We start from the raw sequence: 52,566 nt of genomic DNA, 5'->3' as shown, positions 1-52,566 counted from the left end.
GGTACCGCACCGGCGACGAGGGGCGCTTCTGGCCCGACGGCACCATCGAGTTCCTGGGGAGGCGCCAGTCCCAGCAGCAGGTGAAGGTGCGCGGCCACCGCGTGGAGCTGGGGGAGATCGAGGCGGCGTGCGTCGCGAGCGGGCTAGTGCGAAGAGCAGCAGCCATCTTGGCGGATAAGCGGGGACTCAAGGCACTCTTCTGCTTTGTGGTACTTACCGATGGCAGCACGCCAGATCAGGTGGAAGGCGCTTTGGCCGAACGCCTTCCTTCATATGCCCAACCGCGCGTACAGGCTATAGCGGATCTACCGGTGACGGATAACGGGAAGACGAATAAATCGGAGCTGATCACACTTGCGTTTCAGGCGATGGACGACCGCCGGTCCTCCGACCCGCCCCAAGGGGAAACGGAGCTCTGCCTAGCAGGCCTCTGGCGGGATACCCTTGGATGCGCCCAGGTGGGGCGCCATGCCAATTTCTTTGAATTGGGAGGCGATAGCTTGCGTGCTATGCGGCTTATAAGTGCGGTCGAAAGCACTACAGGGGTGAAATTACCGTTGCGCGCATTAATGGAGGGACCCACCGTCGCAGAAATGGCTGCGTGGATCGAACAAAGCGGGATTTCCGATTTTGAGGAAGGCGTTCTGTAGTGGACAGTATAGAGAAGTTGGTATACACCTTGGAAAAGCGCGGTGTTGCCTTGGAAGTCGTCGACGATGCGTTGAAGTTCCGCGCCCCCAAGGGCCTGCTTTCGGGTGACGATATTGCTACCATGAAGGCCCGCAAGACCGAGCTCGTCGAATACCTGCGCGCTAAGAACGCATCCCTTGATTGCGATAAAGAGCATCGATACGATCCGTTCCCGCTTACCGATATGCAGCAAGCCTATGTGATGGGGGCTACCGATGCCTATCGCTTTGGCGGTACGTGCTGCCATGGGTATATGGAAATTGCGGTACCCCATGTTGATCTGGACCGGATCGAACGTGCGTGGGGCAAGGTCATCCACAAGCACGATTCCCTGCATTCGGTGGTGGATGCCGCTGGTTTTCAGTATGTGCTCAAAACATATGAGGTGGAAGGATTCAATGGTCGGTCGTTCTCGACAGAGCGTGCATACCAAGCAGCGATTGGGCGCAGTCGCAGGCAATTGGATCATAAGCCATATGGTTGCGGTACGGCTAAGCACGCAGATCTTCATGTTAATGCGTGTGAGGAAACGGGGGAGGCGACGCTGCACCTTTCAATCGATCTGATGATCTGTGATTTTTTGAGTATCACCATCGTATTGAGGGACCTTGCGGCGTTCTATGATGACGAACGTCGCATAGTCGATGAACCCCGTTTGCTTTTCAGAGATAGCGTTATTCGTGCACAGCGTGCCGTTTCTCCTCAGCAAAAGGAACAGGATGCCGCTTTTTGGCAGGACCGTGTCGAAAACCTTCCCGGGCATCCGGAGCTTCCCCTGCTCAAGGATGCTGATACGCGTCATGGGGTGCGATTCGATCGGAGTCATATGGTGCTCAGCCGTACGGCATGGGCATCGCTTCGCAACCACGCTTCTTCACAGGGGGTTACCCCCTCGGTTGCCCTGCTCACCCTGTATGGAGCAACGCTCGCAGAATGGAGCAGCCAGCGCCGGTTCTCGATCAACATGACCACGCTGAATAGGCCTACCGATGATGAGCGTGCTCTTGCGGTTGTCGGCGATTATACGTCGATGGTCCTGGCGGAGATGGATTGCGAGGTTTCGCGAAGCTTCGTTGATGTGTGCCATCGTACGCAAGAGCGCTTATGGATCGATCTCAGCCATCTGCAGACCGGCGGTGTTGCGATGCTGCGGGAGTTTTCGCGCCGCCGACGCATGCAGCAGGCGTCAGATCTTATGCCGATCGTGTTTACGAGCAGTGTGGGAATGGGTGTTGAAACCGATTTCGGCACGGCTCGCGGGTTATTTGAAGAATCCAGGATACGGGGAGGTATCTCCCAAACGCCTCAAGTGTGGATCGATTGCCAGGCAATGGAGTGGAACGGGGAACTGGTTATCAACTGGGATGTGCGTCGCGGCGTCTTCCCGGAGGGTATGATCGAAGAGGCGTTTCGCCTGTTCGAATCATGTACACGGCAAGCTGCCGAACAGGAGGCGTTCTGGTCGCGCCCGCTCGGCGACCGGTTCTCGTTTGAGCTTCCCCCCAAACGGAGTGCCTGCAATTCCGTGCAACGTAGCGGCGCGCCGCTCACGTTGCCTGCGGCATTTTGCGAGCAGGCTGCGATACGTCCGGAAGCTCCCGCGGTGACCACGCAGGGCAAGTCGTATACCTATCGTCAGCTTTTCCGCGATGCTTCGTATCTCGCACATCAGCTACCGGAAACGGGATCGGTCGCGATTATGATTCCGAAAGGGTACGAACAGGTTGTTGCCGCGGTGGGAGCTGCATTGGCGGGGGTATGCTATATCCCCATCGACCCCGATCAACCAATAGCACGGCGCGATACGATTATCGCCGACGCTCAAGTTTCGGTTATCCTTGCATCCGCGGCCCACCCTCTTGAGGATGTGCCCGCAGGGGTTACGGTGCTACCTGTCGAAGGGGATATCGATCGGCTCGTTCCCCTCCCATCGAGTGTGGATCCCGATCAACTGGCATACATTATTTACACATCGGGTTCGACGGGTACCCCCAAGGGTGTGGCCATGAGCCATCGTGCGGCCATGAATACCATTTCCGATATCAATGCGCGAATTGGCGCCAATGAATCAGATGTGGTTATCGGCCTTGCAAACCTGACATTCGACCTTTCCGTCTACGACATTTTCGGAACGCTTTCATTTGGGGGAACGCTCGCCCTGCCGGATCCCCAAGAAGGGGCAAATCCCCTGCATTGGGCGCGGATCATCGAGCGTGAGAACGTGACGATCTGGAATTCCGTTCCGCAACAGCTTCAAATGCTTTCCAACTGCTTAGATGATGCTTCGGCTCCTGATGCGTCGTCATTGCGCGTCGCCCTGCTTTCCGGCGACTGGATCCCGGTGGGGCTTCCGGATGAGATCCGGTTCAAGATCGCCGGGCTCCAATTGCTGAGTCTTGGCGGAGCAACTGAGGCGGGCATCTGGTCGGTCTATCATGCGATCGATGTTGTTGCGCCGGATGCCCCGAGCATTCCCTATGGGCGACCTCTTTCGAATCAGCAGATGGATGTTGTTGACACAGCATTGCGCTCGCGTCCTACGTGGGTGCCCGGCGAGATCATCATCATGGGCCGGAGCCTCGCCCAAGGATATGCGGGCAATCCTGAACTTACGGCGGAGAAATTCTGCATGCGTAATGGCGTGCGTTGCTACCTTACGGGCGATATCGGCAGGTACCTGGGCAATGGGGAAATCGAGTTCTTGGGTCGCATGGACCAGCAGGTAAAGCTACTGGGATATCGTGTTGAATTAGGCGAAGTCGAAGCGGCACTGGTCTCAAGCGAGCTTGTGGGCGAGGGCGCTGCCGTAGTGGTGGGGGAAGATAAGCGCTTATGCGCGGCGGTTGTTCCCGCCGTGCGTCCCTCATCTTCCCGCGAGGACCTTACGGCGCTGCTCGCTGGCGTAGAAGAGGACGGGTTGGCGTCGTCCTCCCTCCCGTGGGAAAAGCTTGATGCATACCGGAAAAAGGTCGATGAAACGGCCCTGTGCGCCATTGCCGCGCTTCTTTCCCACGCGGTGCAGCAACGCACCTTCACGAGCGATGATGCCATCGCTGCGCTCCAAGTACGCGATACCTATCGTAATCTGGTCAAACGCTGGCTTGCTGCGCTTGTTGCACGGGGATGGGCCATACGCAGCGAAGACCGGTTCACGCTCGGAGAAAAAGAGTGGGGGTGGGATACCGACGACCGTTGGGAGCAGTTGCGGAACGTGGGGGTGGAAGCGGGGTATCGCGAAGAGCTCGTCGAGTACCTTCGCTTAAGTTGCCAATCGCTGCCCTCTTTACTGAAAGGGGAAAAGCAGGCGCTCTCGTTGCTCTTTCCGCAAGGTGACACGCATATTGCCCAGGCGGCCTACGGAAAGAACCCTCCTGCGGAGTTTCTGAATACGCTGCTGGCGAAGCTCGCCCTTCGCCTGAGTGATCGCAATCAGGCCATGCGCGTGCTGGAAATCGGCGCCGGTTCGGGGGGAAGCAGCGATGCTCTCATCGCTGCGCTTGACGGCCATTGCAAGCGCTATTGGTATACCGATGTCAGTCCCTTCTTCTTCCAAGAAGCTCGCGAGCGATACGGGCAACGGGAGTGGATCCAATACGCTCGCCTCGACATCAACGAGGACTTCCTTGAGCAGGGCTTTGATCAGAATTCATTCGATCTCGTTTTTGCGGCCAATGTCCTCCACAACGCTTCCCATATCGAAGAAGCTCTTTCCCGTATTAAAGGCCTCATCGCACCAGGCGGCGCGCTTGTCTTTATCGAGGCGACGGTTGAACGGCCTTCGATGATGGCGAGCATCGATTTTCAAAAATCTCTGAATGCCGGTTTTACCGATGATCGCGCTCGGTTCGGTTCCCCGTTCCTCTCCGCTGCCCAGTGGAATGAAAAATGCCGCGCAGCGGGGTATGATGAGGTTGCCTGCCTACCATCTCAACAGCTTCGGGATGCACTGTGCCAAGGTCTATTCGTCGCCCAAGCTAAAGGGGCACGCGCCCGCTTTACCGGCGAGGAAATAAAAGAGCAGGTGAGCGGTATCCTTCCCTCCTATATGGTCCCCGATATCATCCGCGTTCTCGATGAGCTTCCCACCACGAAGAATGGCAAGGTCGATCGCAAGCGGTTGACGGCGGAATGTGAGCGGATGTGCGCTTCCGCAGCGACTTCGATTGCCGAATCGATGGAAGAGGGGAGCTTAGAGGCTCGGATCGCCCATGCCTTCGAAGAGGTACTCGAGTGCAGAGGGGTTGGTCCCGACGATGACTTCTTCAACCTCGGAGGCGATTCGCTTCAGGTCACCCGGCTCATCGGCGTATTGCGCAAGTCCATTCCCGAAGCAAATAGATGCGAATGGGAGCGATTGCTAAGGGGCGTTATGCGCAATCCGACCGTTTCGGGGATCGCCCAGACGATTACGGGCGGGAGGAAGCAGGGGCAAGCCTCCGGCAAGCAGGGGTGCTATGTCGCTCTGAATAAGGCCTCAGACGAAGGCAAACTGGTATTCTTCCACGAAGGCACGGGGACCCTTAACGCGTATAGCCACCTGCTTAACCTCATCGGCGAGCGTACTCCCGCTTGGGGCTTCCAATGCGACGATCGCGCTGCATACGAAGCTATGGATGCCCATACGCTTATCCAAGATCTTGGCGCGCGATATGGGGAGATCCTCGAGCAGAGGGAAGATCCTGCCAAACTGACGTTGGTAGGGTTCTGCATGGGTGGCATGATTGCGATGGAATCCGCCCGCTATCTGCTTGAACGGGGGCTCTCCGTAAAGCGGCTTATCATCATCAGCGGCTATGGATATCCCTTCATCGTGGATGATGATATCCTTATCGAATTCTTATTTGCCCAGCAAAAGCATGCGGATGTCCAGGCGCTAGGCTATGATTCTGAGAGCCTGTTCGATCTTGTCACCGCTTCGCTTAAGCGGGATCCGACCCATCTTGCCGTCGGTTCTGCTGATCAGGAAGCGCCCGCATGGTTGCAGACGCTCAAATGCACACCGCAAGAGCAACGGTTGCGCAATATCGTTTCCTACGCAACGGATGACGAAGCGGGGATCGCAAGCCTCGTTGCTCAATATCCGTTCTTCAGTAAATGCACCACGGCGGTTTCCCTTCATCGTCCCGAGCCGTATTTCGGCGATGTGACCTACCTGGAAGTTGCCGATCAGGAGAATGGGTTCACCGTGCTTGGGAATAGCGCGCGCGATTTCTGGGAGGATCTTGTATTGGGCGATCTGTCGATTCACCGGATCTCGGGGCGGCATTTCACCTGCCTTTCCAACCAGTATGTGGAAGACGTGGCTGCGAAAGCGGGGTTGCTGTGATTGGCATTATGGGTGCAAATGGAGCAGTAGGCAGCGCCGCTGCGCGCTTGCTTCAGGATCAGCAGGTAAAGCTCGGTTCGCTCACGCAAGGCGCGAGGGTCGATGCATCCTCGAAAGATTCGCTTTGCAGCTTTATGGAAGGTTGCGATGTGGTTCTGAACTGCATCGGTCCCTCGTGTGAGTTCAGCCAAGGTATCGCAAACGCAGCTGTAGATGCGAACGTGCCTCTTGTCGATGTTGCGGGTGAGGCTCCACTTGCGTATGCTATCGATAATCTGAAACCCGAAATCCCCCTTATTATCGGAGCGGGGATGCTTCCCGGGCTGAGCGGTCTGGCCCTGCGCTATCTCGTGGATATCTCACCTGCGGCGAAATGGGGGGTCACGGCGTTTTCCGGCGGCTTGCAATCGGTTTCTCCTGCTGCCAGCCGCGATCTGATAGCAAGCGTTGCCGAACAAGAGGGATATGGGCTTGGGGGCTGCGCGCTGCGGAACGGCGAGATCGCTCAAGCGCCTCGGAGCGAGTCCGTGCCCCCGCAAGTATACCCGGCGGGTTCCACCGCCTATCCGTTTCTCACCGAAGAGGCGCGCGCGCTTGCTGGCGAGCTTCACATACAGAACCTTACCTGGAGCAACGTACTGGTGGGCGATGCGATGAAGCAGGTGATGACACATCTTCAGGGTGCTGATAAGGATGAGGCGGCTGTTAAATTGCAACTTGCCTCGAAAGCGAGCCTTGTTGCGGCACAGGAGTTCTATGCCATCGTGCTTGCGTCTTCCGATGACGCGTTGGTGATCACCGCCATTGACGGGTACGGCCTCACCGCCCAAGTAGCTGTTCTTGCCCTGCGTGCGATCTTGGACGGAATCGTAGATGCGGGTGCCCATTTCGCCTGCGACGTCCTCAACCCTGCCCGGGTCCTTCGGGCGGTGGATGATGCGGGATTCGCTGCGGTTTCACAGGTGCGGCCCGATGCATTGTATGAAGCCGAAGAGGGTGCCCTATGAGAATCGTTGTAGCGGGGGCGACATTTGGCCGTGTGTACGCCGAAGGTGTCCGCGCATCGCGCCACGACCTGGTGGGAATCGTCGGCAGAGGGGGTGCTGACTCCCAAAAGCTCTCACACGAACTGGGGGTGCCCTGTTTTCCTCCCGAAGAAGTGCCTACCGATATCGATCTCGCTTGCGTTGTCATACGATCGGGGATAACGGGAGGGGCGGGTAGCGAACTTGCACGCGCATGCATTTCAAAAGGGATACACGTTGTGCAGGAGCAGCCAGTTCACCTTCGCGAAATGATCGAGCTGATGGCGGCTGCTAAAAAGGCCCAGGTCCACTATTCCGTCAATGCGTTCTACCCCTATCTGCGATCGGTGGCGGCGTTGATATCCGCCACGAAACAGCTGAGGGGCCATGAGCCGATCTTGCTTATCGAGGCGACGACAAGCCTTCATGTTGCGTATCCGTTCGTGAATGTGCTTGGCCGCTTGGCGGGTGGCCTCAAGCCGTTTTCGCTGGCGTATGAAGGTCGCTTAGGGGGGTTCGAGAGGCTGTCAGGTACGGTTTCGGGCGTGCCGGTGAGCGTTAATCTGTATAACGAAATGAGCTATACCGATCCGGATAATTACGCTCCCGCATTCATGCAGTTTCGCGTATATGTTCCCAGCGGCGTGCTCGCGTTAAACGACGTATTCGGTCCCCTGCTCTGGACGCCGCGCCTCCATGTCGATCGCCGGGATTTCGAGAAGAACGTCGAGGGCGGCGTGGAGGTGCTCGAACCGCCCGCTGCTTCTCATGGGGAAATGCTTGCCCAAGAATGGGCGGATGGGGTGAAAACGATGCTCGATCTGTTTGAGGCGCATGCTCATGAGCCCGCGCGTCTGCAATATCAGATTGCTGCCTGTACGGCTTGGCAGAATATGACGGCTCAACTTCCCCCGGCGGGAACGGACGTTCCGTCGGATGTCGAGCCAATGGGCAAGGGGTTCTATACGGGGCCCGCCTTCCGGGTTGGAACTATAAGAACGATGATGCAAGGAGCATTTTGATGGCTGCAGCAGCATACGATGATGACCTGTTTTTGTACGAGGTATCGGCGGTGGAGCATTGGAAAACCCGCGGGCCGATCCTGCAGAAAATCCTTTCCGAATACTGCCCTTCTACTGCCGCGGTGGTGGATATCGGATCGGGAACGGGATTGACGATAGCAGCAGCCCATGAAGCGCTGCCGTATGCCACCATCAGCGCCGTGGAGCCTTCAGATGGAATGCGCGCCGCGCTTGCGGCCCGCATCACGCAAGGTGCGCTCGATGGCTGCGTAACGATCTTCGAATCGATTGGCGAGCTGCCAGATGCCGCATCTTCGGTCGACGCCATACTCGCCTTTGGCGTTTTAGGGCATATGGAAGCGGACGAGCGGACGGTTTTTTGGCAAACGGTTCGCCGGCTTCTGTCCCCGGATGGTGTGGTGGTTGTTGAACTTATGGGCGTGGAGCATCCCACCTATGTTCCCAGGCGACTTGCCGGTCAACGCCGCATCGGAACACGCAGATACGAATCGTGGATATCCGGCGAGCCGGCGGCCGGCGACGAAATGACCTGGAGGACCATTTACCGTATCATCGACGATCGCCATACGATTGACCAGCATGAGGTTGTCAGGACGTGGCATACGTTCGGACTCGATCAGCTTTCCAGGGAAGCGGGAGAGGGCTTTTCCTGCACAAAGAGGGGCGAGGCTATCTACGTGGTGGAGTGGGTGTAGTACATGCGATATTCAGACGATATGTTCCCGTTAACGGATGAAATTCCCACGTTGCCCAAGCGTCTATACTGCTTTCACCATGCCGGGGGCAGTGTGCTCGCGTTTCGAACGTGGCTGCGACGCTTTTCGGGGGTTGATACCATCCCGGTTGAACTTCCAGGCCACTATTGTTCGATCGGCCAAGCATGTTCGGTTGATTTCGATAGCACAGCACATGCTATCGCCCGAGGCATCGCGACTCTGGGAACGTCTGGCGCATCGTTATTCGGCCATAGCCTGGGATGCGCGCTTGCCTTCCAGGTGGCTGTTATCCTGCGATCCGAATACGATTCGCCTCTCGAACAGCTTATCGTGGCGGGCCGACATGCGCCGTGCGACCAGGATCCGATAGGCTATAGGACGTCGCAGGGTATGGGGGCACTTAAAGAGGAAATGGTCCGGATTGGGGCCACGCCCCGTGAAGTGATTGACGATCCCGCATTTTCGCAGGTCTTCTTGCCGATTATCTATAGCGATTACCGCTTGCATGAAAGCTATCGGTACCGTGGGGAACGTCTTGATATCCCCATCGTTGCGCTGGCGGGCATGCATGATATGGACGCTAATCCTCAGGCGATGCTACGCTGGAGCCTTGTCACATCGGCGGATTTTAGTCAGTTTTCCTTTCCGGGCAGCCATTTCTTCCTGTACGGGGAAAGCGCTCCGAAGGTTGAGCGCTGTATCGCCGATCAGCTTTCGCAGCGTGCGGTGGCATGCTGATGCAGCCATGATCTACGTGTTCACCGACATTGCACGGTTCGATGATGCATCATGCGAAGCCCTGCTTCCCCTGCTGCCTCCTTCGCGCAGAGGCAGGGCGCTTCGCTATCATCACGCGATCGACCGGCGACTGTGCGTCGCATCCTGGGTGCTCTTCGCCTATGCCTTATACGACGAATTGGGATGGTCGAACGCGCCCATCCCCTCCTACGGCCCTTGGGGGAAGCCCGCCATCGCGGGCATATGCTTTAATATCTCGCACTGCCGAAGGGGGATAGTATGCGCTCTTTCCGATTCCGAAATCGGATGCGATATGCAGCAGATCGATGCCGACGCTTTTGCCGATCTGGAACTGGCAAAAATGGTGCTGACCGGCCACGAGCTTGAAGCGGTGCGCACCTGCGCTCAACCGCTGCACGCCATGGCAAAGCTGTGGGCTGCGAAGGAAAGCTTGGGAAAGCGCGATGGGCGCGGCCTGCCTGCAGCCCTTGACACCGATGTATCCGGCTTGCTTTCTTGCGACATCCTGCATTTCGGCACATTTGACGTGAGGTGCCAATGGGTCGCGGACGCCTGTGTAGCCGTCTGCGGCAACGGCGCCGTGATGCGCGAAGCTCCTCTGATCGTCCCCTATGCTGATCTGGTTGGATACGCATCAAAATAGCCAAGGGGAAGGCGGGGCTGGACGCGGGCGATGATGCCGAGCAGATGGCGGCGCAAGCCGCAACGGCTTTCCCATGCGATTCCAAGCCGATATCTTGCCGGTAAAGTTGCAGCGTCCTGCTAATGCGGAGACGACGGCGGCAGGTGCCGGCTATCTTGTGGGACTTTCAACGGGATTCTGGGACGGTATGGGTGGGATTCGCAGCAAACGGATTATCGATGATCCGTCCATGCCTCGCATGGAGGCGTCAGACCGAGAAAAGCTTCTTAGGGTGGGCCGATTGCGTGCGTCGTGGGCGTAGCCATTGAGGCAAGCGCTTGCCAATGGTTTATCGAGCGTTTCGCATGTCCGTGTATCGGACTGCGGTGCGCATGGCGCATGGTGTCTGCCCGAACGCCTGCTTGTAGGCGGTGGAAAAGCTGGTAGGCGATCGGTATCCGACTTCACGAGCCGCAACGCTCACGGTGCTGCCTGACGCGAGCAGATCGCGTGCGCGGTTGAGGCGCTGGAAGCGTACGTATTCGCCGATGCCCTTCCCCGTTAACGCTTTGAAGAGTTCTTTGAGCTTCGTTGCTCCCAAGGTGCTGTGCGCGATGATATCAACCGCTCCTATATCTTCGCAGTAGTGGGTATCCGCAAAGGCGATAGCATCCAGCACGGCACGACGATCGTGGGCGCTTTGCGGCAGCTCGGCTTCGCCGAATCGTACGAGCTCGCTCATGATCGTGCAAACAATCCCCAATAGCTGCAGGTCTAATTCGCGGGCGCAGGCTGTCGTGCTCGTTATGGAGTGCAATGCGCGCGAGATGCAAGCCGGCCATACCGATTGCCGCGTTATATCAGCGAGCATCTTGGCTACATTCGAGACCTTCCTATCCGAAAGGGGGGAAAGGCATTCTGCGAAGAAGGCGCGGGAGTAGCGTACTTCGACATACGCGATTCGAAGTCCTGCGGGAAGGGGTGCTACCACCATGCCCATCGGCGGTTGCACGAACGCCAGCACCTCTCCGTTGGCGGGCAAGGTGGAGCTGCCGGAATGCAAGACAACAGATCCGTTTGCATCGATCGAGGAAACGGTAGATTGAAGCACCGTTAGGTCGCATGCGCTCACCAGGCATTTGTCTTCGTACGCCCAAGCGTAGAACCAACCGCTCGACGAAACGTCATCAGCGGTGAACATCACGCCTGTTCCGCGCTGGTTTTCCGCAGGTGCAAGGCCGAGATGCCCGAGGTTTTCGCCGAGAAGGTCTTCAACGGCATCGGGATTTCCGCCGAAAGGGAGTATCGGGGATCGGTTGTGCATCGGTGATCCTCTCAAAATGGTCGCTTGCATTTCGAATTCAGCCGTACAAGGGAACCTTAAGTTAGCAATGCCTAATTTACTATATAGTTATGAAGATTTATCCGTATCTGCAAAGGAGTGCTTTTATGAGCAAGCAGGATGTTTCCCAAACCGCTGTATCGGGATCGTCTCCCAACCGCACGCGCACGCTTATCTACAGCGCTGCATTCGCGGCCATCTATATCGTGGCGATGGTTGCCATCGTTATGGCGACTTCGGCGATTAGCCCGGTTGTCTACCTTGGAGCACCCCTTATCGTCGGGGCAGTGCTTGGCGTCGTCTATATGCTTGCGGTGCTTCGGTCGAAGAGCATCATGCCCGTTGTTATCATGGGAGCGGGTTTCCTTTTGACTACGGGCATGTCGAACCCGTATACGTTTGCTTGCGAGGCCATCGTCACCGTAGTTGCCTGCGTTATCCTTGCCGTGGGCAAGTTCAAGTCAAAGGCTGTCCTCGGTTGCTCCTACGCTGTTTTCAACCTGAACATGGCTATGCCGTTCCTCTTGCTTCTCATCGCCCATGATTCGTTCATCGCGATGATGAGCCAAGCCTACGGCGCCGCTGCCGCAGATGCCATGTCGGCCGTCACCCCCGATTGGATCTGGTGGCTCATCTTGGCGCTTGCCATCGTTGGCGGAATTTTGGGCGCCCTCATCGGCATTAGACTTACCAAGAAGCATTTCGACAAAGCCGGTATCGCCTAAGAGTTGCTAGAACGCCATGGACCTATTCACCTACGGAGACGATTCCAAGAACATAATCAAACTTGATTCCCGAACCAAGCTGCTCGTCTTCGTGATGAGCAGCGTCCTCAGCCTGAGCAATTATCAGCTGGTGCCGCAATTGCTGTTCGGGGCGTTTCTCTGCGCGCTTCTCGTCCTTTCGGGGAAGCGCGCAGAGGGCCTTAAGCTGTTCGCGCTGCAATTCCTATTGCTGTTCACGCGCGAGTGCATCCTCACATCGGGCATCGAGCCCGGTGTTGTGGGCAATGTCCTGAACGGCCTTGTCCTCATCGGGATCTTTTTCTTTCCCATCATGGCTTCGTTCCTGCTCATCGTCCAAACCACCCATATCAGCGATTTCCTTGCAGCATTCCAGCGTATGCACCTTCCGGTATCGGTTGTCATTCCCATTGCGGTGTTCTTCCGTTTCGTTCCGACGGTGCAGGAAGAATGGGCGGGTATCAGCAAGGCCATGGCGTTTCGCGGCATTCGGACCGATCCGTTCGCTATCGTGACGCACCCGATGTGCACCATCGAGTACATTTTGATCCCTATGCTGTTCAGTTCGATGTCCGTTATGGAAGAGCTCGCCAGCGCCGCGATTGCGCGCGGGCTCGATTCGGAAGAAAAGCGCTCGGCGTATGAAACGGTGCGCCTGCGTTGGGTTGACTACCTCACTATCGCGGCGCTCGCCATCTTCGCGATCATCATCTTTGCAACAAAGGGAGCGCTATGATCAAGCTCGAGAACGCCAGCTTCCACTATGCCGGAGAGCATGGTACGGGCGAAGGCGTTGACGATTTGAACCTCACTATCGAAAATGGCGAATGCGTGGTGTTGTGCGGTCGATCGGGATGCGGCAAGACCACGGTCACGCGTTTGATGAACGGACTGGCGCCGGGATTTTACGAGGGCGTCATGGAAGGCAGGGTCATCGTTGATGGCATGTGCGTGAGCGAAGGTCCCCTACATGAAGTATCGCACCTGGTAGGAAGCGTATTCCAGAATCCGAAGAGTCAATTTTTCAACGTTGATACGACCGGCGAGTTGGCATTCGGCTGTGAAAATTTAGGGCTTCCCCAACAGGATATCGCTGCACGCTTGGAGACTACCGCGGCCGATCTGAAACTGGGCGCTCTGCTGGGGCGTAATATCTTCGAGCTTTCCGGCGGAGAAAAGCAGCAGATTGCCTGCGGAAGCGTGTATGCTACCGATCCTCCTCACTACGTGATGGACGAGCCGAGCTCGAATTTGGATAAAAAGGCCATACTGCGCCTGCATGACGCGCTCGCGCGCATCAAGGCCCAAGGTAAGACCATCGTTTTGTCGGAGCATCGGCTCTATTACATGGCCGATCTTGCTGACCGGTTCATCTATATGGATGATGGCCGCATCGTGGGTGAATATACCCACGATGAATTCCTCGCGTTAGACGATGCGGAGCTAGATGCGCTCGGCCTCCGCGCCACGTCCCTCGATGGGCTGCAGCCTCCTGCCAATAAGCGCGCAGGATCGCAGATGGGCGCGACGGCAACGGGGCAGGCGGCCCATGTCGCCATAGAAGCGCTGGACCTGTCATGCAACCGCGGCGACACGCAGATCCTCGATATCGAAGAGCTGCGTATTCCAAGCGGGAGCGTTGTCGCCGTGATCGGCGACAACGGTTCAGGGAAATCAACGCTGGTCGAAACGTTGTGCGGCGTGAATTCCATGCAGGGGACCGTTGCGTTCGACGGAACGTTCTTAACCGATAAGAGGCGCGCAGAGCAAAGCTTTCTGGTGATGCAGGATGTGAATCGGCAGCTCTTCTCCGATAGCGTTATCGAAGAGGTCACGATGAACACCTCCACGACGCGCGAGGAAGCGATGGGAGTGCTGCGCAGCCTTGGCCTCGAAGACACCGCAGACCGCCATCCCGCCTCGCTCTCGGGCGGCCAAAAGCAACGGGTGGCAATCGCTTCGGCGCTGTGCGCCGGGCGGAAGGTCCTTGCTTACGATGAGCCCACCAGCGGTCTGGACCGCACGGGTATGCAGTCGTTCGCGCGCGTGTTGCGGCAAGCGCATCAGCATGCTGACGTATCGCTGATCGTCACGCACGATTTCGAGCTCGTATTGGAATCATGCACACACGTGCTCCATATCGAAAACGGACGCGTTGCCAGCCTTTATCCCTTGGATGATCAAGGCGTCGAGAGGGCGCGCTACTACTTCCAGAGTCCCAGCACCGCCTCGACCAGCAAGCGGCGCAAGAACATAGGGGCTATCGGGCGTATTCTGGAATACGCGGGGCCGTATAAGAAGTACACCTATGCTGCAGTGGTCGTCCTTATCCTGGCGGCGCTTGCTCAAGTGGTGCCCTACGCGCTTATCGCGGGGTTATTGCAGGGGCTCGTCGAGGCCAAGACAATGGCCATGGATGCTGTATGGTGGACGGTAGCCGGTGTTGCCGTTGCGGGTATAGCTTATGCCATCCTCTATCTATTCGGTTTGACGCTGAGCCATAAGGCGGCGTATCACACGCTCGAAAACCTGCGCATATCGTTGCAGGAGAAGCTTGAAGCGCAGCCCATCGGCAGCGTGCGCGCCATCGGGTCGGGTGCGGTTAAGAAATACTTTTCCGACGATATCGAATCCATAGAGCTGCTCCTTGCCCATGCGATACCCGAAGGCATCGCAAATATTTCGGTGCCGGCAGTGACGCTGATAGTGCTTATCGCTATCGATTGGCGCTTGGCGTTATTCACCGCCATATCGGTGGCATTCGGCTATTTCACCATGAAGCAGATGTACACGACGGGCATGGATCGCATGGGGAGCTACTTTGCCGCCTCAAAGCGCTTGAACAACATGATCATCGAATTCGTGAACGGCATGGAGGTTGTAAAGGTATTCAACCGCGAGGGTGATTTGGGATCGCGCTATCAAAAGACGGTCACCAGCTACCGTGATTTCGTTCTCGCATGGTATAAATCCACGTGGCCCTGGATGTCGCTATACGGAAGCCTGCTTGCCAATATCACGCTCTATACCCTGCCGTTCGGCATGCTGTTTGTGATGTCGGGGACGATGTCCCTGACGAAGCTCATCATCGTTTTGTGCATGAGTTTTGCCATTAGCCCCATGCTCGTTCGTCTGATGGCGTTCGGCGGCACTCTTCCTCAAGTGAACTTCAAAATCCAAGCGCTCGAGAAAGCGATGGATCGCGCCCCATTGCATGTGGGCGCCGCGCCCTTTGCGGGGGACGATCATACGGTGAGATTTGATAGCGTGCGGTTCACCTATGGCGGTGCGCAAGTGCTGCGCGGGGTCTCATTTACGGCGCCCGAAGGGAAGATGACGGCGTTGGTGGGCGCAAGCGGAAGCGGTAAGTCAACCATCGCCCGCCTGCTCGTCCATTATTACGATGTGGTCGAAGGCGCCATTACGCTGGGAGGGCAGGATATAGCCAGCATGGATCTGGCGACGTTGGGCAATCAGATCTCATACGTTTCCCAAGAGGTGTTCCTTTTCAACAAGAGCATTTTGGAAAACATTCGCGATGGCAAGCCGGGGGCGAGCGATGAAGAGGTGCTTGCCGCAGCGCGTGCCGCGCAATGCGATGAGTTCGTGCAAAAATTGCCCCGAGGCTATGAAACGCTTGCCGGCAGTTCGGGAGGGCAGCTTTCGGGCGGGCAGCGGCAGCGCATCGCGCTTGCGCGTGCGATATTGCGAAACGCTCCCGTAGTCGTGCTGGATGAGGCGACTGCATTCGTTGATCCCGAAAATGAAGAGAAGATAAATGCCGCCGTGCACCACATGGTGAAGGGTAAGACGGTTATCGTCATCGCGCATCGGTTGCGCACCGTTCAGAACGCCGACACCATTTTGGTGCTAGACCATGGCGTCGTATCCGCGCAGGGGACCCATGACCAGCTTTTGCAGCTGAGCCCCCTATACCATCACCTTTGGGAAACGTCGGAAAGCGCGGCCGATTGGACGGTGTCCTCTTCTTCGGATGCTGCGGAGGAGGAGGTGCGCGCATGCTAGCCTTCGTCCATCGGATCCTGAAGGTTGCCGGGCCGTATGCCCCCCGCATTCGCCTTTCGTTCCTGTTCTCGTTCCTGAAGCAGTTATGTGCGAACATGCCCATCATGCTTGCTATCTTCGCGATCATGATGCTGCTGGAGGGAACGGCTACGGTATCCATCGCCATCGTGTTCGCCGCCATCGGATTTGCCACGATGATGTTGCAAACGCTGTTCCAGTATATTGTGGACAAGTTGCAGTCCGCTTCGGGCTATGAGCTCTTTGCCGATATGCGCCTTACGCTCGGCGATCATCTACGCCGCCTTCCCATGGGTTATTTTACGGCGGGCAACATCGGCAAGATCAGCTCCATCCTTTCGGTGGACATGGTGTTCATCGAGGAAAACAGCATGACGATTCTGGCCGATGCGGTCAGCGACGTATTCTCGCAGGCGATCCTCATCGTATTCATGTTGATCTTAAGCCCGCCGCTTGGATTGGCCATCATCGCAATCGAGGCCGTTGCCGTCTGCATCGGCACCATCATGACCAAGCGTATAACTTACAATAGCGACGTGCGTCAGCAGTCGCTTGAGGATATGACGCAGGCTGTGATCGAGTACACAGCAGGTTTCGGCATTATAAAAAGCTTCAATCTTGCAGGAGAGGGAGCAAAGGAACTGCGCCGCTCATTTGCCCAGATGACCGACCAGAACCTGGAGTTCGAAGGGCGTTACACACCCTATCACCGTGCTATTTTGATTGTATTCGCCCTGGGAACGGCCATCGTATTGTTGCTATCCGCGCACATGTGCATTGAAGGTACGTTGCCCATCCCCTATTTTACCGGCATCGCCCTGTTCCTGTTTCTGATTTTCCAACCGTCGAAACACGTGTATCAGCTGGGAGCCCGGCTATCGATCATGAATTCGGCGCTTGACCGCATCGATGCTCTCATGAACGAATCCGAGCTTCCCGATGACGGTGAGAGTCCCCTGCCCGCCGCTGAGTCCACCATCCCCGAGATTGCATTCGAAGGGGTTGAGTTCGGCTATGGCGAGGCACGGGTGCTGGATGATGTGACGTTTTCTATGCCGCGCGGCAGCATGACGGCGCTTGTAGGTCCTTCAGGCAGTGGCAAAAGCACCATTGCCAACGTGCTCACGCGATTCTGGGATATTCAAGCCGGACGCATTCTGGTGCGTGGGGTCGACGTGCGCGAGATGCCGCTTTCCACGCTCATGGAGAATGTGACGATGGTGTTCCAATGCGTCTACCTGTTTAACGATACCGTGTTTAACAATATCGCCCTCGGGCATGAAGATGCGACCTACGAGCAGGTGGTTGAAGTTGCCAAAAAGGCACGATGCTACGACTTCATCATGGATCTGCCCTACGGGTTCGACACGATTATCGGAGAAGGCGGGGCGAGCCTTTCCGGCGGTGAAGCGCAACGCATCTCGATCGCGCGCAGCCTGTTGAAGGATGCGCCCATCGTTATCTTGGATGAGGCTACCGCGAGCGTGGACGCCGATAACGAAAGCGCCATTCAAAGTGCGATCAGCACGCTTTGCCGGGGTAAAACCACCCTGGTTATCGCGCACCGCTTGAAGACGATCGTTGATGCGGACCAGATTCTCATGATCGATGCGGGTCAGATTGTCGAGCAGGGTACCCATGCTGACTTACTTGCCGCTGGGGGCCGCTATGCTGCTATGGTCGCGGCACAGCAGCATGCTGGCGGCTTGCTCGAGGGGGAAGCATCGTGAAAACACGCGTGAAAATCATAGGGATCCTGGCATGCATCATAAGCATCTTCCTCATTTTCGGCGGTGCTTATGTGCCGGGCCTAGGCGATGTGGTGGCGACCGTACTGGTAGTTGCAGGGTTTGTGCTCCTACTGGGCGGTCTTGCCTTTATCCAGATCCTAGGAAGCAGAGACGAAGCATAGCGTGACGGGCAACCGCACCCCACCGCGTGACGGGCAACCGTATTGGTTGTCACGTGGGGGCATGTGACAACCAATACGGTTGCCCGTCACCAGTCGCGTCACCAATACGGTTGGCTGCCATGGGCAACGCCACGCGTACCCCTTCTGTGCCGCCTCTTTCCCGCGCTATAATCTGCGCATATCGTTTCTCGAGGCGAAGGAGCCGTCCATGCAGGATTGCGAGGCAGCGAAAGCGCAGGTCGAAGTCGAGGAACTGCACTTCGACTCCGGATGGCGCGGCAAGCGCATCCGCACGTGGGTATGGGTTCCCCCTGCCGGCGTTCCCGTGCGGGGCGTGCTCCAAATCGCCCATGGCATGGTAGAGCACGCGTTCCGGTACGATGACTTCGCACGGTTCTTGGCCGCACACGGTTTCGCGGTGGCGGCGAACGACCATATCGGGCATGGTGCGAGTGCGGGAAATTCCGAAGCCATCGGCAAGCTGCCCGTGGACGGTGGTACGATCATGATCGATGATGCCAACGCGTTGCACCTGATCATGCGGGAGCGCCATCCTTCCGTCCCGTATTTCGTGTTCGGGCACAGCATGGGCAGCTTCATCATGCGCGCCTATATCGCCGCATACGGCGAAGAGTTGTCGGGGGCCGTCATCTGCGGCACGGGTCATCAGCCCGCCATCCTCACATCCCCTGCCGCATGGCTGGCGCGGTGCGTTGCCGCGACGCGGGGGTGGGATTATCGCAGTGGATTCCTGCATTCGATGGGTATAGGCGGCTACAGCGCATCGGTCGGACATCCTCGTACGCAATTCGATTGGCTCAGCACCGATCCTGCGATGGTGGATGCCTACATCGCCGACCCCGCATGCGGGGCCATGTTCAGCGCTGGTGGTTACGCTTCCCTGTTCGGATTGGTCCATACGGCATCGTCGCAGGCGTGCGCGGACGCGGTTCCCGCTGGCTTCCCCGTGCTTCTCGTCGCCGGCGGCGAAGATCCCGTCGGCGCAAAGGGAAAGGGGGTGCGCGCAGCGGCTGTCGCGTTGGGCAAGCGCGCACGGGTGACATGCAAGCTCTATGACGGCATGCGTCATGAAATCCTCAACGAACCCGATCATATGCATGTCTACGCCGACATCCTCGCTTGGCTCGACAGCATATGCGCTGCCGCGGAAAGAGGGGCGAGGTGAAATACATTATCGCACTCGATCAGGGCACCACCAGCTCGCGTGCTCTGCTGCTGGATCGCGACAGCATCGTCCGCGGCGTGTACCAGCTTCCGTTCGAGCAGCATTTCCCTCAACCCGGCTGGGTGGAGCACGATCCGCTCGATATCTTGGAATCCCAGCTGGCATCGCTTGTCGGTGTGATGGAGAATTTCAACGTGCAGGTCGACGAGATCGACAGCATCGGCATCACGAACCAACGGGAGACGACTATCCTCTGGGACCGTCGCACGGGCGAACCTATCGCCAACGCGATCGTTTGGCAGTGCCGGCGCACGGCGCCCATCATCGAAGAGCTGTGCTCCGATCCGGAGGTGCGCGAGCGGATCTGCGCGACCACGGGCTTGATCCCGGATGCGTATTTCAGCGCCAGCAAGATCAAATGGCTGCTCGACAGCGTGCCGGGTGCGCGTGCCGCGGCCTCTGCGGGCGATGTGCTGTTCGGCACGGTGGACAGCTGGCTGGTGTGGAACCTGACGGGCGGTGCCGTGCATGCGACCGATTACACGAATGCGAGCCGCACGATGCTCTTCGATATCCACGAGGGTGCCTGGTGTCCGTGGCTGTGCGATCTGTTCGACGTTCCCTTGGCGTGCCTGCCCGAGGTACGGCCGAGCTCGGGCGACTTCGGTGAGACGGCGGCGCAGGTGCCGTCCGCCGCCCATCCCGCCAACCGGCGATGCGCTTCCATCCCCGCTATTCCCGCCGGCATGCCCATCCGCGGTGTTGCGGGCGACCAGCAGAGCGCGCTGTTCGGCCAATGCTGCACATCCCCCGGTCAGGCGAAGAACACGTACGGAACCGGGTGCTTCCTGCTCATGCACACGGGTGCCGAGGCCATCCGCTCGCACAACAATCTGGTGACCACGATCGCCGCCAGCGAGCCCGCATGCGACCACATCGAATACGCGCTCGAAGGGAGCGTGTTCATGGCAGGCGCCCTTATCCAATGGCTGCGCGACGAGCTGGGGCTCATAGGAAGCGCCGGCGAGACGGAGCAGATGGCGACCAGCGTTCCCGATACGGCGGGGGTGTACATCGTTCCCGCTTTCACTGGGCTGGGCGCGCCGTATTGGGATTCGGATGCCCGCGGCGCTGTCTACGGGCTCACGCGCGGGACCCATCGCGCCCATATCGTGCGTGCGGCGCTGGAATCGCTTGCATACCAGGTATGCGACCTCGCACGCTGCATGGAGGCCGACGCGGGGACCCCCCTCCAACTGCTCGCCGTCGACGGCGGGGCGAGCCGCAACGATTTCCTCATGCAGTTCCAAGCGGACATCCTCGATGCCAAGCTGCAGCGTCCCGCGAATTCCGAGACCACCGCTGCGGGGGCATGCTACCTGGCGGGTCTGGCGACGGGGTTCTGGGCGGATATGGACGAGATCCGCAGCAAACGCGTGATCGAGAACGCGTTCATGCCCTGCATGGCAGCCTCGGAGAGGGCGGCCCGCCTAGCGGGCTGGGCGGATTGCATTCGCCGCACCCGCACGAGGTAGGCGGCCTTTCCCCCAGGTGCCGCGCTTGCAGCGGCTCTCGTCGGCGGGAGGAAGCGCGGCTAGCACCGTGATGGAACCAAAAGCCGAATCGCCTTTGCCATCAGGCCGGACGACGACCTTGCGGGTCTGTTGTCCGGCCTTTCCGCCTATGCCACCTGGTGTCTCCTGAAGGCGCGTGCGGCGCAGGGGAGGCATACGACCAGCAGAAGCGCGTAGATTACGGTAAGCGCGCTCGCTAGATCCAGGACGATGGGGCCTGCGGCATAGCTCAGCATGCCCGTGAACATGTCGTTGAGGCCGCTCATCGGGGTGAGGTCCGCGAGTTTCGCGAGGGGAGTCACGAGATTTGCCACCACGCCGAGGAAGATGATTGCGATAGGCGCGACCGCAACGGGCATCGTCGAGCGCAGACGCGACGAAAGCAGGAGCGTGAAGGCCGTGCACCCCATGCAGATCACCCAGCCGGTGAGGATGGCGATGAGGCATACCTGGGCGACGGTGAGCGGATACGGACTCATGAAATCGAACACCTGGAAAGGCAGCCCGCCGCCGTCGGGGCCAAGCAGCCCCAGGTACAGGACCCATACGCACGCGACACAGAGCCACCAGAACATGTTGACGAAGATGAGCGCCGCCACCGCCTTGGCGGCGGGCAGGGCCCTCTTCCCGCGCTTGGTCGGCAGCACGATGGCCGCTGTTCGGTTCTGGTACTCGCCGGCGAACACCCCCGAAACCGCGATGCAGCAGGCGATGACCGCGAGCGCGAGGAAGCTCGTCCAGCTGAAGATGTTGTTCCACCCTTCGGCATATCCGAATGTGATGGGCCATTCGATGGCAGAAATCTTGGCCTGCCAATAGTCACGTTCAGCATCGGTGTAGGGGAAGTAGCCCAAGTAGCCGTCTGCCAGCTCTCCGGCGTTGAATGCCCTGGCAGCCTCCTCGAGGCTTTGGGCTCTGTTTCCATGGTCGTCGGTCATGACCTTGTCGAGCCGCAGGTAATACTCGCTCATGCACACGCGGACGACATTCCGCCAGAAATCCATGCCGTACTCGTCGATTATCTGCCGCCCGGTGAGTCCCTCGAGATGTGCGGCATCTTGGCTCCATCGGTTCCCGGCGAGGTCGAAGGCCGCGATGTCCGCCGCCACGCGCTCGTCATCGAGCACGCCCGCATGGCCCTCTTCGGTATAGCGTATCGCATCCTGGGCCGACATTCCGGTCACGTACTCTCCCGACCTGAGATCCCAGGCCCCGGTGGTGAGCACGTTCATCACGGACATGGCCACGAGCAGCACGAGTGCCACCGCGCACGCTATCATGCCGGCTCTGTTGCCGGCTATCTTCTTGAGTTCGAACCGGATGAGGCTTCCCATCTTCTCTGTCCTCCTTACTTCTCGGCCGTGTCCCGGAACACGTTCAAGTACAGGTCCTCAAGCGTTGGTTCCGCGGCTTTTGCCCCCTCCATGGGGCGGGCGTCGGCAACCACGCGCACCACTGCGTGCCCGTCGGCCGCGTAGCGCACGTTTGCCACGGTCATGCGTGCACTCATCTCCTCGGCACGATGTGCATCCACGTGGCATTCCCACACCTTGCCCGCTGCGCTCGCCACCACCTGCTCGGGCGCGCCGTCCATGATGAAGCCGCCTTGGCGCATGACTAGGATGCGGCTGGCGATGAACTCCACGTCGCTCACGATGTGGGTGGAGAGGACGACGATCTTGTCCTGGGCAAAGCTCGCGATCAGGTTGCGAAACCGCACGCGCTCCTTGGGGTCGAGACCCGCTGTCGGTTCGTCGAGTATGAGGATGGCGGGGTTGTTGAGCATGGCCTGGGCGATGCCGAGACGCTGCTTCATGCCTCCCGAGAATGTCTTTACCTTGCGCTTCGCATCGTCCGCCAGGCCCACCTCCTCGAGCAGCCGCATGCTGCGGGCGTGTCCCTCGCGGCTGCCGAATCCCTTGAGGGTGGACATGTAGCGCATGAAGTCGAGCGCGGTGAAGTCCGGGTAGTAGCCGAAGTCCTGCGGCAGGTAGCCGAGCAGCGCCCGGTAGGAGTCGCCCATCGCTGCGGCATCGCGGCCGTCGACCAAGATCTGCCCCCTCGTGGGCCTCAGAACGTCGCAGACCATGCGCATGAGCGTGGTCTTCCCTGCGCCGTTTGCGCCCAAAAGGCCCGTGACGCCCGGGGTGAGCGTCGCCGACACGCGATCCACGGCGATCCTCGCTCCGAACTGCTTGGTCAGCCTATCCAATGTAAGTTCCATTTCACGAATCCTTGTCTAGTTGTGGGTGCGAGCCATGTGCGGCGAGAAGGAATCGAGCCCTTCTGAGACGGCCTTGAAGGTCATCGCGACCTCGCGGGCGAGCCATGCGAGTGCCAGTGCGGCGGCTCCCGCCCAGACCGCGAGCGACGCCTGCCCGTACAGACCGGGCAGCAGGCCCGCGAGGGCGATAAGCGCGGCCGAGCACGTGGCGGTCCAGGCCATGCAGAGTATCGCTGCCGCAGACGGGGCCGCCTTGCGCAGCACCATGAGCGACCCCGCGGAGGAACAGAAGAAAGGAGGGCAGGCCCAAAGCGCCGCGTCGAAGGCGCTCACGTTCAAGTACGATGACGTCGCGGTCACCATGAGCGAAACTGCCAGGGCCGATGAGCAACCCAGCGCGATGAGTCGCGCCAGCATCACGCTTGCGGCGTTGTTGGGGCACGAGTACTCGAGCTCCGCCACGCCGTGGAGCTTGCTCGCCTGCACGGCGGGCACGCCGACCAGCACGGTGATTGTCGAGAGCGCCCCGACGCAGGGCTTCGCCGCCCCCGCATCGGTCGATGCGCACGCCACCGCGCACATGAGCGCGACGATTGCCGCCTGTGCCGCCCACGTCCATGCGGGGATGTAGCGCACCTGGGCCGCAACGAACGCGACGTGCCCCCCGCTGCGGGGCTGCGACCTGCGCATGCGTGCATCCTCGACGACCATGGCCCGGGCAAGCGAGTTGATCGCCTCCGGCCCGGCTTCATCGCGCTGCGCCGAGTAGTGTTTGCCCAGAGCCGCCTTAAGCCTTGCGCGGCCTGTATCTTTCATCCGGATCACCTTCCCCCAGCTCCTCTTCGAGCAGCCTCAATGCAGCGTTGATACGCCTTCTCGCGGAGAAGCGGCTGATGCCGATCGCGCGGGCGACCTCGCCCACGCCGAGGCCGGATCCGAACCGCAGTTCCACGGCCTCGCGCATCTCGTCCGGCAGATTTGCCAGAGCGGCATCGAGATCTTCCTCCACCGCGCTACGTTCTCCGGCGGCAACCTCGAAGTCGAGGTTCACCGTTTCCAGTCGTTTCTCACGACTGGCATCCACGCAGACGCTCCTCGCTATACGCATGAGGTAAGCGATGGGCTTGCCCTGCTCGCGGTATCCCTGGGCACGCACGAAGCGAAGGAACGTCTCCTGTGCGAGGTCGGCTGGATCATGTCTTGCGGGCGCGTGACGCCTGCAGTACGCCAGCACCTCGCCGTAGCACTCCTCGGCTATCTCCCGCGCCCGGTCTGGATTCAGGCCGTGAGCAGCGTTCCTTGGCAAACCGAATCACCTCCTCTACCCATTACAACGCGAGAGCCGCTTGAAATGTGCGGCTCTCCATAGGATTTTTCTGAGCCTGCGGTAGTTTGTGCGGGTAACGGCATGGGCCGCGAAACCCGTGACGGGCAACCGTATTGACGCGTGACGGCCAACCGGGCGGATTCTAGCGGTCATTGTCGTGACGGGCAACCGTATTGGTTGTCACATGGGGTTATGTGACAACCAATACGGTTGCCCGTCACGCGGCATCACGTCAGCAGCTCGTGATTGCCCCATCAGGTCTCGTCCGAATGCTTCGCAGCCTCCATCCGCATCCATGTTCTTGCCGACTCGAATATGGAGCGGACGCTCTTTCTGTCGTGTTCGCGGAAATTGTTCTGGAACCCGGGCTGATATCGAAGAATGTGCCAAAGTACGGAACGATATTTGTCTCGAAAGGACCGTCATGATTATTTCCATTGGCAGCGATCACGCAGGATACGAGCAGAAAGAACAGCTGAAGGCCTATCTGAAGTCCGCCGGCCACTCGGTTCAGGACCGCGGTTGCCATAGCGAGGAGCGCTGCGACTATCCCGATTTCGCCGCCGCCGTGGCCCATGACGTTGCCGAAGGCCGTGCGGAGCGCGGTGTGCTGGTGTGCGGCACCGGCATCGGCATGGCGATGGCAGCCGACAAGGTAGCCGGCGTCCGCGCTGCCAACATCGTCACGCCCGAGTTCGCCCAGCTCTGCCGCGAGCACAACAACGCCAACGTCATCACCGTGTCCGGCCGCTTCGTCGACCTCGAGACGAACGAGAGGATCCTCGACGAGTTCCTCTCCACGCCGTTCGGCGAAGGGCGCCACACTGGGCGCGTCGCCAAGATCATGTCGCTCGATTAGCGGAAGAGGGGAAACCAATGCCATTTCGATTCCTCGGCGACGCCGATCCGGAAATAGCCAGCGCCATCAGCCAGGAGCTCGCCCGACAGCGCGGGACCATCGAGCTGATCGCCTCCGAGAACATCGTCTCGCCCGCGGTCATGGAGGCGATGGGCAGCGTGCTCACCAACAAATATGCGGAAGGCTATTCGGGTCACCGTTACTACGGCGGATGCGAGAAGGTCGACATCGTCGAGAACCTGGCCATCGAGCGCGCGTGCAAGCTCTTCGGCGCCAAGTTCGCCAACGTGCAGCCGCACTCCGGTGCGCAGGCTAACTACGCTGCATACGCCGCCATTATCAACCCGGGCGACACCATCTTGGGCATGAGCTTAGACAACGGCGGTCATCTGACCCACGGCAGTCCGGTCAACTTCTCGGGCAAGCTCTACCATGTGGAGGCATATGGCGTGGGCGAGGACGAGCGCATTGACTACGATGCCCTGCAGAAGCAGGCGGAAGAAGTGAAGCCGCAGGTCATCGTCGCGGGTGCCAGCGCCTACCCGCGCGTCATCGATTTCGAGCGACTTGCCCGGATCGCCCATAACGTGGACGCGTACCTGATGGTGGACATGGCTCACATCGCCGGCTTGGTCGCCGCAGGCGAGCATCCCAGCCCCATTCCATATGCGGATATCGTCACCAGTACCACCCACAAGACCCTACGCGGGCCGCGTGGCGGAATCATCCTCACCAACGACGAAGCGCTGGCGAAGAAGATCAACAGCGCCGTGTTCCCGGGTACGCAAGGTGGTCCCCTCATGCACGTGATCGCCGCCAAGGCGGTTGCGTTCGGGGAGGCGCTGAAGCCCGAGTTCAGGCAATACATCCACCAGGTGGTCGTCAATTGCGCTGCTATGGGCCGCGGTATGACCGAAGGCGGTCTTCGCTTGGTATCCGGCGGAACGGACAACCATCTGTGCCTAGTCGATTTGACCCCAGCGGATGTGACGGGCAGGGACGCGGAGAAGGTCTTGGAGGAAGTCGGCCTGACCGTTAACAAGAACACCATCCCGAACGAGACGCGTTCCCCGTTTGTGACCAGCGGTATTCGCGTAGGGACTGCAGCAGGCACCACGCGCGGCCTGACCGAGGGGGAGTTCCACACGGTCGGCACGTGCATCGCCGGCGCCGTGTTCGCCTTCGCTCGCGACGATGGGGATGAGCTTGCCCGCATCAAGGATCGCGTCCAGCAGATAATCGACGCGCACCCCCTCTATCCCGAGTTCGAGTTCGTGTGACAGGCAACCGTATTGTTCGTCACATTCGCGGGGCGGGCTGTCCGGCAAACACACCCGAAGCTTCCCCCGAATCCTGGTATGCCCGCAGGGGCGTCGAGAATACACTGAATGGTAGCGGCAAAGCCATGTAGGGGACTGTGTCAAAAGTTCTCCTTTCAAATTGTATGAAACGCCAGTGAAGCGCAGGTGGGGGAAAGGCTGAGTGTGTCTTTCCCCTATCAAGCGAGACGTGTCCCGAAGAGGCGTTCCAAGCCCGTAGGCACGCACGTTGTCGATGTGACGAACAATACGGTTGCCTGTCACGCGGTTGCCTGTCACAGTCCGTCCTTGACAGCCCGTGTATAGTGGCAGGTAATGTGCAAGAAGGAGGCATTATGGCGCAACAAGGAGTGGACCGACCCTCGTGGGACGAGTATTTCATGACGCTCGCCGAAGAGGTGGCCACGCGTTCCACCTGCCTGCGCCGCTCGGTGGGAGCGGTCATCGTGAAGGACCGCCGCATCCTTGCCACGGGATACAACGGCGTGCCGAGCGGTTTGCGCCATTGCGCGGAGACGGGCTGCCTGCGCCAGCAGCTGGGCGTTCCCAGCGGCGAGCGCCACGAGATCTGCCGCGGGCTCCACGCCGAGCAGAACGCCATCATACAGGCTGCCCGGTACGGCATCGACATCTCCGGAGCCAGCATCTACATCAACACCCAGCCCTGCATCGTCTGCGCGAAGATGCTCATCAACGCGGGGATCGAAGAGATCGTATACAAGAATCCCTATCCGGACGCCCTGTCCGAAGAGCTGCTCGCGGAGGCGGGGATGAAGATGCGCGTCTACGATTTCCAGGGCGAATAGCTTTCAGATGTGAAAAACAACCACATTCCCCGATTTTTCGGCGTTCATTTGTGAAGGCCGTTGCAATTCCGTTATGATTCAAAAGGTTGTAACCGGCTAGTCGAGAAAGTATGGAAGTGGCGTTACCTGTCATCCTTGGTTTCATGGTTGGCGCACTCGGTTTCATCCCCCTCATCGGGGCGGTGGTTGCCGTGAGGCACGTAACGAAGGTTTCCAACTTTTCTCATGCGAGCATCCTGTTGCTCGCCGTCGCCGGATCTACAGCAGTGTTACTCGGCGGGGCGCTCATATGCATTGCGTTCTTCCGTGAAAGCGCGCTTCCGTTCGTCGGAGGGGAAGCGGCGGGCTTGCTCGCCGCCGCTCTCGTCTTCGTCGTGCGAAAACGTCTGACGAAGTAAATGTAAGGAAAGGGTGCATTCGTGGACGCGATTCAGACACTGTCAAATGCGGTACCGGAGCTACGCAACTCATTCTATTCTTCGCCGGTGATCGGTGGCATGACGCAGTACACGTTGTGGATGGTCATCATCTTCGCGCTTGTGCTCATCGTCGTCCTCACCGCCGCGAAGAAGCTCGCCTTGGTTCCCAACAGCAAGTTCGTGAACCTGGTGGAATACGGGTACGACTTCGTGCGCCACGATATGGGCGAGAACGCCATTGGCCACGGCTACGAGAAGCACATGGGCTTTCTGGCGACCCTCTTCTTCTTCATCCTCATCGCCAACTTCATCGGCTTGATCCCCGGGTTCAAGACCCCGACGGGCACCATCAGCGTCACCTGGGCTCTCGCCCTCATCTCGTTCGTCTACTTCAACTACTACGGCATCAAGAAGCGCGGCGGTTGGGGCTACATCAAGTCCATCGCCCCGTCCGGCCTGCCCGCGCCGCTGGTGCCCGTGATCTGGTTCTTCGAGCTCATCTCCCTCATCCTGCGCGCGCTCACGCTGGCCGTCCGACTGTATGGCAACATGTTCGCGGGCCATATGGTGCTCGGCATCTTCGCCCTTGCCTCGTTCGTGTTCTGCGAGTCGTTGATCGCCGCGGGCAACGTGGTGGGCCTCGCATCCATCTTCTGGTTCGCGTTCCTCATCATCATGTACGCGCTCGAGACCCTGTTCGCTTTCCTGCAAGCCTACGTGTTCACCATCCTTTCCGCGGTGTACATCTCGCTTGCCACCAGCGAGCACTAATCCCGTCCGCCTGCACGGCGAGCAGGCCCCATTCTTCGGATCTGTGTCGGCTGGGTGTCGGCAGATCATATAGGTAAGAAGGTTTCGCGCGGAATGCGAAACCGTACAAAGGAGGATCTAGTGGAAACGACTTTGATCATCAGCGCCCTCAAGGTAGTCGGCTACGGCCTTGCTGCCATCGGCCCTGGCATCGGCATCGGCATCGCCGCCTACGGCTGCTGCGTCGGCACCGCCCGTCAGCCCGAGCTTGCCGGCCGCATCTTCACCAACTTCATCATCGGTGCTGCTATGGCCGAGGCCCTCGCGCTTATCGGCTTCGTGCTCGCCTTCATTCTCTAAGGCAACCTTATAGATTCGGAAACACCCGCTATAAGGCCGAAAGGAGAGTGAATAGTGGATCTCAAGACGAAACTGGCACGTGCCGGCGTCGGCGCATCTGTCATCGCGGCATCGCTGTGCAGCGTCCCCGCTGTCGCGTTCGCCGACACGGTTGATATCCCGACCGGCATCGGTGCGATTCTCCCCCAGATGGACGAATTCATCCCGATGCTTCTCGCGTTCATCATCCTGTGGATCATCTTGGGCAAGTACGGCTGGCCTGCGTTCAACAACATGCTCGAAAAGCGTGCCACCTCCATCAAGGAAGACCTTGAGAATGCGGAGAAGAATCGCCAGGAAAGCGAGCGCGTGCTGGCTGAGTACAAGACCGAGCTGGCCGAGGCGAAGACGACTGCGTCGCAGATCATCGCCGACGCGAAGGCGGCCGGCGAAGCGGCCAAAGCTGACATCACGGCCCAAGCCCAGCGCGAGGCAGCCGATATGATCGAGAAGGCTCGCGTCGCCATCGAGGCGGAGAAGAAAGCGGCGATCTCCGAACTCCAGGGTTCGATCGCCGACACGTCCGTCGCCGTGGCAAGCAAGCTCATTGCCAACGATTTGTCCGATGACGAGCATCGTGCCCTCATCGAGAAATACGTGAGCGAGGCAGGTAGTTTCAATGCCAACTGATCGCCACGCAGAACAAGCTGTGCTCGAGTTGTACGCATCGACGCTGATCGATGAACTGATGGCTGATGGCGGCATCGACGCCGTCGTTGCCGCTCGCAAGCAGTTGGGCAACCTCATCGAGTATTTCTACTCGCATGCGGAGCTCGGCGAGTTCGCCGATGATACCGCTTACACGAGCGAGCAGCGCAGCCAGGTCGTGCGCAAGGTCCTCGAGGGGAGCGAACCGGCGCTGATCAGCGTCATCGGCGTGATGGTTGAGCGTGGCGAATTCAAGAGACTGCCCAAAGTCAAGAACCTCTTCAACGATAAGATCGTCGAGAAGCTGAACACCACGGTCGTGGAGGTCACGACGCGCGTTCCTCTCGACGACCATCTGCGCGAGGTCATCAAAAAGAAGGCCGCTGCCGAACTGGGCACCGACATCGTTCTGGACGAGCGTATCGACGAGAACATGCTGGGCGGCATCATCATGAACGCACGCGGCAAGCGTATCGACGCGAGCATGCGCACCATGCTCGCCAACGCGCGCGGCGTGCTCAAAGAGAACTGATGGAGGTGAATGCTAGTGACTGAAATTTCCGCACAGTCGATCGACGAAGCGCTGCGCAAGCAGATCGCGGCTCTCGATACGAGCGTCGAATCACGCGAGGTCGGCACGGTCATCCAGGTTGGCGACGGTATTGCCCGCATCGACGGTCTGCGTGATGCCATGGCGGGCGAGCTCCTCGAGTTCGTCGGAGCCGATGGCGAGGTCGTGTACGGCATGGCGCAGAACCTCGAAGAAGACGAGGTGGGCGCCGTACTGCTGGGCGATGTCACGGCTATCAAAGAAAACGACCAGGTGAAGACCACCGGTCGAATCGTGGAAATCCCCGTCGGCCGCGGGATGCTCGGCCGTGTCGTGAATGCCCTGGGCATGCCCATCGACGGCAAGGGTCCCATCAAAGCCGACAGCACGCGCCCGGTGGAGTTCAAGGCTCCCGGCGTCATCGCGCGCCAGCCGGTGTGCGAGCCGATGCAGACGGGCATCTTGGCCGTCGACTCCATGATTCCCATCGGCCGCGGCCAACGCGAGTTGATCATCGGCGACCGCCAGACCGGCAAGACCGCCATCGCGGTCGACGCGATCATCAACCAAAAGGGCCAGGACATGATCTGCATCTACGTGGCGATCGGCCAGAAGGCCTCCACGGTCGCGGGCCTGGTGGAAACGCTGGAGAAGCACGGCGCGATGGATTACACCGTCATCGTGTCCGCTTCCGCATCCGACAGCGCACCGCTGCAGTTCCTGGCTCCCATGTCGGGTGCGGCGATTGGCGAGTACTTCATGTACAACGGTGCCGACGGCAAGCCCGCTGGCGCCGACAATCCGGGCGGCCATGCCCTGTGCATCTACGACGACCTGTCCAAGCAGGCTGTGGCCTATCGGCAGATGTCGCTGACCCTCCGTCGTCCGCCGGGACGCGAAGCCTATCCCGGCGACGTGTTCTACCTGCATTCGCGCCTTCTGGAGCGCGCGGTCAAGCTGTCCGATGAAAACGGCGGCGGATCGCTCACCGCGCTCCCGATGATCGAGACGCAGGCAGGCGACGTGTCCGCCTACATCCCGACGAACGTGATCTCGATCACCGACGGCCAGATCTTCCTCCAGACCGACCTGTTCTACCAGGGCCAGCGCCCCGCTATCAATGTGGGCATCTCCGTGTCCCGCGTCGGCGGCTCCGCGCAGACCAAGGCCATGAAGCAGGTCGCCGGCTCGCTGCGTCTGGATCTCGCATCCTACCGCGAGCTGCAGGCGTTCACCCAGTTCGGCTCCGACCTGGACAAGGCGACGCAGAACCAGCTCAACCGCGGTGCCCGCATGACCGAGCTGCTGAAGCAGGGCCGCTACAACCCGATGCCGTTCGAGGAGCAGGCGCTTGCCATCTACAGTGGCAACCAGGGCTACCTCGATGATATCGCCGTGGTCGATGTCATGCGTTTCCGCGACGAGATGCTCGCCTACGTGCGCACCTCCCGTCCCGATGTCTACGCCCATCTCCGCGAGGAGAAGAAGTGGACGGATGCCATCAAGGCGGAAGCCAACGAGGCTATCGAGGCGTTCAAGAAATCGTTCGCACCTTCGGCGCAAGCTTAAGAGGCGGTAACGTATGCCAAACCTACACGACATTCAAAGGCGCATCAATTCGGTCAACTCGACGAAGCAGATCACGCGCACCATGGAGATGGTGTCCGCTGCGAAGATTCGCCGCGCGACGGAGCGCGTTGCGGCTGCCACGCCGTATTCCGACTCCATGGCGGAGATGTTGGCCAATGTGGCCGTGAGTGGTGGGACTTTGGACAATCCGCTGCTGCAGGAGCATGAAGACGTGAAGAACGTGCTGGCCATCGCCGTTGTTTCCGACCGCGGCCTCGCCGGTGGATTCAATTCCAACGTCCTTCGCGAAGTGGAGAAGAAGATCCGCGCCAATCAGGCGGAGGGGATCAGAACCCACGTCGTAGCCTGCGGCAAAAAGGCCATCTCGTACTTCAGTTTCCGCGGAATCGAACTTGACATGGTGTTCAAGGACCTTTCCGCCGATCCGACGTTCGAGGAAGCGGCAGCTATCGCCACCAAGGCGATCGAAGGTTACAAGGCCGGCGAATACGACAGGGTCGTGCTTGTGTACAACCACGCCAAAAACGCCGCCGAGCAGACGTTGCAGATCGAGACGATCCTGCCCATCAACCCGAAGGATCTGGCCAAGGACGAGGACTTCTCCGCCGCGGCCGTCGCCGGGGTCGATGGAGGGGCCACGGATGAGGTCGTCAACGGCGACGTCGATTTCGAGCCCAGCGCCGAAGACGTGCTCGGTAGCCTGCTGCCCGCCTACGTGAGGACCATGATCTACCACGCGCTTGTTGACAGCGCAGCCGGTGAGCAAGGTGCCCGCCGCAATGCAATGAAATCCGCAACCGACAATGCGAACGAGATGGTGGAGACGCTCGAGCGTTATTACAACCGCGTTCGCCAAGGCGCCATCACGACCGAGATCAACGAGATCGTCGGCGGCGCCGCAGCATTGGAGGAATAAATGGCTGAAGAAACTAAGAAAGGGGCTGTGGGCCGCATCGTCCGAATCGTCGGACCCGTTGTCGATGCCGAGTTTCCGCGCGAGCAGATGCCGGCTATCTACAACGCTCTGACGGTTGATGCCACCACGCCGATGGGCGACATCCATGTTGTCCTGGAAGTGCAGATGCACCTTCCCGGCGACCTGGTGCGCGCCGTTGCCATGTCGTCCACGGACGGCTTGGTGCGCGGCATCGAGATCGTCGATACCGGCAGCCCCATCAAAATGCCCGTGGGCCCCGAGACCCTGGGCCGCATCTGGAACGTCGTCGGCGAACCCGTCGACGAGAAGCCGATGCCCAAGGTGGAGAAGTGGATGCCCATCCACCATCCCGCACCGCGCTACGACACGCTGACCACGAGCACCGAGGTGTTCGAGACCGGCATCAAGGTCGTCGATCTGATCGAGCCGTTCATCCGCGGCGGCAAGACCGGACTGTTCGGCGGCGCCGGCGTTGGCAAGACCGTTCTGATCCAGGAGCTCATCAACAACCTTGCCCAGGAGCACGGTGGCACGTCGGTGTTCACGGGCGTGGGCGAGCGCACCCGCGAGGGCACCGACCTGTTCCTGGAAATGAGCGAGTCGGGCGTCATCAACAAGACCTGCCTGGTATACGGGCAGATGAACGAGCCGCCGGGAGCGCGTCTGCGCGTCGGTCTGGCGGGGCTCACGGAGGCCGAGTACTTCCGCGATCAGGGCCAGGACGTGCTGCTGTTCATCGACAACATCTTCCGCTTCACGCAAGCAGGTTCCGAAGTATCCGCTCTGCTGGGCCGCATGCCCTCCGCAGTAGGCTACCAGCCCACGCTGGCAACCGAGATGGGCGACCTGCAGGAGCGTATCGCGTCGACCACCACGGGCTCCATCACCTCGGTGCAGGCAGTCTACGTGCCCGCCGACGACCTGACCGACCCCGCGCCGGCCACGACGTTCACGCACTTGGACGCGCGTACGGTTCTGTCCCGTTCCATCGCCGAGCTGGGCATCTATCCCGCGGTCGATCCGCTGGAGAGCACGAGCCGCGCCCTTGACCCGGCTGTCGTCGGTCAGGAGCACTACGATGTCGCCGTGGGCGTTCAGGAGCTCCTCCAGAACTACCGCGATTTGCAGGACATCATCGCCATCTTGGGTATGGACGAGCTGTCCGAGGAGCAGAAGCTCACCGTCAGCCGCGCCCGCAAGGTGCAGCAGTACCTGGGCCAACCCTTCCACGTGGCTGAGCAGTTCACCGGCAATCCCGGCGTTTACGTGAAGATGGAAGATACCGTGCGTTCCTTCAAGGAGATCCTCGACGGCAAGTGCGACGAGATCCCCGAGCAGTGCTTCACCTACAAAGGCGCTATCGAGGAAGTCTACGCTGCCTACGAGAAGATGCAGAAGGAAGACTAAATGGCTAACATTACCTGCGACATCGTCACCCCGACGAAGCGCCTCTTCACCGAGGAGTGCTATATGGTGGTCGTGCCCGGCACCGAAGGCGCCATGGGTTTCCTGAGCGGTCACGCGCAGACCATGAGCACGCTGGCCGACGGCGTGATACGCGTGTACTCCGATGCGAGCACCGTTGCGCACACCTACGCGATGATGGGCGGCTATGTTCAGGTGACCGGCGAGAAGGCAATCGTCCTCGCCGACCGAGCCGTGCTGGTGGATGAAATCGACTCCGCCGCGGTGCAGCAGAAGATCGCCGAAGCCGAAGAGGCTTTGAAGGCGGTCGAGGGTGCGGACAAGGTCCTGCTTGAGGAAGACCTCAAATGGGCCCGTGTGTGCGCCCACGCCGTCGGCGTCGAATCAGCTGCCTAAGCCGACACCCAACCGTAAATGGGCGCCCCCTTCGGAGGGCGCCCATTTTGTGTGCCGTACCGTGGACATACGGACAAAGGTACCGTAGACTTTTGTCATCCGTTCCGGTTCCTTAGTCTCTTTGTCACCTCTGTCCGGTATGTCTCCTTTCGTCCCTTTGCCCGTGGTCCTTTCTCGTCGGCTTCTGGTAGAGTTATGAAATCGGATCGAGAGGGGGGGAGACTATGCCGCGGGCGCCAAGGATGCAAAGCAGTTTCGATTTGTACCACGCGACTGCACGGGGCGCAGGCCGACAGATTATTTTCGAAGACAATGATGGCAGGCAGTATTTTTTGGACAGAGCCAAACGAGTTTTCGACGACAATGGCGCATCGGTGCTCGCGTATTGTCTTATGAGCAATCATGTTCATTTGCTTCTTCAGATCGATTTCGGGGTCCTTCCGAAAGCCATGAAGTCAGTTTTGTCTGACTACGCGCGGTGGTTTAACTCGAAATATGGACATGTCGGCCATGTTTTTCAGGGCAGATACTTTAGTGAGCCAATAAATGATGAAGCGTACTTGCTTGATGTCGTACGTTACATTCATCTGAATCCCCAAGAAGCTGGAATCGCTCAAGCAGGGGACTACGAATGGTCGAGCTACCATGAGTACATGAGCAGAGCAAAAATATGCGATACGAATTTCGTCTTGGATCTTTTTGGGAATAAACAGGCTTTCGTGTCCTTTCATGAGGAGGACAAGCCTGCGCCTATTCGCCTGACCGAGCATGGCAGGAGCGGCAGGCTGGATGACGAACAAGCGAGGAAAGTCGCCGATAGAATAGTCTCGCCCAATACCGCGACGAGCTTGAAGACACTGTCGAAAACTGATCGGGACGAGCAGCTCGGCAAGCTTCTCGTTTTTGGTTTTAGCATCAGGCAGATTGAACGGTTGACAGGCATAGGACGCTCAGTGATCTACAATGCCAGCAGGAAACGGATGTGACAAAAGTCTACGGCCCCTTTGTCCGGCCTGTGACAAAAGTCTACGGCCCCTTCGGCCCCGGCCCCTTTTGTCTTTGCACGCATGCCGAGACTCGAAGCTTTCATATGGACGGCGGCAAAACCGATGGCGCCGTCTGCGCCGGCGCTGCTAGAATAGCTTCGACACACACACGATTTCGGGAGCACATCTATGGCGTTCGTACATCTGCACAACCACACCGAATACTCGTTGCTCGACGGGGCGACCAAGGTCAAAAGCATGGTCAGGCGTGCTGCCGACCTGGGCATGCCGGCGGTGGCCATCACCGACCACGGCGTCATGTCGGGCATTCCGGAGCTCGAGGATGCCTGCAATTCCCTGAAGAAGGAGACGGGGCAAGAAGTCAAGCCCATCTTCGGGTGCGAGGTGTACTTCACCACCGACGAGCAGCTGAAGCGCGAGGGGAAGCCGCGCCTATACCACATGATCCTACTGGCGAAGACCAACGAGGGCTATCACAACCTCGTGAAACTATGCAGCGAATCGCACGTCGACAACTTCTACTACAAGCCCCGCACGACGTTCAGCATGCTGCAGAAGTACGGGAAGGGCCTCATCGGGACCACCGCTTGCATCGCCGGCATCGTCCCGCGCCTTTTGGACGACGGACAGTACCAGGACGCGGTGGACTGGACGCGCAAGCTTGCCAGCTGCTTCGAGCCGGGTGACTTCTACGTCGAGCTGCAGGATCAGGGCGTGGTGACCGACCACGGCACAACGCAGCACGATCTGAACGTGCAGCTGACGAGGGTCGCCCGGGAGGTGGGCTGCAAGACGGTCGCCACCAATGATTTCCACTATCTTACGCATGACGAGGCGCAAGCCCAAGACCTGATCCTATGCATCGGCACGGGCAGCCAGGTGGACGACACGAACCGCATGCGGTTCAGCTCCGACCAGTTCTACATGAAGAGCGAGGAGGAGATGCGCGAAGCGCTGCGCGATTTTCCGGAGGCATGCGACACCACGGTGGAGATCGCGGAGAAGTGCAACGTCGTTCTGGAGCGCGACAGCATCCTGCCGAAATTCCCCGTTCCCGAAGGGGAGAGCGAGGTCAGCTGGTTCCGCAAGCAATGCGAGAGCGGCCTGATCAAACGCTACGGCGAAGGCAAGGCCTCCACGCTCGAGGAGCTCCGCGAAACCCGCCAGGACGTGGTAGAGCGCTACGAGCACGAGAGCGGTGTCATCATCAAGCAAGGGTTCGCCGCCTACTTCCTCATCGTGCAGGAGTACATCATATGGGCGAAGAGCCACGGCATCGGCGTCGGCCCGGGCCGTGGCAGCGCGGCGGGCTCCATTGTCACGTACGCTATGGAGATCACCGACCTCGATCCGCTCCCGTACGGTTTGCTGTTCGAGCGCTTCCTTTCCGAGGAACGCGTGGAGATGCCCGATATCGACGTCGACTTCGACGATGCCCATCGCGGCGACGTGATCAATCACGTGCGCGAATTCTACGGCGAGGACCATATCGCGGGCGTGATCACCTTCGGCAAGCTGCAGGCGAAGAACGCCGTGCGCGACGCGGCCCGCGTGCTGGGCTACCCGTACGGCGTGGGCGACCGCCTGTGCAAGTTGATCGGAGACGAGCTGGGCATCAAGATCCAGGGCGCACTGGAAACCAATCCGGATCTTAAAGCGGCATATGAGAACGAACCCGACAGCAAACGCGTGCTGGATGCTGCGATGAGCATCGAAGGCAAGGTCCGCGGCGAGGGCGTGCATGCGTGCGCGACCATCATCTGCCGCGATCCTATGAGCGACCACGTGCCCGTGAAACGGGACACCAAGGGCGGCGGCATCATCACCCAGTACGACGGTCACTTCACGCCCGAGCTGGGCCTTCTGAAGATGGACTTCCTAGGGCTGCGCACCCTGGGCGTGATCAGCCGCGCGTGCGAGAACGTCAAGCGCCGCCACGGCATCGACATCGACCCCAGCCGCATCCCCCTGGACGACGAGAAGAGCTTCGACCTCATGTGCGGCGGCAACATGGACGGCCTGTTCCAAGTGGAAGGCAACCTGTACGTCACGCTGTTCGCGCGCATGAAGCCGCGCCGGTTTTCCGACATCGTCGCATCCATCGCACTCAACCGCCCGGGCCCGTTGCAGAACGGTTTCGTGGATGACTACGTGGACCGCGTGAGCGGACGGAAGCCCGTGGCGTATTACGACAAGCGCCTGCGTCCCGTGCTGGAGGAAACGTATGGCACCATCGTCTACCAAGAGCAGCTGATGCAGATCTCCATGGTCATGAGCGGATTTTCCGCCGGCAAGGCCGACAAGCTGCGCAAGGCCATGGGCAAGAAGAAGATCGAGATCATGAACGCCTTGGAAGACGACTGGAACAACGGCGCGGTCGAAAACGGCTACTCGTTGGAGGTCTCCAAGAAGATCTGGTCGGATGCCAAGAAGTTCGCCGAGTACGCGTTCAACAAGTCGCACAGCGCCTGCTACGCGGTGCTGGTCATGCGCACCGCGTATCTGAAGGCGCATTACCCGAACGAGTTCATGGCCGCGGTGCTGTCCAGCTACCTGGGCAACTCCGACAAGCTGATCCACTACATCGCCAGCTGCAACGCCAGCGGCATCCGCGTGCTGCCTCCCGACATAAACGAGTCGAACCTTGAGTTTACCCCGGTGGATGAAGGTGTGCGCTTCGGCCTGGCCGGCGTGCGCGGCGTGGGAGAGAAAGTTGTGGAGGAGATCGTCGCCGAACGCGAGAAGAACGGCCCTTATTCCAGCCTGCATGATTTCGTGAACCGCCTGGACTCGAAGTGCTACAACCGCAAGACGCTCGAAGCCCTCATCAAGGCGGGCGCGTTCGACAGCACGGGTTATCCCCGCAAGCAGTGCATGCACTTCATCGACGAGACGCCGTTGCTGGAAAGCGCCGCAAAGCGTCAGAAGGATCGCGATTCGGGGCAGACGAGCATGTTCGACCTCTTCGCCGACGAACCGGATTCCGGATTCTCGGAAGAGGTCCCCGAGCCCGACGGCGACGAATGGGATAAGCGGACCAAGCTCGCCTTCGAGAAGGAGATCCTGAAGATATACGTGTCGGACCACCCCTTGAGGCCGTATGCGCGCACGCTGCGGCGGTTGAGCAAATTCCAGCTGTCCGACCTGGCCGAACGCACGCACGACATCAAGAACGCCACGTTCGTGGGCATGATCAGCAGCGTGGTGACGAAGCTTACCAAGAAGGGCACGCGCATGGCGACCTTCACGCTGGAGGATACGACCGGGCACGTGGAGGCGATCTGCTTCAAGTACGAGGATTATGCCGACGCCATCCAGGAGGACGCGATCGTGCAGGTGAAAGGCAAGTACGAGGTGGGGGATCGCAACCAGTTGATGGCGTTCGAGGTGGAGCGGCTCGAGCTGGACGAGAACCAGGCGGACGATGCGCAGCGCACGCTGGAGATCGACGTGCGCGCGGCAGACCTGTCCCAAAGCGCCATGCAGTTCCTCTCCGGGATCATGAGGAAATATCCTGGCGGCGACGGTGCCGTGCTTCTAGTCCGCCAACCCGACGGCAAGGTGCTTCGCGGCGTCCTGCCGTGCGGGGTGGATGTGCGCAACGGCGGGCTGTACAGCGAGCTGCAATCGCTGTTCGGCCGCAAGGTGTGGGGCAAGGCGTCGTAACGTGCCCACCATCGCGCTCCTTGTGCAGTACCACGGCGCGCCGTTCAACGGATTCGCCAAGCAGAAATGCTCCGACGTTCTCACGGACATCGGAACGGCCGGCGCTGCGACCGTCTCCGGCAGCACGCAGAGTCCCCTCAACATCGGGGGCGTCGCAAAGGCCGCCCCCCTCCGCCGATCGCATCCCGGATGCTCGCCAGAGCCGGCTTCGCCGACTTCCTCGGGCGGGTCCCGGAAGAAGCGCCAAATCGTTACCGTCCAAGGGGAGCTCGAACGGGCACTCGAGACCCTGTATCGGCGACCTGTGCCCACCACGTGCGCGGGGCGCACCGATGCCGGCGTGCACGCACGCGGCCAGGTGGTGTCATTCGATGTTTCAGATAGCGAATCGGAGCAGCGCACGGCTCGCACGCTGCTGCGCTCGCTGAACGCCCTCACGCCCGAAACCATCGGGGTGCGCGCGGTGCAACAGGCGCCCGACGGATTCTCCGCGCGGTTCGATGCGAAAAGCCGCGAGTACCGCTATTTCATCAGCACGGCTTCCGCGCCGCCTCTCGTCATGCATGATTTCTGCTGGCACCTGCGTTGCGCCGACCTCGACATCGATGCCATGAACGCCGGCGCCTCCTACCTGATCGGCGAACACGATTTCAAGAGCTTTTGCCTGCTATCGAGCGCCATCGGCAAGCCGACGCGCCGCAACCTCATGCGGTGCGAGGTCGCTCCGGTTGAAGTGGCGGGCGATGAGCTGATCTGCCTTACCGTTGAGGGGAGCAGCTTCCTGCACAGCATGGTCCGCACGATCGCGGGCACGTTGGCCGCCGTGGGGCGCGGGCTGCGCGACCCGGGATGGGTGGACGAGGCCCTTGCCGCGCGCGACCGGAAGGCGGCGGGCGAGAAGGCGCCTGCAAGCGGCCTCGTGTTCTGGGGCGTGGCGTACGAATCCCTGCGTTGGGCGGATGGAGCCTGAGCTTCGGATCGATTCGACCGGGTTTGCCCCGCCGTCGATCGGGCACGATCTTCGTCTCCATCCCCCCAGTGCATCAAGCCTGTTCCGGACGTGCGGCGGCAAAGGGGTTCCATAGCACCCTGCCGCGAACGGCGCGAATTCAGCCGTGACCGTGCCGTGTATGCGGGGGAAACGTTGAGTTCCAGCTCTTTACAGAATGGCAACGAATATCGTCTATAATCACGCCTACTATGTATAAGCCAGACGGGAAAACGGATTGACCATGGTAGAAAAAGCTATCGACCGCGCCTCGTGGTCCGGGAAATGGATGTTCATATTGTCCGCGGCGGCGAGCGCCGTCGGCCTGGGGAACATGTGGCGCTTCCCCTATCTTGCCGCCAAATACGGCGGCGGGATGTTCATCCTCACGTACATCGTGCTCGTCTTCACGTTCGGCGTCTCCATGCTGCTGTTGGAAACCTCGCTCGGTCGCAAGACGGGGCAGTCGGTGATCGGGGCGTACAGCTCCTTCGGCAGGAAGTATAAGTTCATCGGCGTGCTTTCCGCCGCGGTTCCGTTCATCATCACGCCGTACTACTGCATCATCGGCGGCTGGGTCACCAAATACATGGTCAGCTACCTGACCAATGCCCCGTCGACCATGGCGGACGGCGGCGATTTCTTCGTCAACTTCATCTCGAGCAACGACAGCTCGTTCTTGTTCATGCTCGTCTTCATGGCGGCCGCCTTCCTCGTGGTGTCCTTGGGCGTGAAGGGCGGCATCGAGAAAGCCAACCTGGTCATGATGCCCTTGCTCATCGTCGCCGCCCTCGGTATCGCCATCTACGTGGCGACTTGGCCGGGCGCCGCGGATGGCATCGCGTATTATTTCACGCCCGATTTTTCCAAATTCTCGCCCGAGCTAGTCATCGGGGCTCTGGGTCAGATGTTCTACAGCCTGTCGCTTGCCATGGCCATCATGGTCACGTACGGCAGCTACCTTGAGAAGAAGGAGAATCTGCCCCATAGCGTGGCATGGATCGGCGGGGCGGACCTGACGGTCTCGCTGCTCGCCGGCCTCATGATCGTCCCCGCGACGTTCATCGCCCTGGGATCCGCCGATGCCGTGGCCGCCAAGGCGGGCCCCTCCCTCATGTTCATCACGCTTCCCGGCGTGTTCGAGCAGATGGGCGGCGTCGCCCCGCTGATCGGGTTCGCGTTCTTCCTGCTCGTGTTCTTCGCCGCGCTCACCAGCGCCATCTCCCTGATCGAAGCCAACGTGTCCATCATCGCCGACGGCGCGAACTGGTCCCGACGCAAGAGCCTCATCACGGTCATCATCATCGTGGTGCTGGCGGGCATCTTCATCAACCTCGGTTACAACGGGCTTTCGTTCATCGAGCCGATGGGGAAGGGCACCACGCTGCTCGATTTCTTCGATTTCATCAGCAATTCCATCATCATGCCCATCGTCGCGCTGCTTACCGTGTGGTTCGTGGGCTGGGTCATCAAACCCGGCGTGCTGGCGGAGGAGATCAAGCAATCCTCGCCGTTCAAATTCGAGAAGGCTTGGGTTCTCATGATCAAGTACGTGGCACCCATCTTGCTCATCGTGATCCTGGTGGCGAATATCATCTCGCAGCTGGGCCTCATCAGCGTGTAGGAGATGGGCTGTTTGTGGCGCGTTCGCGACGGCGCCAGAGTACGCATCTGCTAAAATGACGGCGCCCGTGCAAATGCGCGGGCGTTCGTTCGTTATACAGGAGTGTTCGCATGTCCCTTTCCATCGGCATCGTCGGGTTGCCCAACGTGGGTAAGTCCACCCTGTTCACGGCCCTTACCGCCAAAGGCGGGCTCGCCGCGAACTACCCCTTCGCCACCATCGAGCCGAACGTGGGCGTTGTGCCGGTGCCCGATGCGCGGCTGGACCGCCTTGCCGAGATCGACAAGCCCAAGCGGGTCATCCCCGCGACTGTGGAATTCGTCGACATCGCGGGTTTGGTGGAGGGTGCCAGCAAAGGCGAGGGCTTGGGCAACCAGTTCTTGGCGAATATCCGCGAAACCGATGCGATTTGCGAGGTCGTGCGCTTCTTCAGCGATCCCGACGTCGTGCACGTAGCGGGGAAGGTGGACCCGCAGGGCGACGTGGAGACCATCAAGACCGAGCTCATCCTGGCCGATATCGCCACCATCGGCAAGGCGCTGCCGCGTTTGGAAAAAGAAGCCAAGCGCGATAAGTCGCTGCAGATCAACTTCGACACGGCGAAGAAGGTGCTCGCAGGACTGGATGAGGGCCATCGCGCCCGCACGCTCGACCTGTCCGATGACGAGGTCGAGGCCCTGTACGGGCTGCACCTGCTCACCATGAAGCCTATGCTCTACATCGCGAACGTGGACGAAGATCAGATGGATGCCGACCTGCCGGAAATCGACGGGACCGCGCCGGTGCCCATCTCGGCGAAGATCGAGGCCGACTTGGCGGAGCTCGATCCTGCCGAGGCCAAGGAATACCTGAAGGCACTGGGCTTGGCCGAAGGAGGCCTCGCCCGGTTGGTGCGCGAGGCGTACAAGCTGCTGGGTCTGCAGAGCTTCTTCACGAGCGGCCCCGACGAGGCGCGTGCCTGGACCGTTCCCGTGGGGGCGAAGGCTCCGCAGGCGGCCGGCGTCATCCATACGGATTTCGAGCGCGGCTTCATCAAGGCGGAAACCGCCAGCTTCTCGGACTACGATGCCTATGGCGGCGAGGCGGGATGCCGCGCCGCGGGCCGCCTGCGCCAGGAGGGCAAGGATTACGTGGTGCAGGACGGGGACATCATGCACTTCAAGTTCAACATCTAGAAGGTTCCGTCTGCCTACCGGCAGTCGGACCAGCCGATGCTGCGGCCGATTCTGGCGGCACCTGGCATCCGTTCAGCCCATAGGGCGGTCCAAAAGCCAGACCGGCGGACCGCGGAAGCCGGCCTGGCGGATCGCGGAATCGGATCCCTTCGGTATCGATGGCATCGGCTGGGGGATAATGGGGTCCGCAGGATGCAGCGCCTGGTGGCAGATGCTGTCAGCATCGTGGCGGGGCCGCGTGCCAAAGGCATCGCCCGGCGGTGGCTGCTTGCAGTCGCAATGCGGGAAAAGGATGGTGCGGTGCATGGAATCGCCTGATCAGAAATTGTATTTCGCGCCCGACTACATGGAGGGCGCGCACCCCCGCGTGCTGCAGGCGCTCGTCGAGACCAACATGGTCAGCGTGCCCGGCTACGGCTCCGATCGGTTTTGCGAGGATGCGCGGGGGCGAATCCTCGGCGCATGCGCCTGCCCGAATGGGGAGGTCCATTTCGTCGGAGGCGGCACCCAGGCGAACCAGGTGGTCATCGACGCCCTGCTCGAGCCGTGGCAAGGGGTGGTTGCCGCCGCGACAGGGCATGTGAACGTCCACGAAGCGGGCGCCATCGAGGCGACGGGGCATAAGGTGCTCGCGCTGCCGAGCTCAGAGGGGAAGCTGGCCGCGTCCGATGTGCGCGAATGCTGGGATGCTTGGCACGAGGACGGCAATTGGGAGCACATGGTGGAGCCGGGTGCGGTGTACCTGTCGCAGCCCACCGAGTACGGCACGCTCTACTCGCTCGCTGAGCTGGAGGGGATTTCCGCTGTGTGCCGCCAGACGGGGATGAAGCTGTTCGTCGACGGCGCCCGGCTCGCCTACGACCTGGCGTGCACCGGAAACGACGTGTCCCTCCCCGATCTCGCGCGCCTCGCCGACGCCTTCTACATCGGCGGCACGAAATGCGGGGCGCTCTGCGGCGAGGCGGTCGTGTTCCCGCGGGCGGGCACCGCGCCGCGCTTCTTCACGCGCATCAAGCGGCATGGGGCCTTGTTCGCGAAAGGGCGCCTGCTCGGGGTGCAATTCGGCGCGCTCTTCACCGATGGGCTCTATTTTGAGCTCGGCCGCGTAGCGGTCGAGTCTGCGGAACGCATCCGTACCGCGTTGCACGACAAGGGGTACCGGATATACATCGAGTCGCCCACGAACCAGACGTTCTTCGTGGTGGGCGATGCGCGCATGGAAGAGCTGGCGGAGCATGTGGTGTTCGCCTTCGACCGGAAGCTGGACGACGCGCATACCGTCATCCGCCTCTGCACCAGCTGGGCGACGCGGCCCGAAGATGTCGACGCGTTGCTCGGACTGCTCTGAGCGGATATCGGCTGCGCCGGAGTCCTCTGATCCCGCTTGATTCCGTCCTGGGCACGTGTCCAACATCGATCCGGGCGACATCGAGGGCACTCTGATCCAGCTTGCGTGCCGTCCTGGACGGCTGTTCGCTGAGAACATCTTTGACCTGCGATAACGAAATATTACCCCAGGGGGTAATGGTTCCTTCTCTTCATTTTCTCCATACTGCGGCATGGAAATTGCTTCATATGGGTTAGGGAAGGAGGAGCAATGACCGAAGAAAAGAAGGGCCCGGCAGCGGATCTGCAGACCGCTGCTGCGCCTAAGCGCAAGAAATGGCCGATGGTCGTGGGGATCGTCGCCGCGGTTCTCATCGTGTGCGGCATCGGCTTCGGCGTGTGGCACAACACGCCGGGGTTCTGCAACGCCGTTTGCCACGCGCCCATGGACAACTACGTCGAATCCTATTACGAAGGGGATCCCGGCTGCCTGGTCACGCAGCATGCCGCTGCAAAAGTGAGCTGCCTGGATTGCCACGAGGCGCGCATCGGCGAGCAGGTTGCCGAGGTCGGCATGTGGATCGACGACAGCTTCGTCGTGGACGAGCAGGGCAACCTTCAGATTCCCGCTAACCAGTACATGGCGAACGAGGAGTTCTGCCTGAAGAGCGGCTGCCATGATTGGAACGATGTCGTAGATGCCACCTGGGGCTTCGAGGGCAACGATGCCAAGTACAATCCGCATAGCAGCCACCAGGATGGCAGCCTCGTGTGCGGCGATTGCCACAAATCCCACTCCAAGAGCACGCTGTACTGCGGCAAGTGCCACACCCTGAACGCCCCCGAGGGATGGGAGGTCTCGAATGACTAGCCAAGTTTCCCGCCGGGGATTCCTCAAAGGAGCCGGCGTCGCCGCGTTGGGCGCCATGGCCGCCACCGGTCTAGCCGGTTGCGGCAAGGGCAAGCCGGCAACTGCCGCCAGCACTGCCGAAATGACGAACCTGCGCACCAGCTCCCTGCAAACCCCGAGCTGGCTGGGCACGGCTCCCGAGGTCGCCGAGTCTGATATCACCGAAACGCTCGAATACGAAGTTGTGGTTGTCGGCTGCGGAACGGGCGGCATTCCCGCCATCATCAGCGCTGCCGAGAACGGCGCCAAGGTGCTTGGCATCGACCAGCAGTCCAATCCGGGTGCCAACATGCGCGAGGATATCGGCGCGTACAATTCCCGCCTTCAGCAGGAGGGCGCGGTGGAGCATCCCGACTGCGTGATCGACATCGACAAGGCGCTTGACGACTTCGTGCGCTACAGCAACGGAACCGCCGATCGCAGGTTGCTGAACGTCTGGGCCGAAGAGTCCGGCGCTATGTTGGACTGGGTCACCGATATCTGCGAGCGCGAAGGCAAGTTCAAGATGTGGTGGGAAGCCGGCGTGGGCGATACCAACCTGCCCGAGCGTGCCTGGGCGACCAGCCACAGCCCCCAGAAGCTCGATAAGGAGGCTCCCAAGTTCGGCGCTTATCTGGCGCAGTACGCCCAGGAAAAGGGCGCGGAGTTCCTGATGGACACTTCGATGGTCAAGCTCGAGCAGGATGAGCGTGGCCGTGTGACCGGCGTGATCTGCCGTTCCGACGCCGACAAGCACTACATCCGCGTGAACGCGAGCAAGGGCGTCATACTGTCCACGGGCGGTTACGCAGCCAACACCCAGATGCTCGAAACGCGTCAGCCGTGGAATCAGGACATCCGCATCAACAACGGCAAAGGCGGCGGCAACTCCGGCGACGGAATCAAGGCCGCTTTGTGGGCCGGCGCTGGTGCCATGGATCCGGTTGGCACCTCTGTCCTTTTCAACCGCAGCGCCGTTCGTCCGGACGAATTCCCCGGTTCCGACGTCAACGGCGAATGGTGGTGGTTCGGCGAGCAACCGTTTCTGAAGCTGAACCTGAACGGCGAGCGCTTCGTGAACGAGGCGCTGCCCTACGACTTCGTGCTCCATGCCGCAACGATGCAGCCGCATCACGTGTATGTGGATGTGTTCGACTCCGACTACTACGAGCAGTGCCGCAGCTTTGACGAGCACGGCTGCTGCCGTCTGTTCCCGTGGGACAACGGCGCGCCCATGAATCGCCATATCGACACGATGGCCCCCGAGTTCGAAAAACTCATCGAGAAGGGCTATTTGATCAAAGCTGACACGATGGAAGATCTTGCCAAGCAGCTCGGTCTCCCAGTCGACGCCACGGTTGCGAGCTGGAAGAAGTACAACGAGTACGCCGAGGCCGGCCACGATGCCGACTTCAACAAGGAGCCGCAGCGCCTGCTCCCGCTGAACCATCCGCCCTTCTACGGCATCCGCACGGGCTGCTGGTTCCTGGCGACCATCGACGGCATCCGCATCAACACCGACATGCAGCCGTTGGACGCCGAGGGCAAGGCAATCGAGGGTTTGTACATGACCGGCAACGATTCGGGCGGTCTGTTCAACTTCACGTACCCCAGCCTGTTCGTCGGCTTTGCCTGCGGCCGCACCTTCACATTCGGCCGTCGCGCCGGTCGTCTGGCTGCAACGCGGGAGGTCTGATCGTTCAAGCGAAGGATGGTTTCGCAACGGTAGGGCCCGCCTTCGGCCGAATGCTTTCGAGGCCCCAAACGCCGTCCTCTGGCGTTTGGGGTCCTTTCCTTCCTCCGGCGAAAAACTCCGTTGGCTGCCGGGCGTGGGGATGGTACTTTGTTCAGCGAGGAAGGAAGCATGGAAAGCACGCAAGAGGCGGGGTCGATAGAACGCACGTTCAACAGCACTTTTTGGTGTGCGACCATAGCGGTTGCATTGTTCGTCTTGGGCCGTTCCGTTATGAACATGGCCGCGTTCCCGCTGTTCGACACCGTGTTCCCCTATGCGCGGGATATCTCCGTGGCGGCGAATGCGATCCTCCTGCTCGGCGTCGGCTATGTCTCGGCGTTCAAGCCGAGAGCACTGCATCTGGAGCTGTTCGTCGGGATGACGTTGCTGTTCCTCGCCCTCGGCTCGGTGATGACGGTGGCGGCGCTGTTCGTCCGTCCGTCTGCCGCGTCCCTTGTCTTGGGGGCATCGTTTATCTCCCTCGGCCGCGCGGGCGTGAACGTCATGGTGGGCCTCGTGGTCGCGCAGAACGATGCCGTGCGGGCGTCGGTGGCGGTGACGGTCGGTTTCACCTTGGGCTATGCGTTCACGGCGTTAAGCTGGCTGGCTCCCATGATCGTCGGTTTCTGCCTGTATCTTGGCGCTCCGTTGGCCACCCTTGCACTCGTGCGCAGGCGCGTGCAGCCCACCCTCGACCGTATCGCGGAATCGGAAGCGCCGTTGGATGTGGTGATCACGCAGCCCAACACGTTCTTGCCGCTGGCGAGCCAGGTGTTCGTCTGCCTGTTCATGTTCCATCTTGCATTCGGCTTTGCGATGCGGTTCGGCGAGGTGGGAGGCGTGCCAGTTGCGGATTTCATCACACTCGTCCCGCTGGGTGCCGTCGCAATAGGCGTGATCGTCACGTGGCACGTGCTGGATTCCGATGCGGTCGTTCGCGCATCGCTGCTTCTGTTCGTCGCCGGGTTCTTCCTGGTGAACGCGCGGGACCCATCGCTGCTGGAGGCGAGCAGCATCGTGCTCTCCATGGACAACGCCCTGTTCTCCATGGTTGCCTGGGTCGTGCTCGCCGCGGTCGCGCACCGCAATCCCACGACCGGGGTTTCCGCTTTTGCCTGGGGATCCGGCGTCGGGGCTGTCGGATCCATTTTCGGCGCGTCCTTGGGTGTATGGGGGAATCAGCTGTTTGCGATCGAGTCCGATGTTCTTGTCGTGGTCAGCATGGCCGTGGTGGTCGCCTTGGTGGGATATCTGATCTTCGCCATGCAGGGCTTCAGCTTCGGTGATACCGTGATGGGCGTGGTCCGCACGGTGGATGCGCGGGAAGAGCCTGCGATCGACCCCGCGAAAGATTTCGATGTTCGTTGCGCCTCCATTGCCGGCGAATACGGCTTGACCCCGCGCGAGTCCGAGGTTTTCAAGATGCTCGCCTGCGGGAAGGACCGTGCCGCCATCGAAGAGGAGCTTGTGATCAGCCGCAACACGGTGAAAGCGCATGTCAAGCATATTTACGCCAAGCTCGGCATCCACTCCCACCCGGAGCTTCTCGCCCTCATCCATCCGTAGGGACCGTAGAGGCCCATCAAAAGTTCGTGGCATCGCGATCGGGGGCAGCCCACTTATCCTGCTGTTTGCTAAAATGAATCAGTTCGCGACGACAACGCGCATATTCGCACACGAAGGAAGACTCATGACCCAGCATGTGACCGAACATGATGTTCGGAATATCGCGGAATATTGCCGTATCGGCATCGCCGATGACGAGCTTCCGCAGATGACCGCCGACCTGAATGCGATCATCGACAGCCTCAAGCCCATCACCGAATACGATCTGGAGGGTGTGGAACCCACATTCCACCCCATCGGCGATCTGTCGAACGTCATGCGCGAGGATGTGGAAGTCCCCGGATTCACCCAAGAAGAGGCGCTTTCCAACGCGCCGCGCCAGCGTGACGGCCAGTTCCTGATCCCTTCGATCCTGGGCGGGGGCGAGGCGTGATGGAATTCGGATGCATGGATGCCCAGGCGATCGCCGAAGGGCTGCGGTCGAAGGACTTCACCGCGCGCGAGGTCGCCGAGGGCGCGCTCGGGCGCATCGAATCGGTCGACGCGTCGATCAACGCCTTTTTGGAAGTGACGCCCGATCTGGCGCTGTCCGCCGCCGATGCGGTCGATGACGCCATCGCAGCGGGCGCGATCGACGAGGTCGGCCCCCTTGCCGGCGTTCCCGTCGCGTTCAAGGACAACATGAACCTCACCGGCACGCACACCACCTGCGCGAGCCGCATGCTGGAAGGCTATGTGTCCCCTTATACGGCAACGTGCGTGCAGAACATGCTCGACGCTGGGGCGATTCCCCTGGGCAAGCTGAACATGGACGAGTTCGCCTTCGGCAGCTCCACGGAGACCAGCGCATTCGGCACGACGAAGAACCCGTGGGATCTGAGCCGCGTTCCGGGCGGGAGCAGCGGCGGGAGCGCAGCTGCCGTGGCGGCCGGCATGGCGACCATCACGCTCGGATCCGACACGGGCGGCAGCATCCGCCAGCCCGGCTGCTTCACCGGAACCGTGGCTGTGAAGCCCACGTACGGCGTGGTCAGCCGCTATGGCGTCGTTGCGTTCGGCAGCTCGCTCGACCAGGTAGGCCCCTTCTCCCGCACGGTGCGCGACGCAGCCTTGGCGATGAATGCGCTTTCCGGGCGCGATCCACTCGATTGCACGAGCCAGGAGTGCTCGGTCGATTTCACCTCCGATTTGAACGCAGGCGTGCAGGGGATGAGGATCGGCATTGTGCCGGAATTCATGAACGCCAAGGGCCTCGAACCGGAGATGAGGGCCGCGGTGCAGGAAGCCGCCGAGAAGTTGGAGGCGCAAGGCGCGCAGATGGTCGAGATCGACCTTCCCAACGCCGCAGCCGCGATGAGCGCCTATTACGTGTTGGGTCCCTGCGAGGCGTTCAGCAACCTGTCCCGCTTCGACGGCGTGCGCTACGGTTACCAGGATCCCGGCCATAAAGACTTGAACAGCCAGGACGATGCCAGTCGCGCCAAAGGCTTCGGTCCCGAGGCGCGCCGCCGCATCATGCTGGGCAGCTACCTGCTGTCCGCGGGCGTGTACGACACGTACTACTACCCCGCCCAGCAGGTGCGCACGCTCATCACGCAGGATTACACGCGTGCGTTCGAGAAGGTCGATTGCATCCTCGCTCCCGTAAGCCCCCGTACGGCGTTCAAGTTCGGCGAGGTCAGCGATCCTACAACGATGTACCTATCGGACATTTTCACCATCAGCATCAACATCGCCGGCAACGGCGGCATGAACATGCCGCTCGGATTGGGCGCAGATTCCCATCTGCCGGTCGGATGCCAGCTGATCGCCCCGCCGTTCCGCGATAGGAACATGCTGCGCGTGGCGGCCGAGCTGGAGCGTCTCTACGGCAGCGCCTCGGTCGCGCCCCGGTTCGCCGAGAAGGAGGAATAGCCCGTGAAAACGATGGAAGAGGTCCTGAGGGATTGGGAAGCCGTTATCGGGCTGGAAGTCCATTGCGAGCTGACCAAGCTCGAGACGAAGATGTTCTGCGGTTGCAAGCTGGAGTTCGGCGCGGAGCCCAATACGCACACCTGCCCGGTGTGCCTGGGCCTGCCGGGCGCGCTTCCCGTGCCCAACAAGGCTGCGATCGAGAATATCGTGCTGGCCGGCCTCGCCACCAACTGCGATATCGAAAAGCACACCATGTTCTACCGCAAAGGGTACATGTATCCCGATATGTCGAAGAACTTCCAAACCACTCAGGGCCCCAAGGCGTTCTGCATGCGCGGGTGGCTCGATTTGGACATGGATGGACGCGGCGCTGAGGAACGCTACAACCTGGCCGCTTTGAAACCCGGCGATCGGGACGAGAATATCACGCGCACCGAGGACGGCTACATCGCGCACGTGGGCATCACGCGCATCCACATGGAGGAGGATGCAGCCAAGCTGGTGCACGTGGGCGGTGCCGAGGGGCGTATCGAGGGTGCCACGGAGAGCCTGGTGGATTATAACCGCGCCGGAACCCCGCTGATGGAGCTGGTGACGGAGCCCGACTTACGCACGCCCGAGGAGGCACGTGCGTTCATGCAGAAGCTGCGCCAAATTTGGCTGGCGCTGGATATCTCCGACTGCAGCATGGAGGAGGGCAGCTTGCGCGCCGACGGCAACGTGAGCCTGCGCCGCCGCGGCAGCAAGGAGCTGGGCACGAAGACCGAGCTCAAGAACATCAACAGCTTCAAGAGCCTGCACGACGGCCTCGCCTACGAGATCTGCCGCCAGGCGGAGGTGCTCGAAGAGGGTGGCATCATCTACCAGGAGACCCGCCATTGGGATCCCAGCACCAAGCGCACGGTCGTCATGCGCGTGAAGGAGACGGCGGACGACTACCGCATGTTTCCCGACCCCGACCTGGCACCGTACGATCTGACGGACGAGTTCATCGATAACGTGCGCGCGAAGCTCCCCGAGCTTCCCGACCAGAAGGCCAAGCGGTTCATTGCCGACTTCGGCCTGTCCGCCTACGACGCGCGCCATTTGGTGGAGCATCGTGCCACGGCGAACTTCTTCGAGGCGTGCATGCAGGAGGGGGCCGCCAAGGCCGAATTCGCCAAGCCGCTGGCCAACCTGCTGATCAACGACATTGCCGCGCGCCTGAATGCAGGCGAATCACTGGATGCGGACGTGCTGACGCCCGTTCGCATGGTGCAGCTGGTGGATATGCTGGCAACCGATGCCGTGTCGAGCAAGCAGGGCAAGGAGATCCTCGCCGCGGTGCTCGAAGAGGATAAGGATCCTTCCGTTATCGCCGATGAGCGCGGCATGAAACAGGTAAGCGACACCAGCGCGCTTGAGGCGATCGTCGACCAGGTGCTGGCGAGCAATCCCGACAAGGTCGCGGCGTACCAGGGCGGCAAGAAGGGGCTTCTGGGCTTCTTCATGGGCCAGTGCATGAAGGCGAGCCGCGGACAGGGCAATCCCAAGCTCTTCAACCAGCTGCTCATGCGGAAGCTGGGGGAGTAAACAGCGTCCTGCAATACCGATTTCTGAATGGCTAATCGCCAGGCAGGTTGTTCGCCCGGACGGTGTGGAGCCCTGCAAACCGATTTCTGAATGGCTAATCGCCTGGTTTCCGGCTGGCAAAAGGCCGACCGAGGCAGGCGATTACTATGCTAGGCACAGAGTATATTGCTGACCGATATTAAGAAATACAAATATTTACCAATTTATATCATTTAGAATCATAAAAACGGTAAGAATTTGTATTTATTGAGATCTTAATCAGCTCGATTAGATTAGGCGTAGAAGCTTCTAGACATAAAAACTGCAGGCGTAGGAGCTGCGGGCATACTAGCGCCGGGTTAAATCCCCAATGTCATTAACTTAAGCGAGTGACATGCAAGCCGGCATCGCTTAGCAAAGACCCTGCAGCAGAAGCCGCAGGGTCTTTCCGCGCCATGTGGATGCAGTGGGAATATCATCGCATCCCGCATCCG

43 protein-coding genes are annotated in these 52,566 nt (G+C 60.3%); 38 read left to right on the top strand and 5 right to left on the bottom strand.

Features of this window, described 5'->3' with window-relative positions; genetic code table 11:
- The 7 genes from NOV21_RS03190 to NOV21_RS03160 form a co-directional block, all read left to right on the top strand.
- The coding region (locus NOV21_RS03190) for a phosphopantetheine-binding protein (protein WP_283171757.1) at positions 1 to 650 on the top strand (650 nt) is incomplete at its 5' end.
- Complete coding sequence (locus NOV21_RS03185; protein WP_283171428.1) at positions 650 to 6,016, top strand: non-ribosomal peptide synthetase; 5,367 nt, start codon at positions 650 to 652, stop codon at positions 6,014 to 6,016. The genes NOV21_RS03190 and NOV21_RS03185, both read left to right, overlap by 1 nt.
- A gap of 149 nt (positions 6,017 to 6,165) precedes the next feature.
- On the top strand, positions 6,166 to 7,023 hold the full coding sequence (locus tag NOV21_RS03180; protein ID WP_283171427.1) for a hypothetical protein: 858 nt from the start codon (positions 6,166 to 6,168) through the stop codon (positions 7,021 to 7,023).
- Positions 7,020 to 8,063: a Gfo/Idh/MocA family oxidoreductase gene (locus NOV21_RS03175; RefSeq protein WP_283171426.1), complete on the top strand. Its 1,044-nt coding sequence runs from the start codon at positions 7,020 to 7,022 to the stop codon at positions 8,061 to 8,063. The genes NOV21_RS03180 and NOV21_RS03175 overlap by 4 nt, the downstream gene beginning before the upstream one ends.
- On the top strand, positions 8,063 to 8,779 hold the full coding sequence (locus NOV21_RS03170; RefSeq protein WP_283171425.1) for a class I SAM-dependent methyltransferase: 717 nt from the start codon (positions 8,063 to 8,065) through the stop codon (positions 8,777 to 8,779). The genes NOV21_RS03175 and NOV21_RS03170 overlap by 1 nt, the downstream gene beginning before the upstream one ends.
- 3 nt (positions 8,780 to 8,782) lie before the next feature.
- Complete coding sequence (locus NOV21_RS03165) at positions 8,783 to 9,538, top strand: thioesterase II family protein (protein WP_346428546.1); 756 nt, start codon at positions 8,783 to 8,785, stop codon at positions 9,536 to 9,538.
- A 313-nt stretch (positions 9,539 to 9,851) separates the two neighbouring features.
- On the top strand, positions 9,852 to 10,202 hold the full coding sequence (locus tag NOV21_RS03160) for a 4'-phosphopantetheinyl transferase superfamily protein (RefSeq protein ID WP_283171424.1): 351 nt from the start codon (positions 9,852 to 9,854) through the stop codon (positions 10,200 to 10,202).
- 328 nt (positions 10,203 to 10,530) lie between these two features.
- Here NOV21_RS03160 and NOV21_RS03155 read toward each other — a convergent pair whose 3' ends face one another.
- A complete protein-coding gene (locus tag NOV21_RS03155) occupies positions 10,531 to 11,505 on the bottom strand; it encodes a helix-turn-helix domain-containing protein (protein ID WP_283171756.1) in 975 nt (324 codons plus the stop codon).
- A 125-nt stretch (positions 11,506 to 11,630) separates the two neighbouring features.
- On the opposite strand from NOV21_RS03155, the gene NOV21_RS03150 reads away from it, so the two are divergent.
- From NOV21_RS03150 to glpK, 7 genes are all read left to right on the top strand, one after another.
- Positions 11,631 to 12,248, top strand: coding sequence for an MptD family putative ECF transporter S component (locus NOV21_RS03150; protein ID WP_283171423.1), 618 nt, complete (start codon positions 11,631 to 11,633; stop codon positions 12,246 to 12,248).
- A gap of 16 nt (positions 12,249 to 12,264) precedes the next feature.
- Complete coding sequence (locus NOV21_RS03145) at positions 12,265 to 13,002, top strand: energy-coupling factor transporter transmembrane component T (protein ID WP_283171422.1); 738 nt, start codon at positions 12,265 to 12,267, stop codon at positions 13,000 to 13,002.
- Positions 12,999 to 16,292, top strand: coding sequence for an energy-coupling factor transporter ATPase (locus NOV21_RS03140; RefSeq protein ID WP_283171421.1), 3,294 nt, complete (start codon positions 12,999 to 13,001; stop codon positions 16,290 to 16,292). The genes NOV21_RS03145 and NOV21_RS03140 overlap by 4 nt, the downstream gene beginning before the upstream one ends.
- Positions 16,286 to 18,040: an ABC transporter ATP-binding protein gene (locus tag NOV21_RS03135; RefSeq protein WP_283171420.1), complete on the top strand. Its 1,755-nt coding sequence runs from the start codon at positions 16,286 to 16,288 to the stop codon at positions 18,038 to 18,040. The genes NOV21_RS03140 and NOV21_RS03135 overlap by 7 nt, the downstream gene beginning before the upstream one ends.
- Positions 18,037 to 18,222: a hypothetical protein gene (locus NOV21_RS03130; protein ID WP_283171419.1), complete on the top strand. Its 186-nt coding sequence runs from the start codon at positions 18,037 to 18,039 to the stop codon at positions 18,220 to 18,222. The genes NOV21_RS03135 and NOV21_RS03130 overlap by 4 nt, the downstream gene beginning before the upstream one ends.
- 208 nt (positions 18,223 to 18,430) lie before the next feature.
- Positions 18,431 to 19,408 carry an alpha/beta fold hydrolase gene (locus NOV21_RS03125; RefSeq protein WP_283171418.1) on the top strand — a complete coding sequence of 326 codons (978 nt, stop codon included), beginning with the start codon at positions 18,431 to 18,433 and terminating at the stop codon, positions 19,406 to 19,408.
- The gene (gene glpK / locus NOV21_RS03120) at positions 19,378 to 20,943 is read left to right on the top strand and encodes a glycerol kinase GlpK (RefSeq protein WP_283171417.1); all 1,566 of its coding nucleotides are present in this window, start codon (positions 19,378 to 19,380) and stop codon (positions 20,941 to 20,943) included. The genes NOV21_RS03125 and glpK overlap by 31 nt, the downstream gene beginning before the upstream one ends.
- Before the next feature lie 146 nt (positions 20,944 to 21,089).
- Here glpK and NOV21_RS03115 read toward each other — a convergent pair whose 3' ends face one another.
- From NOV21_RS03115 to NOV21_RS03100, 4 genes are read right to left on the bottom strand one after another with little or no spacing between them, the layout of a single operon-like run.
- Positions 21,090 to 22,316, bottom strand: a complete 1,227-nt coding sequence (locus NOV21_RS03115) for an ABC transporter (protein WP_283171416.1) — start codon at positions 22,314 to 22,316, stop codon at positions 21,090 to 21,092.
- A 14-nt stretch (positions 22,317 to 22,330) separates the two neighbouring features.
- Positions 22,331 to 23,206: an ABC transporter ATP-binding protein gene (locus tag NOV21_RS03110; protein WP_283171415.1), complete on the bottom strand. Its 876-nt coding sequence runs from the start codon at positions 23,204 to 23,206 to the stop codon at positions 22,331 to 22,333.
- Positions 23,207 to 23,221: 15 nt separating this feature from the next.
- Positions 23,222 to 24,022, bottom strand: coding sequence for a hypothetical protein (locus tag NOV21_RS03105; RefSeq protein ID WP_283171414.1), 801 nt, complete (start codon positions 24,020 to 24,022; stop codon positions 23,222 to 23,224).
- On the bottom strand, positions 23,994 to 24,512 hold the full coding sequence (locus tag NOV21_RS03100; RefSeq protein ID WP_283171413.1) for an RNA polymerase sigma factor: 519 nt from the start codon (positions 24,510 to 24,512) through the stop codon (positions 23,994 to 23,996). The genes NOV21_RS03105 and NOV21_RS03100 overlap by 29 nt, the downstream gene beginning before the upstream one ends.
- Positions 24,513 to 24,957: 445 nt before the next feature.
- Between NOV21_RS03100 and rpiB the strand changes: the two genes are divergently transcribed.
- The 24 genes from rpiB (at position 24,958) to gatB (ending at position 52,093) form a co-directional block, all read left to right on the top strand.
- A complete protein-coding gene (gene rpiB / locus NOV21_RS03095; protein WP_283171412.1) occupies positions 24,958 to 25,392 on the top strand; it encodes a ribose 5-phosphate isomerase B in 435 nt (144 codons plus the stop codon).
- A gap of 17 nt (positions 25,393 to 25,409) precedes the next feature.
- The gene (gene glyA / locus NOV21_RS03090) at positions 25,410 to 26,672 is read left to right on the top strand and encodes a serine hydroxymethyltransferase (RefSeq protein WP_283171411.1); all 1,263 of its coding nucleotides are present in this window, start codon (positions 25,410 to 25,412) and stop codon (positions 26,670 to 26,672) included.
- Positions 26,673 to 27,046: 374 nt separating this feature from the next.
- Positions 27,047 to 27,517: a deoxycytidylate deaminase gene (locus NOV21_RS03085; protein WP_283171410.1), complete on the top strand. Its 471-nt coding sequence runs from the start codon at positions 27,047 to 27,049 to the stop codon at positions 27,515 to 27,517.
- Between the two features lie 116 nt (positions 27,518 to 27,633).
- Positions 27,634 to 27,915 carry a hypothetical protein gene (locus tag NOV21_RS03080; RefSeq protein ID WP_283171409.1) on the top strand — a complete coding sequence of 94 codons (282 nt, stop codon included), beginning with the start codon at positions 27,634 to 27,636 and terminating at the stop codon, positions 27,913 to 27,915.
- Between the two features lie 21 nt (positions 27,916 to 27,936).
- Positions 27,937 to 28,707: a F0F1 ATP synthase subunit A gene (gene atpB, locus NOV21_RS03075; protein WP_283171408.1), complete on the top strand. Its 771-nt coding sequence runs from the start codon at positions 27,937 to 27,939 to the stop codon at positions 28,705 to 28,707.
- Positions 28,708 to 28,827: 120 nt separating this feature from the next.
- A complete protein-coding gene (atpE, locus tag NOV21_RS03070; protein WP_283171407.1) occupies positions 28,828 to 29,046 on the top strand; it encodes an ATP synthase F0 subunit C in 219 nt (72 codons plus the stop codon).
- Between the two features lie 54 nt (positions 29,047 to 29,100).
- Complete coding sequence (gene atpF / locus NOV21_RS03065) at positions 29,101 to 29,715, top strand: F0F1 ATP synthase subunit B (protein ID WP_428978404.1); 615 nt, start codon at positions 29,101 to 29,103, stop codon at positions 29,713 to 29,715.
- A 19-nt stretch (positions 29,716 to 29,734) separates the two neighbouring features.
- The gene (locus NOV21_RS03060; RefSeq protein WP_283171406.1) at positions 29,735 to 30,265 is read left to right on the top strand and encodes a F0F1 ATP synthase subunit delta; all 531 of its coding nucleotides are present in this window, start codon (positions 29,735 to 29,737) and stop codon (positions 30,263 to 30,265) included.
- A 9-nt stretch (positions 30,266 to 30,274) separates the two neighbouring features.
- On the top strand, positions 30,275 to 31,852 hold the full coding sequence (gene atpA, locus NOV21_RS03055) for a F0F1 ATP synthase subunit alpha (protein ID WP_283171405.1): 1,578 nt from the start codon (positions 30,275 to 30,277) through the stop codon (positions 31,850 to 31,852).
- 13 nt (positions 31,853 to 31,865) lie between these two features.
- Entirely contained in the window at positions 31,866 to 32,789 is a 924-nt protein-coding gene (gene atpG, locus NOV21_RS03050) for an ATP synthase F1 subunit gamma (RefSeq protein WP_283171404.1), read from the top strand.
- A complete protein-coding gene (gene atpD, locus NOV21_RS03045; protein WP_283171403.1) occupies positions 32,790 to 34,217 on the top strand; it encodes a F0F1 ATP synthase subunit beta in 1,428 nt (475 codons plus the stop codon).
- The gene (gene atpC, locus NOV21_RS03040; protein ID WP_283171402.1) at positions 34,218 to 34,631 is read left to right on the top strand and encodes an ATP synthase F1 subunit epsilon; all 414 of its coding nucleotides are present in this window, start codon (positions 34,218 to 34,220) and stop codon (positions 34,629 to 34,631) included.
- A gap of 242 nt (positions 34,632 to 34,873) precedes the next feature.
- Positions 34,874 to 35,617 carry a transposase gene (locus NOV21_RS03035; RefSeq protein ID WP_283171401.1) on the top strand — a complete coding sequence of 248 codons (744 nt, stop codon included), beginning with the start codon at positions 34,874 to 34,876 and terminating at the stop codon, positions 35,615 to 35,617.
- A gap of 189 nt (positions 35,618 to 35,806) precedes the next feature.
- Complete coding sequence (gene dnaE, locus NOV21_RS03030; protein WP_283171400.1) at positions 35,807 to 39,304, top strand: DNA polymerase III subunit alpha; 3,498 nt, start codon at positions 35,807 to 35,809, stop codon at positions 39,302 to 39,304.
- Between the two features lies 1 nt (position 39,305).
- Entirely contained in the window at positions 39,306 to 40,274 is a 969-nt protein-coding gene (gene truA / locus NOV21_RS03025; protein WP_283171399.1) for a tRNA pseudouridine(38-40) synthase TruA, read from the top strand.
- A gap of 262 nt (positions 40,275 to 40,536) precedes the next feature.
- The gene (locus NOV21_RS03020; protein WP_283171398.1) at positions 40,537 to 41,916 is read left to right on the top strand and encodes a sodium-dependent transporter; all 1,380 of its coding nucleotides are present in this window, start codon (positions 40,537 to 40,539) and stop codon (positions 41,914 to 41,916) included.
- 110 nt (positions 41,917 to 42,026) lie between these two features.
- Complete coding sequence (ychF, locus tag NOV21_RS03015; protein ID WP_283171397.1) at positions 42,027 to 43,091, top strand: redox-regulated ATPase YchF; 1,065 nt, start codon at positions 42,027 to 42,029, stop codon at positions 43,089 to 43,091.
- A gap of 304 nt (positions 43,092 to 43,395) precedes the next feature.
- Positions 43,396 to 44,439, top strand: coding sequence for a threonine aldolase family protein (locus NOV21_RS03010; RefSeq protein WP_283171396.1), 1,044 nt, complete (start codon positions 43,396 to 43,398; stop codon positions 44,437 to 44,439).
- 249 nt (positions 44,440 to 44,688) lie between these two features.
- Positions 44,689 to 45,288: a cytochrome c3 family protein gene (locus NOV21_RS03005; RefSeq protein WP_283171395.1), complete on the top strand. Its 600-nt coding sequence runs from the start codon at positions 44,689 to 44,691 to the stop codon at positions 45,286 to 45,288.
- Positions 45,281 to 47,002, top strand: coding sequence for an FAD-dependent oxidoreductase (locus NOV21_RS03000; protein ID WP_283171394.1), 1,722 nt, complete (start codon positions 45,281 to 45,283; stop codon positions 47,000 to 47,002). Before NOV21_RS03005 ends, NOV21_RS03000 begins: the two co-directional genes overlap by 8 nt.
- A gap of 168 nt (positions 47,003 to 47,170) precedes the next feature.
- Positions 47,171 to 48,607 (top strand): helix-turn-helix domain-containing protein, encoded by a 1,437-nt coding sequence (locus tag NOV21_RS02995; protein WP_283171393.1) that lies wholly within the window; start codon positions 47,171 to 47,173, stop codon positions 48,605 to 48,607.
- Between the two features lie 124 nt (positions 48,608 to 48,731).
- Entirely contained in the window at positions 48,732 to 49,040 is a 309-nt protein-coding gene (gene gatC, locus NOV21_RS02990; protein WP_283171392.1) for an Asp-tRNA(Asn)/Glu-tRNA(Gln) amidotransferase subunit GatC, read from the top strand.
- The gene (gatA, locus tag NOV21_RS02985) at positions 49,040 to 50,521 is read left to right on the top strand and encodes an Asp-tRNA(Asn)/Glu-tRNA(Gln) amidotransferase subunit GatA (protein WP_283171430.1); all 1,482 of its coding nucleotides are present in this window, start codon (positions 49,040 to 49,042) and stop codon (positions 50,519 to 50,521) included. The genes gatC and gatA overlap by 1 nt, the downstream gene beginning before the upstream one ends.
- A gap of 3 nt (positions 50,522 to 50,524) precedes the next feature.
- Complete coding sequence (gene gatB, locus NOV21_RS02980; RefSeq protein ID WP_283171391.1) at positions 50,525 to 52,093, top strand: Asp-tRNA(Asn)/Glu-tRNA(Gln) amidotransferase subunit GatB; 1,569 nt, start codon at positions 50,525 to 50,527, stop codon at positions 52,091 to 52,093.
- Positions 52,094 to 52,566 lie beyond the last annotated feature (473 nt).

This window comes from Curtanaerobium respiraculi (assembly GCF_024609215.1).
Lineage (GTDB): Bacteria > Actinomycetota > Coriobacteriia > Coriobacteriales > Eggerthellaceae > Curtanaerobium > Curtanaerobium respiraculi.
The sequence above is the reverse complement of the archived record's forward strand: the minus strand, read 5'-3'. Positions and strand labels throughout refer to the sequence as shown.

What these genes read in the sequence shown, in the direction of transcription:
- NOV21_RS02995 (WP_283171393.1), top strand. Translation starts at nt 47,171, where the DNA reads ATGGAAAGCACGCAAGAGGCGGGGTCGATAGAACGCACGTTCAACAGC.
- atpD (WP_283171403.1), top strand. Translation starts at nt 32,790, where the DNA reads ATGGCTGAAGAAACTAAGAAAGGGGCTGTGGGCCGCATCGTCCGAATC.
- gatC (WP_283171392.1), top strand. Translation starts at nt 48,732, where the DNA reads ATGACCCAGCATGTGACCGAACATGATGTTCGGAATATCGCGGAATAT.
- glpK (WP_283171417.1), top strand. Translation starts at nt 19,378, where the DNA reads ATGCGCTGCCGCGGAAAGAGGGGCGAGGTGAAATACATTATCGCACTC.
- glyA (WP_283171411.1), top strand. Translation starts at nt 25,410, where the DNA reads ATGCCATTTCGATTCCTCGGCGACGCCGATCCGGAAATAGCCAGCGCC.
- atpG (WP_283171404.1), top strand. Translation starts at nt 31,866, where the DNA reads ATGCCAAACCTACACGACATTCAAAGGCGCATCAATTCGGTCAACTCG.
- NOV21_RS03155 (WP_283171756.1), bottom strand. Translation starts at nt 11,505, where the DNA reads ATGCACAACCGATCCCCGATACTCCCTTTCGGCGGAAATCCCGATGCC.
- atpC (WP_283171402.1), top strand. Translation starts at nt 34,218, where the DNA reads ATGGCTAACATTACCTGCGACATCGTCACCCCGACGAAGCGCCTCTTC.
- rpiB (WP_283171412.1), top strand. Translation starts at nt 24,958, where the DNA reads ATGATTATTTCCATTGGCAGCGATCACGCAGGATACGAGCAGAAAGAA.
- NOV21_RS03145 (WP_283171422.1), top strand. Translation starts at nt 12,265, where the DNA reads ATGGACCTATTCACCTACGGAGACGATTCCAAGAACATAATCAAACTT.
- atpA (WP_283171405.1), top strand. Translation starts at nt 30,275, where the DNA reads ATGCTAGTGACTGAAATTTCCGCACAGTCGATCGACGAAGCGCTGCGC.
- NOV21_RS03125 (WP_283171418.1), top strand. Translation starts at nt 18,431, where the DNA reads ATGCAGGATTGCGAGGCAGCGAAAGCGCAGGTCGAAGTCGAGGAACTG.
- NOV21_RS03000 (WP_283171394.1), top strand. Translation starts at nt 45,281, where the DNA reads ATGACTAGCCAAGTTTCCCGCCGGGGATTCCTCAAAGGAGCCGGCGTC.
- NOV21_RS03160 (WP_283171424.1), top strand. Translation starts at nt 9,852, where the DNA reads ATGCAGCAGATCGATGCCGACGCTTTTGCCGATCTGGAACTGGCAAAA.
- NOV21_RS03115 (WP_283171416.1), bottom strand. Translation starts at nt 22,316, where the DNA reads ATGGGAAGCCTCATCCGGTTCGAACTCAAGAAGATAGCCGGCAACAGA.
- NOV21_RS03010 (WP_283171396.1), top strand. Translation starts at nt 43,396, where the DNA reads ATGGAATCGCCTGATCAGAAATTGTATTTCGCGCCCGACTACATGGAG.
- NOV21_RS03020 (WP_283171398.1), top strand. Translation starts at nt 40,537, where the DNA reads ATGGTAGAAAAAGCTATCGACCGCGCCTCGTGGTCCGGGAAATGGATG.
- NOV21_RS03175 (WP_283171426.1), top strand. Translation starts at nt 7,020, where the DNA reads ATGAGAATCGTTGTAGCGGGGGCGACATTTGGCCGTGTGTACGCCGAA.
- NOV21_RS03165 (WP_346428546.1), top strand. Translation starts at nt 8,783, where the DNA reads ATGCGATATTCAGACGATATGTTCCCGTTAACGGATGAAATTCCCACG.
- gatA (WP_283171430.1), top strand. Translation starts at nt 49,040, where the DNA reads ATGGAATTCGGATGCATGGATGCCCAGGCGATCGCCGAAGGGCTGCGG.
- NOV21_RS03170 (WP_283171425.1), top strand. Translation starts at nt 8,063, where the DNA reads ATGGCTGCAGCAGCATACGATGATGACCTGTTTTTGTACGAGGTATCG.
- NOV21_RS03085 (WP_283171410.1), top strand. Translation starts at nt 27,047, where the DNA reads ATGGCGCAACAAGGAGTGGACCGACCCTCGTGGGACGAGTATTTCATG.
- dnaE (WP_283171400.1), top strand. Translation starts at nt 35,807, where the DNA reads ATGGCGTTCGTACATCTGCACAACCACACCGAATACTCGTTGCTCGAC.
- NOV21_RS03035 (WP_283171401.1), top strand. Translation starts at nt 34,874, where the DNA reads ATGCAAAGCAGTTTCGATTTGTACCACGCGACTGCACGGGGCGCAGGC.
- NOV21_RS03105 (WP_283171414.1), bottom strand. Translation starts at nt 24,022, where the DNA reads ATGAAAGATACAGGCCGCGCAAGGCTTAAGGCGGCTCTGGGCAAACAC.
- NOV21_RS03135 (WP_283171420.1), top strand. Translation starts at nt 16,286, where the DNA reads ATGCTAGCCTTCGTCCATCGGATCCTGAAGGTTGCCGGGCCGTATGCC.
- NOV21_RS03150 (WP_283171423.1), top strand. Translation starts at nt 11,631, where the DNA reads ATGAGCAAGCAGGATGTTTCCCAAACCGCTGTATCGGGATCGTCTCCC.
- NOV21_RS03005 (WP_283171395.1), top strand. Translation starts at nt 44,689, where the DNA reads ATGACCGAAGAAAAGAAGGGCCCGGCAGCGGATCTGCAGACCGCTGCT.
- NOV21_RS03110 (WP_283171415.1), bottom strand. Translation starts at nt 23,206, where the DNA reads ATGGAACTTACATTGGATAGGCTGACCAAGCAGTTCGGAGCGAGGATC.
- ychF (WP_283171397.1), top strand. Translation starts at nt 42,027, where the DNA reads ATGTCCCTTTCCATCGGCATCGTCGGGTTGCCCAACGTGGGTAAGTCC.
- NOV21_RS03140 (WP_283171421.1), top strand. Translation starts at nt 12,999, where the DNA reads ATGATCAAGCTCGAGAACGCCAGCTTCCACTATGCCGGAGAGCATGGT.